51 protein-coding genes (2 of these 51 running past the window's edge) are annotated in these 57,507 nt (G+C 71.1%); 25 read left to right on the top strand and 26 right to left on the bottom strand.

The window, feature by feature from the left end; all coding sequences use genetic code 11:
• The 5 genes in view from QOZ88_RS14485 to QOZ88_RS14470 are tightly spaced (at most 48 nt apart) and all read left to right on the top strand, a layout consistent with a single transcriptional unit that may run on beyond the window.
• On the top strand, positions 1 to 811 hold the 3' portion of the coding sequence (locus QOZ88_RS14485; protein WP_306000449.1) for a glycosyltransferase family 4 protein. 437 nt of this gene lie to the left of the window's left edge; only the last 811 of its 1,248 coding nucleotides appear in the window; the start codon falls outside the window, past its left edge; its stop codon occupies positions 809 to 811.
• Between the two features lie 17 nt (positions 812 to 828).
• Positions 829 to 1,761: an NAD-dependent epimerase/dehydratase family protein gene (locus tag QOZ88_RS23210; protein WP_406568227.1), complete on the top strand. Its 933-nt coding sequence runs from the start codon at positions 829 to 831 to the stop codon at positions 1,759 to 1,761.
• Positions 1,762 to 1,809: 48 nt separating this feature from the next.
• Positions 1,810 to 2,871, top strand: coding sequence for an SDR family NAD(P)-dependent oxidoreductase (locus QOZ88_RS14480; RefSeq protein WP_306000448.1), 1,062 nt, complete (start codon positions 1,810 to 1,812; stop codon positions 2,869 to 2,871).
• The gene (locus QOZ88_RS14475; protein WP_306000447.1) at positions 2,868 to 3,983 is read left to right on the top strand and encodes a polysaccharide biosynthesis C-terminal domain-containing protein; all 1,116 of its coding nucleotides are present in this window, start codon (positions 2,868 to 2,870) and stop codon (positions 3,981 to 3,983) included. The genes QOZ88_RS14480 and QOZ88_RS14475 overlap by 4 nt, the downstream gene beginning before the upstream one ends.
• Before the next feature lie 5 nt (positions 3,984 to 3,988).
• Positions 3,989 to 5,521 carry a hypothetical protein gene (locus QOZ88_RS14470; protein WP_306000446.1) on the top strand — a complete coding sequence of 511 codons (1,533 nt, stop codon included), beginning with the start codon at positions 3,989 to 3,991 and terminating at the stop codon, positions 5,519 to 5,521.
• On the opposite strand, the gene QOZ88_RS14465 is transcribed toward QOZ88_RS14470, so the two are convergent.
• The 5 genes from QOZ88_RS14465 to QOZ88_RS14445 all read right to left on the bottom strand — a co-directional run bounded on the left by QOZ88_RS14465 (position 5,513) and on the right by QOZ88_RS14445 (position 11,476).
• Positions 5,513 to 6,496, bottom strand: coding sequence for a CgeB family protein (locus QOZ88_RS14465; RefSeq protein WP_306000445.1), 984 nt, complete (start codon positions 6,494 to 6,496; stop codon positions 5,513 to 5,515). The two genes, QOZ88_RS14470 and QOZ88_RS14465, sit on opposite strands and share 9 nt — an antisense overlap.
• A gap of 53 nt (positions 6,497 to 6,549) precedes the next feature.
• On the bottom strand, positions 6,550 to 7,806 hold the full coding sequence (locus QOZ88_RS14460; RefSeq protein ID WP_306000444.1) for an oligosaccharide flippase family protein: 1,257 nt from the start codon (positions 7,804 to 7,806) through the stop codon (positions 6,550 to 6,552).
• Positions 7,807 to 8,066: 260 nt separating this feature from the next.
• A complete protein-coding gene (locus tag QOZ88_RS14455) occupies positions 8,067 to 8,756 on the bottom strand; it encodes a glycosyltransferase family 4 protein (RefSeq protein WP_306000443.1) in 690 nt (229 codons plus the stop codon).
• Between the two features lie 577 nt (positions 8,757 to 9,333).
• Complete coding sequence (gene wecB, locus QOZ88_RS14450; RefSeq protein WP_306000459.1) at positions 9,334 to 10,434, bottom strand: non-hydrolyzing UDP-N-acetylglucosamine 2-epimerase; 1,101 nt, start codon at positions 10,432 to 10,434, stop codon at positions 9,334 to 9,336.
• Between the two features lie 94 nt (positions 10,435 to 10,528).
• A complete protein-coding gene (locus QOZ88_RS14445) occupies positions 10,529 to 11,476 on the bottom strand; it encodes a glycosyltransferase (RefSeq protein WP_306000442.1) in 948 nt (315 codons plus the stop codon).
• A 163-nt stretch (positions 11,477 to 11,639) separates the two neighbouring features.
• Between QOZ88_RS14445 and QOZ88_RS14440 the strand changes: the two genes are divergently transcribed.
• Positions 11,640 to 12,938 carry a nucleotide sugar dehydrogenase gene (locus tag QOZ88_RS14440; RefSeq protein WP_306000441.1) on the top strand — a complete coding sequence of 433 codons (1,299 nt, stop codon included), beginning with the start codon at positions 11,640 to 11,642 and terminating at the stop codon, positions 12,936 to 12,938.
• Positions 12,939 to 13,289: 351 nt separating this feature from the next.
• A complete protein-coding gene (gene galE / locus QOZ88_RS14435) occupies positions 13,290 to 14,258 on the top strand; it encodes a UDP-glucose 4-epimerase GalE (protein ID WP_306000440.1) in 969 nt (322 codons plus the stop codon).
• 12 nt (positions 14,259 to 14,270) lie between these two features.
• Here the strand turns inward: galE and QOZ88_RS14430 are convergent, their stop codons facing one another.
• Together QOZ88_RS14430 and QOZ88_RS14425 are read right to left on the bottom strand one after the other, a co-directional pair.
• Positions 14,271 to 15,398, bottom strand: coding sequence for an LCP family protein (locus QOZ88_RS14430; RefSeq protein WP_306000439.1), 1,128 nt, complete (start codon positions 15,396 to 15,398; stop codon positions 14,271 to 14,273).
• Between the two features lie 86 nt (positions 15,399 to 15,484).
• A complete protein-coding gene (locus QOZ88_RS14425) occupies positions 15,485 to 15,817 on the bottom strand; it encodes a hypothetical protein (RefSeq protein ID WP_306000438.1) in 333 nt (110 codons plus the stop codon).
• A gap of 339 nt (positions 15,818 to 16,156) precedes the next feature.
• On the opposite strand from QOZ88_RS14425, the gene QOZ88_RS14420 reads away from it, so the two are divergent.
• On the top strand, positions 16,157 to 16,363 hold the full coding sequence (locus QOZ88_RS14420) for a hypothetical protein (protein WP_306000437.1): 207 nt from the start codon (positions 16,157 to 16,159) through the stop codon (positions 16,361 to 16,363).
• Between the two features lie 81 nt (positions 16,364 to 16,444).
• Here QOZ88_RS14420 and QOZ88_RS14415 read toward each other — a convergent pair whose 3' ends face one another.
• The 3 genes from QOZ88_RS14415 to QOZ88_RS14405 all read right to left on the bottom strand — a co-directional run bounded on the left by QOZ88_RS14415 (position 16,445) and on the right by QOZ88_RS14405 (position 18,402).
• Positions 16,445 to 16,819, bottom strand: coding sequence for a type II toxin-antitoxin system PemK/MazF family toxin (locus tag QOZ88_RS14415; protein ID WP_306000436.1), 375 nt, complete (start codon positions 16,817 to 16,819; stop codon positions 16,445 to 16,447).
• Positions 16,816 to 17,049, bottom strand: coding sequence for a hypothetical protein (locus QOZ88_RS14410; protein ID WP_306000435.1), 234 nt, complete (start codon positions 17,047 to 17,049; stop codon positions 16,816 to 16,818). Before QOZ88_RS14410 ends, QOZ88_RS14415 begins: the two co-directional genes overlap by 4 nt.
• 120 nt (positions 17,050 to 17,169) lie before the next feature.
• Positions 17,170 to 18,402: an acyltransferase family protein gene (locus QOZ88_RS14405; RefSeq protein WP_306000434.1), complete on the bottom strand. Its 1,233-nt coding sequence runs from the start codon at positions 18,400 to 18,402 to the stop codon at positions 17,170 to 17,172.
• Positions 18,403 to 18,704: 302 nt separating this feature from the next.
• Between QOZ88_RS14405 and QOZ88_RS14400 the strand changes: the two genes are divergently transcribed.
• A complete protein-coding gene (locus QOZ88_RS14400; protein WP_306000433.1) occupies positions 18,705 to 19,685 on the top strand; it encodes a polysaccharide lyase in 981 nt (326 codons plus the stop codon).
• 2 nt (positions 19,686 to 19,687) lie between these two features.
• On the opposite strand, the gene QOZ88_RS14395 is transcribed toward QOZ88_RS14400, so the two are convergent.
• Positions 19,688 to 21,004: an MATE family efflux transporter gene (locus tag QOZ88_RS14395; RefSeq protein WP_306000432.1), complete on the bottom strand. Its 1,317-nt coding sequence runs from the start codon at positions 21,002 to 21,004 to the stop codon at positions 19,688 to 19,690.
• A 66-nt stretch (positions 21,005 to 21,070) separates the two neighbouring features.
• Entirely contained in the window at positions 21,071 to 22,390 is a 1,320-nt protein-coding gene (locus QOZ88_RS14390; RefSeq protein ID WP_306000431.1) for a UDP-glucose dehydrogenase family protein, read from the bottom strand.
• Between the two features lie 313 nt (positions 22,391 to 22,703).
• Here QOZ88_RS14390 and QOZ88_RS14385 point away from each other — a divergent pair, with 313 nt between their 5' ends.
• The 5 genes from QOZ88_RS14385 (at position 22,704) to QOZ88_RS14365 (ending at position 29,872) form a co-directional block, all read left to right on the top strand.
• Positions 22,704 to 24,218, top strand: coding sequence for a hypothetical protein (locus tag QOZ88_RS14385; protein WP_306000430.1), 1,515 nt, complete (start codon positions 22,704 to 22,706; stop codon positions 24,216 to 24,218).
• A gap of 115 nt (positions 24,219 to 24,333) precedes the next feature.
• Positions 24,334 to 25,299 carry a glycosyltransferase gene (locus QOZ88_RS14380; RefSeq protein ID WP_306000429.1) on the top strand — a complete coding sequence of 322 codons (966 nt, stop codon included), beginning with the start codon at positions 24,334 to 24,336 and terminating at the stop codon, positions 25,297 to 25,299.
• Positions 25,296 to 26,366, top strand: coding sequence for a glycosyltransferase family 4 protein (locus QOZ88_RS14375; RefSeq protein WP_306000428.1), 1,071 nt, complete (start codon positions 25,296 to 25,298; stop codon positions 26,364 to 26,366). The genes QOZ88_RS14380 and QOZ88_RS14375 overlap by 4 nt, the downstream gene beginning before the upstream one ends.
• A 111-nt stretch (positions 26,367 to 26,477) precedes the next feature.
• Complete coding sequence (locus QOZ88_RS14370; RefSeq protein WP_306000427.1) at positions 26,478 to 28,088, top strand: polysaccharide biosynthesis tyrosine autokinase; 1,611 nt, start codon at positions 26,478 to 26,480, stop codon at positions 28,086 to 28,088.
• 275 nt (positions 28,089 to 28,363) lie between these two features.
• Positions 28,364 to 29,872, top strand: a complete 1,509-nt coding sequence (locus tag QOZ88_RS14365; protein ID WP_306000426.1) for a sugar transferase — start codon at positions 28,364 to 28,366, stop codon at positions 29,870 to 29,872.
• Here QOZ88_RS14365 and QOZ88_RS14360 read toward each other — a convergent pair.
• Entirely contained in the window at positions 29,866 to 30,987 is a 1,122-nt protein-coding gene (locus tag QOZ88_RS14360) for a glycosyltransferase family 4 protein (protein WP_306000425.1), read from the bottom strand. The genes QOZ88_RS14365 and QOZ88_RS14360 overlap by 7 nt on opposite strands.
• A gap of 10 nt (positions 30,988 to 30,997) precedes the next feature.
• The gene (locus QOZ88_RS14355) at positions 30,998 to 31,891 is read right to left on the bottom strand and encodes an ATP-grasp fold amidoligase family protein (RefSeq protein ID WP_306000424.1); all 894 of its coding nucleotides are present in this window, start codon (positions 31,889 to 31,891) and stop codon (positions 30,998 to 31,000) included.
• A 193-nt stretch (positions 31,892 to 32,084) separates the two neighbouring features.
• On the opposite strand from QOZ88_RS14355, the gene QOZ88_RS14350 reads away from it, so the two are divergent.
• Complete coding sequence (locus QOZ88_RS14350; protein WP_306000423.1) at positions 32,085 to 32,885, top strand: arsenate reductase/protein-tyrosine-phosphatase family protein; 801 nt, start codon at positions 32,085 to 32,087, stop codon at positions 32,883 to 32,885.
• 131 nt (positions 32,886 to 33,016) lie between these two features.
• Here QOZ88_RS14350 and QOZ88_RS14345 read toward each other — a convergent pair whose 3' ends face one another.
• Positions 33,017 to 33,190 (bottom strand): hypothetical protein, encoded by a 174-nt coding sequence (locus QOZ88_RS14345; protein ID WP_306000422.1) that lies wholly within the window; start codon positions 33,188 to 33,190, stop codon positions 33,017 to 33,019.
• 277 nt (positions 33,191 to 33,467) lie between these two features.
• On the opposite strand from QOZ88_RS14345, the gene QOZ88_RS14340 reads away from it, so the two are divergent.
• Positions 33,468 to 34,703, top strand: a complete 1,236-nt coding sequence (locus tag QOZ88_RS14340; RefSeq protein ID WP_306000421.1) for a hypothetical protein — start codon at positions 33,468 to 33,470, stop codon at positions 34,701 to 34,703.
• 59 nt (positions 34,704 to 34,762) lie between these two features.
• On the opposite strand, the gene QOZ88_RS14335 is transcribed toward QOZ88_RS14340, so the two are convergent.
• Positions 34,763 to 36,268 carry a sugar transferase gene (locus QOZ88_RS14335; RefSeq protein ID WP_306000420.1) on the bottom strand — a complete coding sequence of 502 codons (1,506 nt, stop codon included), beginning with the start codon at positions 36,266 to 36,268 and terminating at the stop codon, positions 34,763 to 34,765.
• A 145-nt stretch (positions 36,269 to 36,413) separates the two neighbouring features.
• Entirely contained in the window at positions 36,414 to 37,751 is a 1,338-nt protein-coding gene (locus tag QOZ88_RS14330; RefSeq protein WP_306000419.1) for a hypothetical protein, read from the bottom strand.
• 328 nt (positions 37,752 to 38,079) lie between these two features.
• On the opposite strand from QOZ88_RS14330, the gene rfbB reads away from it, so the two are divergent.
• The 3 genes from rfbB (at position 38,080) to QOZ88_RS14315 (ending at position 40,853) form a co-directional block, all read left to right on the top strand.
• Positions 38,080 to 39,075: a dTDP-glucose 4,6-dehydratase gene (rfbB, locus tag QOZ88_RS14325; RefSeq protein ID WP_306000418.1), complete on the top strand. Its 996-nt coding sequence runs from the start codon at positions 38,080 to 38,082 to the stop codon at positions 39,073 to 39,075.
• Positions 39,072 to 39,917: an SDR family oxidoreductase gene (locus QOZ88_RS14320; RefSeq protein ID WP_306000417.1), complete on the top strand. Its 846-nt coding sequence runs from the start codon at positions 39,072 to 39,074 to the stop codon at positions 39,915 to 39,917. The genes rfbB and QOZ88_RS14320 overlap by 4 nt, the downstream gene beginning before the upstream one ends.
• 75 nt (positions 39,918 to 39,992) lie before the next feature.
• Positions 39,993 to 40,853: a hypothetical protein gene (locus QOZ88_RS14315; RefSeq protein ID WP_306000416.1), complete on the top strand. Its 861-nt coding sequence runs from the start codon at positions 39,993 to 39,995 to the stop codon at positions 40,851 to 40,853.
• A gap of 26 nt (positions 40,854 to 40,879) precedes the next feature.
• Here QOZ88_RS14315 and QOZ88_RS14310 read toward each other — a convergent pair whose 3' ends face one another.
• Positions 40,880 to 41,053, bottom strand: a complete 174-nt coding sequence (locus tag QOZ88_RS14310) for a hypothetical protein (protein ID WP_306000415.1) — start codon at positions 41,051 to 41,053, stop codon at positions 40,880 to 40,882.
• A gap of 409 nt (positions 41,054 to 41,462) precedes the next feature.
• On the bottom strand, positions 41,463 to 42,389 hold the full coding sequence (locus tag QOZ88_RS14305; protein ID WP_306000414.1) for a hypothetical protein: 927 nt from the start codon (positions 42,387 to 42,389) through the stop codon (positions 41,463 to 41,465).
• A gap of 320 nt (positions 42,390 to 42,709) precedes the next feature.
• Between QOZ88_RS14305 and QOZ88_RS14300 the strand changes: the two genes are divergently transcribed.
• Complete coding sequence (locus QOZ88_RS14300) at positions 42,710 to 42,847, top strand: hypothetical protein (protein ID WP_306000413.1); 138 nt, start codon at positions 42,710 to 42,712, stop codon at positions 42,845 to 42,847.
• Here the strand turns inward: QOZ88_RS14300 and cysN are convergent.
• From cysN to QOZ88_RS14280, 4 genes are all read right to left on the bottom strand, one after another.
• On the bottom strand, positions 42,840 to 44,738 hold the full coding sequence (gene cysN, locus QOZ88_RS14295) for a sulfate adenylyltransferase subunit CysN (RefSeq protein WP_306000412.1): 1,899 nt from the start codon (positions 44,736 to 44,738) through the stop codon (positions 42,840 to 42,842). The genes QOZ88_RS14300 and cysN overlap by 8 nt on opposite strands.
• Positions 44,738 to 45,643 (bottom strand): sulfate adenylyltransferase subunit CysD, encoded by a 906-nt coding sequence (gene cysD, locus QOZ88_RS14290; RefSeq protein ID WP_306000411.1) that lies wholly within the window; start codon positions 45,641 to 45,643, stop codon positions 44,738 to 44,740. Before cysD ends, cysN begins: the two co-directional genes overlap by 1 nt.
• 16 nt (positions 45,644 to 45,659) lie before the next feature.
• Positions 45,660 to 46,460 (bottom strand): 3'(2'),5'-bisphosphate nucleotidase CysQ, encoded by an 801-nt coding sequence (locus QOZ88_RS14285; protein ID WP_306000410.1) that lies wholly within the window; start codon positions 46,458 to 46,460, stop codon positions 45,660 to 45,662.
• 220 nt (positions 46,461 to 46,680) lie between these two features.
• Positions 46,681 to 47,658, bottom strand: coding sequence for a sulfite exporter TauE/SafE family protein (locus QOZ88_RS14280; RefSeq protein WP_306000409.1), 978 nt, complete (start codon positions 47,656 to 47,658; stop codon positions 46,681 to 46,683).
• Positions 47,659 to 48,178: 520 nt separating this feature from the next.
• Here QOZ88_RS14280 and QOZ88_RS14275 point away from each other — a divergent pair.
• The gene (locus QOZ88_RS14275) at positions 48,179 to 49,585 is read left to right on the top strand and encodes a sugar transferase (protein ID WP_306000408.1); all 1,407 of its coding nucleotides are present in this window, start codon (positions 48,179 to 48,181) and stop codon (positions 49,583 to 49,585) included.
• A gap of 328 nt (positions 49,586 to 49,913) precedes the next feature.
• Here the strand turns inward: QOZ88_RS14275 and QOZ88_RS14270 are convergent, their stop codons facing one another.
• Both QOZ88_RS14270 and QOZ88_RS14265 read right to left on the bottom strand, forming a co-directional pair.
• A complete protein-coding gene (locus QOZ88_RS14270) occupies positions 49,914 to 51,623 on the bottom strand; it encodes a fibronectin type III domain-containing protein (protein ID WP_306000407.1) in 1,710 nt (569 codons plus the stop codon).
• Entirely contained in the window at positions 51,620 to 52,723 is a 1,104-nt protein-coding gene (locus QOZ88_RS14265; protein ID WP_306000406.1) for a hypothetical protein, read from the bottom strand. The genes QOZ88_RS14270 and QOZ88_RS14265 overlap by 4 nt, the downstream gene beginning before the upstream one ends.
• 231 nt (positions 52,724 to 52,954) lie before the next feature.
• On the opposite strand from QOZ88_RS14265, the gene QOZ88_RS14260 reads away from it, so the two are divergent.
• A complete protein-coding gene (locus QOZ88_RS14260) occupies positions 52,955 to 54,091 on the top strand; it encodes a glycosyltransferase family 4 protein (RefSeq protein ID WP_306000405.1) in 1,137 nt (378 codons plus the stop codon).
• Positions 54,088 to 54,858 carry a polysaccharide deacetylase family protein gene (locus QOZ88_RS14255; protein WP_306000404.1) on the top strand — a complete coding sequence of 257 codons (771 nt, stop codon included), beginning with the start codon at positions 54,088 to 54,090 and terminating at the stop codon, positions 54,856 to 54,858. The genes QOZ88_RS14260 and QOZ88_RS14255 overlap by 4 nt, the downstream gene beginning before the upstream one ends.
• 5 nt (positions 54,859 to 54,863) lie before the next feature.
• Here the strand turns inward: QOZ88_RS14255 and QOZ88_RS14250 are convergent, their stop codons facing one another.
• Positions 54,864 to 55,814, bottom strand: a complete 951-nt coding sequence (locus QOZ88_RS14250) for a sulfotransferase (protein WP_306000403.1) — start codon at positions 55,812 to 55,814, stop codon at positions 54,864 to 54,866.
• Between the two features lie 101 nt (positions 55,815 to 55,915).
• Between QOZ88_RS14250 and QOZ88_RS14245 the strand changes: the two genes are divergently transcribed.
• Both QOZ88_RS14245 and QOZ88_RS14240 read left to right on the top strand, forming a co-directional pair.
• On the top strand, positions 55,916 to 57,214 hold the full coding sequence (locus tag QOZ88_RS14245) for an O-antigen ligase family protein (protein WP_306000402.1): 1,299 nt from the start codon (positions 55,916 to 55,918) through the stop codon (positions 57,212 to 57,214).
• On the top strand, positions 57,211 to 57,507 hold the beginning of the coding sequence (locus QOZ88_RS14240) for a sulfotransferase family protein (RefSeq protein WP_306000401.1). It continues 915 nt past the right edge of the window; only the first 297 of its 1,212 coding nucleotides appear in the window; it begins with the start codon at positions 57,211 to 57,213; its stop codon lies off the right edge, out of view. Before QOZ88_RS14245 ends, QOZ88_RS14240 begins: the two co-directional genes overlap by 4 nt.

The following is a 57,507-nucleotide window of genomic DNA, read 5'->3' as shown; positions in this document are numbered from 1 at the left end:
GAGTCAGTTCATTCGGTCGCGGGCCAGTGAGATCGTCGAGCGAGCACTTCACCGCTTCTGCGATGTGACCTACGGGCGCGCGGCTTCGATCGCTGTCACGTCTCCTGGGATGGCCGATCTACTCCTCGCCCGTGGTGTGTCACCGGCGAAAATATCGGTCGTACCTAACTGGGCCGATGAGCGATACTTCTACCCGACGGACGCGCCCGAAGACGTAATCGCCGAAGTAAGGGCTTCCGATCGGTTCACGGTTATGTACGCAGGAAACCTGGGCGAGGTGCAAGGACTCGAGGTGATCATCGAGGCGGCCACCTTGTTGCGGAACCGCGAAGAGATCGGCTTCGTCCTAGTTGGTGGAGGCGTGGCGGAAGCGTCGCTGAGACAGATGACTGCCGAGCGCGGTCTGACCAACGTTCGCTTCGCCGGTCCGCGTCCCGTGGATAGAATGGCGAAAGTGCTCGCGGCCGCGGATCTGCAGCTCGTCACGCTCCGGGATCTGCCGATCTTCCGATCCGTGCTGCCGAGCAAGGTGCAGGCGACTCTCGCGGCCGGGCGGCCCCTGGTCGCGGCCGTGACTGGGGATGCAGCCTCGGTCGTCAGAGAATCCGGAGCCGGGATTGTGACCCCTCCGGGAGACGCCGAGGCAATGGCAGACGCCGTGCTGTCAGCCAGTCAGCTGTCGTCAGCGGAGCTGAGTCGCCGGGGCGCAGCCGGTCGCTCTTATTACATGAAGCACCTGGGACGGGAGGCAGGTGCCGAAGCCCTTTCCTCCTTGCTGCAGCAGGCGGCCGCTGGGGCGGCGAAGCGTTGACGGGGGCCCCCCGGGTAGTGGTGTTTGGTGCTTCCGGCTTCGTCGGCAGCGCGGCCGTCGCAGCACTACGGGAGCGCGGCGCGGACTCGATCGCCGTCCCAACCCCTCGGTTCAACCCTGTCTCTGCGGCCGACGCGAAGTCTGCCGCACGTGACGCGATGACCGCTCACGGCTCCTTGCTAGGGGTCTTGGCGGGGGCGGACGCGGTCATCAACGCGGCCGGGCTGTCGGATGCGACATCGTCCAATGAAGGTGCCCTTATCGCGGCTAATGCGGCTGTACCGGGGTTCATCGCCGGCCTCTGCAGTCAGGCGGCTGTCGCCCGTTTCGTTCACGTGAGCAGCGCGGCAGTCCAGGGAGATCGAGCAGTGCTTGATGACGGGCCGACGGGAGTAGTGATGTCGCCATACTCGCGCTCAAAGTCGCTAGGGGAAGAGCTTGTAAGGCAACTCGGCCAGGGGCGAGCGGTGGTCTACCGGCCACCGGGCGTCCATGCGGCGTCCCGAGCGGTCACCCGTTCCCTCGCTCGCCTAGCTGGCTCGCCGCTCGCTGCCGTGGCTTCGCCGGGCAACGATCCAACTCCCCAGAGCCTCCTTCCGAACGTAGCCGACGCGATCGCATTCTTGGCGCTCCATGGGCGGCAACCTTCACCGACGGTTGCCCATCCGTGGGAGGGACTGACCACGGGTGAACTTCTGGATCTCCTCGGCGGCAGGCGCGCCCGTCGGCTGCCTCGCTGCCTCGCGCGGTCTGTGGTCGCGTTCGGAGGCGCGCTCGGCCGCACCTCTCCACGGATGGTTGCGCACAGTCGGCGGCTAGAGGTGCTGTGGTTCGGGCAGTCGCAAGCCGAGAGTTGGCTGACTCGTCAAGGCTGGCGCCCTCCCGTCGGTATCGAGGGGTGGGCACACCTTGGACGGGAACTAAGACGGCGGAACAGCGGGCCAACATGATCAATCGGACGAGCTCCGGCGGCTGCACATTGCGTCGGAGTAGCCGCTGTGCCGCGCACCTTCTACGAAAGAAAGGCTCTTGACGTGACCAGCTCCCTAGCAGGACGGACCGTCCTTATCACCGGCGGTACTGGCTCCTTCGGTTCCACCATGGCCCGGTCTCTGCTCAATGAAGACGTTGCCCAGATCCGGATCCTGAGTCGAGACGAAGCGAAGCAGGACAACCTCCGCCGCCAACTGCGTGACGAACGCATGCGCTTCTACGTGGGGGACGTGCGCGACGCCGCGAGCGTCGATGACGCCGTTCGGGGCGTAAACAACGTCTTCCATGCTGCGGCGCTCAAGCAGGTGCCGTCGTGCGAGTTCTTCCCGTCGCAGGCAGTCCTGACGAACGTGACCGGGAGTCACAACGTGGTGGAAGCCGCCGGCCGGCATGGGGCGAGCTCCGTGGTCATGCTAAGTACGGACAAGGCCGTCTACCCGATCAATGCCATGGGCATGACGAAGGCACTCATGGAGAAGACTGCTCAGGCATTCGCTCGTAACAATCCCGAATCGCAAACAGTCGTCTCCGTTGTTCGTTACGGCAACGTCCTTCAGTCCCGCGGATCCGTGGTACCCCTCTTCTTAGAGCAGCTCGCGAGCGGCGAGCCGATGACGCTGACGGATCCGAACATGACCCGATTCCTGATGTCCCTCGACCAATCGGTCGACCTGGTCCGGCACGCCCTACTGCACGCGCGACCAGGTGACCTCTTCGTCCGCAAGGCCCCGGCAGCCACCGTGCAAACGCTCGCCGAAGGTGTCGCCGCTCTGGTGGACCGGCCCGCAAAGACCGCTGTGATCGGTACGCGCCATGGCGAGAAGGTCTTCGAGACGCTGCTCTCCCGCGAGGAGGTACTCCGCGCTGAAGATCACGGGCAGTACTTCCGGGTGCCCTTGGACGCTCGCTCCCTGAACTACGGTCTCTACTTCGACGAGGGGTCCGAGGCCGAGGCCGCCCTCGATGACTACACCTCTCACAACACCGACCGGTTGGATGTCGAAGGGGTCGCTAGCCTCCTCAGGACCGTCCCCGAGGTGATGGCAACCGTGAGCGAGATGACGTGAGGGTTGCCGTCACGGGTGCCAACGGCTTCCTCGGCTGGCACCTGCAGTGCGCCCTGCTGGCGGGAGGTAAGCATGTCGCCGTTCCCGTCAGCCGACCTGAACTGGCGGATGCCGCATCGCTTCGTCAGCGCCTGCAGGACTGCGACGCCGTGGTGCACTTAGCAGGCGTGAACCGAGGGAGCGACGAGGACGTCGAGGCGGGCAACAGGTACTTGGCCGTGACCCTGGCAGAGGCCCTCGAAGACACGCCCATACGCATTGTCGTCCATGGCAACTCCATCCACGCCGGCACAGCGACACCGTTCGGTCGGAGCAAGGCTTTCGCCACCGATACGTTGGCTCAGGGAGCGGCCAAAGTCGGAGCGGTCTTCGCGGACTTGATGCTCCCAAACGTCTTCGGGGAAGGTGGCCGACCGTTCTACAACTCGGTCGTCGCCACCTTCGCGCACGAGTTGGCTGCGGGAAGGCAGCCGACCGTAAAGGACGATCGGGAACTGCCCCTCCTGCACGCGCAGGACGCTGCTGACCAACTGCTGGACGTCCTGCTGACTGGACAAGAGGGCGTAATCCGCCCGACAGGTATCCCTACCCTTGTGTCCGACGTCCTGACGCAGCTTGAAGGCATGACCAGTTACCGTGACGCCGGAGACTTCCCAAACCTTTCGACGCGGTTCCGCGTCGCCCTCTTCAACACGTACCAGTCCTTCTGCTTCCCAGGCGCCTTTCCGATCGACAAGGTCATGCACAGCGACGCGCGGGGAACGTTGTTCGAGTCAGCGCGCGCCCAGAGCACCGACTCATTGTCTTTCGTCTCGACCACGGTCCCAGGGGCCGTGCGTGGGCAGCACTTTCACCGACGAAAGGTGGAACGGTTCATCGTCGTGGACGGCGAAGCGGAGATCCGTCTTCGGCGGCTTATTACCGGAGAAGAGATCGCTTTCGCGGTATCTGGGAGCAGGCCGCAAGCCGTGGACATGCCGCCGATGTGGGCTCATTCCTTGAAAAACACAGGCAGTCGACCGGTTACAACGGTGTTCTGGACCAACGAACTTCTCGATCCTCAGTCTCCCGACACATATCCCTTTCCGGTGTACCCATCGGCACAGGATTGATCGCCATGACAGCAGTCGAATCCCCCAATCACTTGGGCCAGTCAGGATCAGCAACGGCCGCAAAGCGCGCCGTCGTCGCACCGCTCATACTCCTTGGCGTATGGGTTTCTGGTGTCGCAGGACTTGGCCTCATAGATGGATTGATCCGCGTTTCTCACGAAGTCAGGCTTGTAGTGGTCTCCGTGGCGCTGTTTCTCGCGGGCCTGATCTTTGCTGCGATCCTGGCCTGCCCCCTACGTCTGCGACGCGGCTTGGCGCTGCTGCGCTTGGGTCCGTGGATCTGCGTTGGCTTCGGGGTGGTATTTGGCCTTGCGTCACTAGTCTGGCTTGCGCCGGCCGAGGGGACGCGTGCAGTCACCGACCCAGCCTTTCTGGTGCCTGCGGCGCTGCTCGCTTTGGCGGGCTTGGCCTCCTTCGCGCTTGGTTACGCGTTCACCCCGCGGATCCTTAAAACGGTGGTAAACAGGGCGAACGCGGGTCTGCAGGGTCCAGTCCTTGGTAGTCCGGGCCCAGCATCCGTGCTGACCCTTTGGGGCATTAGCGTTCTGGCGCAGGTGGGTGCCATGCTTTCAGGCAGCTTCGGGTACCTCTCCGACCCGAGCGCGGCGCTCGGGGCAACCTCGTCCCTTCCCGCTGTCCTGGCACTGCTAGCGGACGTAGGCCTACTTAGCACCCTCCTCGCCGCATGGTGGTATGCGGGAGAGCGCAACGGCGGCGCGCTAGCACTGTTGGTGTACGTCGTTCTGACCCAGGTCGCCCTCGGCCTGTTCGCCGGTTTAAAAGAATCGGTGATCATCCAATTCGTAGCGGTGTTCCTCGGCTATGGGGTTAGGCGCCGAGTCAGATTTCTGCCTATTCTCATAGCCGCAAGTCTCGTCGTCGTCGTTATTGTCCCGTTGATTACGCAATACCGACTATCAGTCTTGGTGGGATCCGGCCGCCTCTCGCCCGCGCAGGTATTGGAGACCATCACGGTCGACGATTTAGCCGCGTCGACAAGCGATACGTCCATGACGGAGTCCATGGAGCAGTTCGGCCAAAGACTGTCACGCGTGGGCGACGTTGCAGTGATCATGCAAAAGACCCCTGAGGTTGTGCCCTACCAGTCGCCCGTCGATCTCGCCGCTGGACCGGTCCTTGGCCTCATACCGCGCTCTCTTTGGGCGGGAAAGCCGGTACTTGACGCGGGCTACCGGATGAGCTCGGTGTACTACGGCCTACCACCGGGCGTATTCACCTCCAACGCTATGACGCCTTATGGAGACCTGTGGCGACACGGCGGCCCCTGGGTTGTGGCGCTCGGCATGGCCATACTAGGGATGCTGGTCCGCGCAATAGACGAGAGGAACGGAGATCCACGTACTGATCCCCGACTGTTATTCCTGCCGATGCTGTTATTTGCGCCGCTCGTGAAGCAGGAAATGGACTACCTGGGACTCTGGGCCTCGTTGGTGGGCGTCGTTGTAGTGGCGACCATCTCGGCGCGAATGGTCGCGACCATGTCCAGGCCTGCGACGCGTCTTCGATACTCAGGCTAGGTCGCTCAGAATCTCCGTCAAGCGATGCTGGTACGTGTGCTCCGCCAACGCCCGTTGGGCAGCGGCATCACCCACTCTACGCGTCAGGTCAGGCTCATCGAAGAGTTGCTTGATGTGTTGAACCAATTCGTCGTAGTTGGCGAACGCAAGGACCTCCGTGCCGACGTCAAAGAGGTCTCTCAAACTCTGGCGATCCTCGCAGAGCACTGCCCCTCCCGCCGCCGTCGCCTCGAACAAGCGGCAGTTCACCGAGGTCATTTCTGCCGGGTGCAGGTTGTTCAGCACGCCGGCAGCCTGTCGAAAGACCCGGGATTTGTCTTCTCGGTGAACGGGCGCTTGCACGGCGAGTGAAGCGGCTGGTCCGGCGGGCGTAATCTGTGGCCATCCCGCGCCATGGAGTGTCAGTGGTATGCCTGCTGAGGCGAGACGGTTCAGAAGGTGAACCCGCGTCACATACATGTTTCCGACCACGGCAATGCCGCCGGCCGACGCTGGTTCACCGATAGGGCGGTGCCAGGCCGGATTGCAGGCCTCGGGAAGGAATGAGCAACGGAGCCCATATGTCGTAACCAGTCGCTCCACCAGCAGCGGGTCCTTGAAATACATTCGGCTGTACTCTGCAGCCATCATCCGCAGGACGCCGAGGTTGCTCACATGGTCGGGGAACCAGAGCGCCACTCGCGCGCCATTCAGGCGCAATGCTCGAACGACCTCCGGGTGTAGCGCCCCCTCCACGCTTATGACAAGGTCAAGTTCGGCCTCGAGAGCCCGTGCCAGCACGCCACGCTGGAGTCGCAAGTCCAACGGTGGGGCGGCGGAAGCCACCGCGTATTGAAGATTTGTGGCGCGTCTGCCGTGAGGTCGCCGCCGCGCCGCCCCTAGGGCGATTGCTTCCACGCCCAGATCCGGCAGGCATGCCACGATGTTGGCCGCGAACTCGTCCGCCTCGGGTGGACCAATCACTCCTACGCGCACAGAAGCATCCTTTCGATTCGTGTAGCTCGGCAAGACCTGCCTAGCGCTGACCCTCAATCTGAGACGGCGCCCGTCGCGGCGGATGAGTTGGGCTTCGACCTGGCCGCGCGGAGTGCAAATTGTAGAAGTACGTGGACTGTGATGTACGTCGCCGAGGAGGTGAGAGCGGCCCCGAAGGCGCCGATCAGAGGTACAAGTATGGCTAAGCCGACGATAGTCACGACAACGCCGGTCCACTCACATCGTGCGACGAGGGTGGGTCTCCCCATCCCGCGTAGAAGGTCTCCGACCACTTGATTGACGACAAAGAAAGCGGCGCCGGGCGCGAGGCCGAGCAGGAGCCGGGGGACCTCATCGAAGCCTTGACCATAGAGCGTAGGGACGATGACGGGCGCGAGGGCAACCACGACCACGACGCCCAAGATCGCAACGACGAAGGAACCCCGAAGGGCATGCCGCAGTGTCGCTTCGGAGTCATCTCCCCCGGCCAGCCGCGGGAAGGCTACGTTGCCGAAAGCAACTGCCAGCGGCGCCACCATCAGACTGAGTGAGACGGCAACCGCGTACTGCCCCAGCGCGGCGGGTGCGACCATGAGGGCTAGGAGGATCTGGTCGAAGCGCCCGTTCAACGCGTTCGGGGCGGTGGACGCGGCGTTGGACAAGCCGTACCGAAGCATGGGTGCTGCCTCGAGGGGGGAAAACCTGCCCCGCCGTTCTCGTCGACGGTGGTACAGCCACCAGGCCAGTAGGCCTTGGGCGGCTAACGAAGCGCCGAAGACGCCCGTCGCGATACGGACATCCACGTCGAGTGTGACCACCGCGGCCGTCAGCGCGCTGGCGAAAAGAAGAGGCTGGACGAGGCGTACCACGTTCCACAGTCGGATGTCCAAAGCTTGGAGGGCGAAGACCGCTGGCGCGGCAGCGAAGCTAATCGGAACAAGCGCTGCGATGACCAGGAGGGCAATGTCCCGGCCTTCCGAACCATCCATAAAGGTGAACGAAGCGACGACGACGAACACGCTCCCGGCTACGGCCAAGGGGAGTAGAAGGCCTAGGGCCGTCCGGACGAACGTGTCCGCTAGATCTTGGCGACGCGCGGAGAAGTAGACGACGGAGGCGGCGAGACCAAGCTCAAAGATGACGAGGACGATGCCGAAGAAGGCAGTGGCCGCAGCGTAGTCGCCGCGGCCAGCGGCCCCCAGCACTCGGGCGAGGAGTACGCCGGTGGCCGCGCTTACCAGAGTCGTGCTCGCGTTGAATGCCGCGGTTCGTCCGACGATGCGCAGGTAGCGAGAACCGCCTCGTCTCACTCTTTATCCCTCGTCATGCTGGTTGCGCCTGGAAACGACCGTGCCGTTGAGATCGCCCCCTGCCCGACCCGCGTGGGCACCTGTTGCTAATCCCTGCGGACCCACGCTACTAGGAGTCCGCAGTCATCGTTCATGGTGGCTACACAAACTAGGCAGAGACGTGTCACCGTTGGACCGCTTACGGCGCGCCATCTTAGCGATCAGCTTCCCGACTTCGAACTGTTCAACCGACAGCTCCGTAACGCTGCGGCGGGCTGCGGTCATGTCTTCACATCCGTTCCAAGCCAGGCATCCGAGGTGATGTGGCCATAAACTGCGATAAAGGTCGAGATGCTTCGCTCGGAGGAGAAGTAGTCCAGGACGTGCCGGCGCGCGCGTTCGCTCATCGCAGCTCCATCTGCGCTGAGTGTCTGGAGGGTTCGCGTGGCGAGTGCCTGAACGACGCCGTCTTCGTCTGGCCCCTGCGCCACCAGCCACCCCGTCTCGCCGGACCGTATGGACATGCGAGTGCCATCAGTATCCGTGGCCACCACTGGAACACCGCACGACATGGCCTCAAGCGCAGACATGCCGAATCCTTCCTCGTGAGAGGCCTGCACGAATACCGAGGCGCCGCGGTAGAGCGCGGGAAGCCTCTCGGGTGGTACGTCAGATTGGATCCGGACCCGATGCGACAGGCCAAGTTGGACGATCAACGAAGAGTCGGAAGTCGACAGCTGGCCTCGTCCGGCTAGCACGAGGTCGGGCACTGACGGGTCCACGTCGACCATGTGTGCGTATGCCTTGATCAACCGGCGGAGTCCCTTGCGAGGCTCGGCGAGTCGGCAGACGCAGAGCAGATAGCCATTATGCTGCCACCCGTCCGGAGACGGAGTGAAGCGCCTGACGTCGACACCCGGTGCCGCCAGTTCGACGAGTCCCTTGGCGTGTGGCCGGACTGCTTCCATCATTGCTTGGTTCCACACAAGGACAGCGTCGACGGACCGCAGAGCTCGGGTCTCGGCTCGCGTCGACAAGACGGTCATGACCTGTCGCCACAATCGTTGGGGCAGGGGCATGGCCGCGAGTCTGGACTCTCGTTCCCAGCGGACCATCGTTGCGGCCTGAAGTGCCACTGGTGACTTCGAGTCGACGACTGCCCGAGCGAGCGCGGGTGCACCAGCGACGACTTGGATGACGTCGAACTGGTCCAACGCGCTGGTCAGTTCGCGTCGAGGCCGGTATCGCATTGGCTCAAGCTCGACGGCATTTGCTCCCCAGTGTCGATCCACCGGCGAATCGCCCAGTGGTTCGTTCAAGGAGCGGCGGAACCACGACTTAGGGGCCGTCAGTCTTCGGCTGGCAGGATCCCGGCGAGACGTGGCGAGGTCATAGATGACCACTCTGTGGCCTCTGGCCGCAAGCTCCCCGTGCAGCCAGCGGGCTATGGTAGGTACGCCCCCACCGGTCGCGAATCCTTGGGTTACCAGTGCGATGCGAAGATGCCCACCGTCGGTCATCGGCGCGCCCTCTTCGAATCCGGAGTCATCATCGAAGGCCTGCCCACGAGGCGTGCTGCTCGGCCGTAGACAGAATGAAGTTTCGTACTCTGATGCTGCAATTCTCCACGCCATAGTCGCGGGGTGCGACTGTCCTGGGCTGGCTAGCGATGGCCGCCTCGATGCCGGCCACGAGGGACTCCGGGTTCAAGTCCACCGTGATGATCGAGCCTGTGTCGAGTGCCTCGGGGCGCTCGATCGACGAACGCAGGGTTACGGCTGGGAAGCGGAGGATGGAGGATTCCTCGCTGATGGTTCCACTGTCTGAGAGCACACAGCGGGCGTGCAGTTGCAGGTGATTGTAGTCGTGGAATCCGAACGGCATGTGGAAGTTTATGTCGCGCAGGCCCATCACACCCTGCAGCTGTTCGACGCGGAGCCGCGTTCGTGGGTGGGTCGACACGAGGACGGGGAGGTTGAAGGTGTCCCGGACCCTGATCAAGCAGTGGACGAGTGCCTGGAGCCTTGCCGGGGAATCAACGTTTTCCTGGCGGTGGGCGCTGACGAGAAAATAGCCGCCGGAGTCGAGGTCCAGGCGCGCAAGAACATCGGACCCTTCGATTCGGGGGCGGTAGTGTTCCAAGACCTCACGCATCGGCGATCCCGTGTGCATGATGCGGCGAGGATGGACGCCCTCGGCCAACAGGTTGCGCCGCGCGTGCTCGCTGTAGACGAGATTGAAGTCGGCCACGTGGTCGACGAGGCGGCGATTGGTCTCCTCGGGCACATTCTCGTCGAAGCAGCGATTGCCGGCTTCCATGTGATAAACGGGGACGCGCATCCGCTTCGCCATGACCGCCGAGATGGCACTATTGGTGTCACCGAGGACTAGGAAGGCGTCCGGTGTCTCCTGCTGGATGACCCGCTCAGTCTTCCTCAACGTGTCTCCCAGCACCGCGCCAAGGCTGGACGTGTCCACGTCGAGTGCATGATCGGGTTGGCGAAGGCTCAAGTCCTCAAAGAAGACGCCGTTCAACTGGTAATCCCAGTTCTGGCCGGTATGAACGAGAACGTGGTCAAAGCTTTCGTCGAGGCGGGTGATGACTCGAGACAGGCGAATAAGTTCAGGTCGAGTTCCGACGACGGTCATGACCTTCACGAGGAAACCTCATCTCGAGATATTGTCGTGGCCTCGGCCGAGGGTCCGACGAGCAACATGACTCCCGTTGACATGTGATTGGTCGTCAGTGCAGGAGCCAATCGAAGTAGGTGGCAGGATCGAACGGCACGGGGTCCGGTGTCAGCGACGCGCTCAACGCATCGGACACCGCGGCACCAAGGGATGATGCTTGGCCACTTCTATACCCGAAGAGGGCGGGGCCCGCGATCTCCCGGTTATGGTCCGTCTCCTGAGCCAGCACCGGCATACCCGCTGCTCGTGCCTCCGCCAGTGGGTATCCAAACGACTCGATGCTTGTCGGGAAGTACACCGCGGTCGCGGCGTCGTACTCGTCTCTCAGGCGTTCGCGGCTCAGTAGACCCACGAGCGAAAAGCGGTCATCAGTGCGGAGGGTCGGCGAGGCTTCGTCGGGTCGGATCGTGCAGACGACTCTGGCGTCTGAGCTCCCGAGCGCCTGCTGCAGAAGTTCCAAGTGATTCACCAGATGCTTGTACGCGGAGTTGACGATCGGACAGAGGATGGTGGGCCCAACGCTCGGTGGCACAGGTGGCTTCGGCGGCACCGATAGTGGATGTAGCCGCACCACGATCCGGTCAGCCAATTCCGGAAGGACTGTTGCGACGCGGTCGGCCATGCTCGAACTGGGGACTACGAGCACGTCGGAGCGGCGTGCTGCGGCGCGCACAACCTGAGTTTGTGTTGCGAATCCTCGGCCGAGACGCTGGGCGAACTCCTGCCACTCTTCACGACTCAGAAAGTGATTGGCATTCCGAAGAAGTGTCCATCGACTCTTGCCCGCGAGGGCGAAGCTCACGTTGTTGGCCGCGATTACCTTCTCGGAGCCAAACGCCACTGCTTCGCGACGGAGCAACCACCGTGGTGTCACAAAGTGGTCAAGTCCGATCACGGACAATCCCGATGACCCGTGATCGGACGCATACTCAAGATACTGGGCGCGGAACCTTCCTGCGCCGCCGGACTGGCCGCCCGCGAGGTCGATGACGACCGTCACTCGCTTCTTCCTCCCCGTAGCCGACCGAGTCCCGTCGCACCGATGGAGCAGTTGGTGGCCGGCGCCCCCACCTTAAGGGGGTAGCGCGTGCACCCCGCCATCGTTCACCCGCATAGGGTGAGGGTCGAGCTCGTCGCTCGGCTTCGAACAGTAACGGGGAGAGGTGATCCTGGCCGTGGTCGTCAACTCTGCGCGAGCTACGCGCGCCGTCGTCGTGGGGCTTGGCTACGTCGGGCTACCGCTCGTCGTAGAGATGGTCCGCAGGGGCCACCAAGTCATCGGACTGGATCGCGACGAAGCGATCATCGCTAACCTGCGCAGTGGGCGCTCGCACATCGACGACATCGACGACGCGACGATCGAGGAGATCCTCGGCGCCGGGTTCCTCCCGACGAGCGACGCTTCCTGTATCGCCGAAGCTGACGCCGTCATCGTCTGTGTGCCGACGCCGTTGTCCAAGGACGGAGGACCCGATTTGGGCGCGGTTGAGAGCGTGGGACGGGTGCTGGGCGAGCGCTTGACCAGCGACACCCTTGTCGTGCTTGAGTCGACCACCTATCCTGGCACGACCGAGGAGTTTTTCCAGCCCCTGGTCGAGGCCCGGGGACTCCGCGTAGGCGCGGGACTCTCCCTCGCCTTCTCTCCGGAACGCGTCGACCCGGGCAACCCGGTCTACGGCATCAAGAACACCCCGAAGGTTGTGGGTGGCGTCACCCCTGAGTGCACCGACCGGGCGGTGGCCTTCTACAGCAGCTTCATCGACACGGTCGTGGCGGCCAAGGGCACTCGGGAGGCCGAGATGGCCAAGCTGCTGGAGAACACGTACCGGCACATCAACATCGCGCTGGTCAACGAGATGGCCCGGTTCTCCCATGAGCTCGGCATCGACCTGTGGAACGTCATCGACTGCGCCAAGACGAAGCCGTTCGGCTTCCAGGCGTTCTACCCGGGGCCGGGAGTCGGAGGTCACTGCATCCCGATCGACCCAAACTACCTGTCGCACACGGTGCAGGCCCGTCTGCACTACCCGTTCCGGTTCGTGGAGCTGGCGCAGGAAGTGAACGCCGGTATGCCGAACTACGTGGCGCGACGAATCCAGGATCGGTTGAATGACGAAGGCAAGGCCGTCCGCGGATCGACGGTGCTGCTGCTCGGCGTGACCTACAAGGCCAACATCGCCGACGAGCGCGAGTCGCCCGCCGTCCCGCTGGCACTCAAGCTCGAGGCGATGGGCGCGGACGTGCGCTTCCACGACCCTCACGTGGACGTCTGGAACGCCGCGGCGCACGGCGATCCGGAGCGGCTGTTGGAGGGGGAGCAAGACCTTCACGCGGCTCTCAAGCAGGCGGACATCGTCGTCCTGCTCCAGGCGCATCATGAATACCTGGATGGGGCACTGGACGGCGTGGGCGTGTTCGACACCCGAGGCGTGCTGTCCGGGTCCGAGGTCGTCCGTCTCTGAGTCATCCGTGTACGAGCGCTAGGTCTGTCAGTGAATCGTCACTGGCAGACCTAGCCTCATGACATCCGGGCGAGCGGCAATCAGCGCGCTTAATTGGCAAGGCCGCATTCGCCTATGGGTCGATGTGCTAGGCGAGGGAGTCGCTTCCAGGTGCGCCCTCATGTGGGCGGTGACGTCGTCGAGAGGGACGCCCCCGGCCCATGCCGCGTGCCGGTGCCAGGCCCCGATCCGGCATTGTGCGGAACGCCGCCGAGCGTGACGCCGTGCATGAAACCGCGCGGCTCATGAGGTGCCCCGCACGGTGCATTCGCGTGGCCCACGGACGATGCCCGTCCCGTACGGTGCGGCCCCATGGGCTGGCTGGTCACGGGCGGTGCGGGCTACATCGGGGCTCACGTGGTGGCGGCCATGCGAGCTGCTGGCCAGGACGTGGTCGTCCTCGACGACCTCAGTACCGGGTGTGAGAAGCGGGTCGCGGGGGTGCCGCTCGTCGTCGGGTCCACGCTCGACCGCGAACTGGTCGGCCGCACGCTGCACGAGCACGCGGTGCGGGGGGTCGTGCACCTCGCCGCCAAGAAGGCGGTGGAGGAGTCCGTCCGCGATCCGTTGACCTACTACCGGGAGAACGTCGAGGGCCTGCGGTGCCTGCTCGAGGCGGCCGTCTCCGAGGGCGTCGACTCTTTCGTCTTCTCGTCGAGCGCCGCCCTGTACGGGGAGTCCGACGTCGAGCAGGTCGACGAGAACACGGTGTGCCGCCCGATCAACCCCTACGGCCGCACCAAGCTGATCGGCGAGCAGATGGTCGCCGACGTGGCTTCTGCCACGGGCCTCCGTTACGCCAGCCTCCGCTACTTCAACGTCGCGGGCTGCGCGACTCCCGAACTCGCCGATCGAGGCGTGTCCAACCTCGTGCCCATGGTGTTCCAGCGGCTGGTCCAGCAGCAGTCGCCCGTCATCTTCGGAGACGACTACCCGACGCACGACGGCACGTGCGTCCGTGACTTCATCCACGTGCAGGACATCGCGTCGGCGCACGCCGTCGCCGCCGCCGCCCTGGCGGAGGGTTGCATCACCGACCTCGTCGCCAACATCGGCCGGGGCGAGGGTGTCTCGGTGCGGGAGATGATCGCCGTCATCCGCGAGGTCACCGGCACCGCCGGCGAGGAGTGGTCGGAGCCGACGGTGCTCGATCGCCGGCCCGGGGACCCTCCTCGGGTCGTGGCGTCAGCGGAGGTCATCGAGCGCGCCCTGGGCTGGCGCGCCTCCTTCGCTGTCCGGGAGATGGTCGAGTCCGCCTGGGCGGGGTGGCCGCGTCCCTGATCTACTCGCCGCTCAGCGCGGGACGTCGGGGAGTGCCTCGTCGGCGAACTCGTCGGCGTTCTGGGCGAGCGAGTCGCTGCGGAGGTACTCCCACATGCGGTCGGCGGTGACGTGGTCGAGGTAGACGACGCTGGCCGGCCCCTCCATGCCGATGCCCAGCACCGGTGCGGTGAAGTACTCGATGTCGCCGGGCGTCACATCGCGCATCGAGTAGGCCAGGCTCGCGAGGTCGGCGTTGCTGAGGGTCTCGTCGACGCTCACGGCGCTGGTGACGGCCAGCATGGCCGCGTCGAGCTTGGGCGGGCTGGTGAAGGTCTCGGAGCTGAACAGCTTGTCGAACATGGCCCGCAGGTACTGCTGCTGCCGCTTCACCCGGTCGAAGTCGCCGCCGGTCAGGCCGTAGCGCTGGCCGAGGTACCAGCGGGCCTGGTCGCCATCGAGGTGGTTGACGCCGGCGGTGAAGGTGTACGGGCCGTTCCTCGTCGTCTCGGCCACCACCACGTCCACGCCGCCGAGGTCGTCGGTCACCTGGACCAGGCCCTCGAAGTCGATCGCGACGTAGTGGTCGATGCGCACCTGGGTGAGCTGCTCGACGGTCTGCACCAGAAGTGAGGGCCCGCCGAAGGCGTAGCTGGCATTGATCTTGTCCATCCCGTGGCCGGGGATCTCCACCCAGGAGTCGCGGGGGATGGAGATCAGCTGGGCGTGCTGCCGGTCGGCCGAGAGCCGGGCGAGCATGATCGCGTCGGAGCGGCCGCCGGGGTCGGCGCCCTGCTCGCCCTCGCTGCGGGTGTCGGAGCCGACCAGCAGGAAGGTGACCGGATCCTCGCCGGCGCTCTGCTGCGGGGTGGCCGGCGCGGGGCGGGCGTCGGCCTCCAGGTCGGCGAAGACGCCGGAGACGCGGTCGATGTTGCCGCCCCACCGGTCGGCGAGGAACCACAGGCCGCCCCCGACCAGCACGGCGAGCACCAGCGCGAGGACGCCCAGGCCGATCAGTACCCGCCGCAGCCCGCGGCGGCGGGGCCGCTCCTCCTCCACCTCGTCCGCCGAGGCGGACAGGAGTGGGATGGGTGCGGTGTCGCGGACGCGGCCGGCGTCGCCCGTGCCGTGCCCTGGCGCGCCGTTCTCGTCGCTGCGCATTCCTCAGCCCCCGTCCCCGTCGAACCCGGCCGAGGGTACGGCGATGCCGCAGGCCCACGCCTCGGCCCTGCCTCGCGAGGGTGAGGTCAGGCAAGTCCGGCTTCGCGGTCGGACGGCGCGCGCTCGGCCGGCGGGACGGGGCGCTGGACGGCCGGGCGGCCGGGCTGCCGGCCCCGCCGCGGCGGTGGCTCCGCCGTGGTGCGGCCGGGCACTCGCCACGGCCCCTCGTCCGCCGGAAAGGCGGGGTGGGGAAGCGCCACGTCCGCTGGATGGAGGTCCGGCCAGGTGTCCGGGTACACGGAGCGGTCGCGGGCGGCTTGCGCCTCGTGGTCGGCCAAACGGACGACGGCCCCGATCGCGATGGCCGCGACGAGGGCGACGACCACCCACACCGTGATGAAGATCAGCACCCAGCTCATGGGCTCTTCCTTGGTGTCGCCGGCTCGACGCCGGATCCGACCGGGGATTGCCGTTCTCCGCAATTCGCGTAACTGGGTTCGAAGGTACCTGCGCATCCCCTGATGCGGGCCTCTGCGCTGCATCGCAGGTGACGCGCTGGTGAGTTCGTCGATCAGTTGTTGCTCCGCGCGACGAAGTCAGTCGATCGAGCTACGGGCATGCCAGTGCTGCGGCACGTGTGAACCGCCGAGGCTTCCGTTACGGTCCGCTTGCAGCCCCTGTGGTCAAGGTGGGACAGGCGGGATGACGCCGGTGTGTCGGTCTACGTCCGCGACGTTGCGCGATGACAGCCTCACACCGTGAAGTGGCAGCGCGTGCATCTTGGCCCGAGCAACCATCCGTGCGGGCTCTGCCGGGGCACGGACGTCGTCGTCGTGCAGGCCCAGGAGGTCCGCAGTGGCCTGGCCTTGATCAACCCTCGCTGGGTTCCGGCCGTCCGCAACTACGACCGCTGCCAGACGTGCGGCGCCAAGAACGTCGCCCCCGAGCAGCTACAGCCGGCCTAGCTGCGATGCCATTCACGTCAGTGCTTCCGGAGCGCCGCTTCGCGTGGTGAGGCGGAGGCGCCGTCAGCGGTGTACGCCGGGTCACTCGCGGCCGGGCTCACGACTCATGTCGAGGAAGTCGCGGAGCCACTGGTCGACCCGTCGCATGGTGTCGGCGCCCGCAGTGCCCGTGCGTCGCGTGATCCGAGTGGTCGAGATCGTCCGCGGCTGTTCGGTCATGGCGAAGCTCGGCTTGGAGAGGCCGGTGCGGTCGCCCTCGACGAGCACGTGGTGGGGCCAACCTCGGTCCACTGACGTGATCGGGACGACGATCGCCAGCTCGCGGACGCTGGCCAGGTAGTCCGTGCTGCACACGACCAGGGCAGGTCGGGTGCCACGCTGTTCCCGCCCTGCGGTCGGGGCGAAGTCGACCCAGACGATGGCGCCACGCTCGAGCAAGGGAGCCGTGTCCGTCACGGGTGGAGGCCGTCGTCAGCCAACGAGTCCCATGCCTCGGTCTCCTCGCGGTAGGACGCGTCCGTGCTCGCGTAGGCCTCGCGGACGGCCTCGAACCGCGCACGCCGTTCGGCTTCGTCAAGCAGTTCGGCGATCACTTCGGCGGCGGTCATCCGTTGCCGGCCTGCCCGTGCGGCGATGCGCTCGCGCAGACTCCGCGGCACCTTGATGGTGGTAACCGTGTCGGGCATACCGGCGAGGATACCTAGGAAACCTGCGGTGGCGAAGGTCGTTGCCTCGGTGGAGTGGCCGGAGCCTGGTGCGTCAGGCTGGCGTGGCTGCTAGGGCGGGCGACCGTGCGAGGAGACCTGCTACCGCCGCGGGGTGTGGCCGGCGCCGCCCGTGCTGACCGGCAGCGAGCCGCCGCGCAGCCGCCGCTCCAGCGGTTTCTCGACCACCGTGAACAGCACGTAGGCGCTGGCGATCGAGCCCGCCAGGGCCAGCACCGTCGCGCCGAGGGCGATCGCCACGGTGGTGGGCTCGAGCACGTAGTCCACGGCCCGGATGACCAGTTGGTGCGTCAGGTAGAAGGCGAACGACCACTCACCGAGCTTCACCAGCACCGGGTGACGGAACACCGACGGGCGCCCGTCCAGGTCGGCCTGCGCCGCCGTCGCGATGGTGAGCGCGAAGGGGATGAACGGGATGGCCACCCAGATCAGGTACGCCGGGGCGTAGGCGGCGATGACGTAGGCGACGGCGACCAGCGCCAGCGATCCGCCCAGCCCGATCCGCCGGACCCGGCGCCCCTCCTTGATCCAGAGCGCGATCAGGATGCCGAGGCAGAACTCCCACAGCCGCTGCACCGGGAAGATGAAGATCGCCCAGTCGGCGACCGTCTCGCCGTGGGTCAGCGGCGCCAGCACGACCGGCGGCACGATCACCAGCAGGCAGAGCACCCCGGCCGCCCACCACCGCGCCCGCTGCGAGAGCCGCAGCGCCTGCACGATGAGCAGCGGGAACATCGCGTAGAAGAACATCTCGCACGAGATCGACCACGTGACGCCGTTGCCGGCCCAGTAGTACTCGTTGTCCGGGATCCACGCGTGCAGGCCGATGAACGACGGCGCCATGTGCCACAGGAGCTCCCCGGTCTCCTCCGGCCGGGCCAGCGCGTTGAGCGGGATGAACGCCAGGACGGCGACCCAGTAGGCCGGCGCGATGCGGGCGAACCGCCGTCGGTAGAAGGGGCCCGCCTTGTCACCCGGCCGGTGGGTCCAGGTGAGCACGAACCCGCTGAGGATGAAGAAGAAGCTCACCCCGGCCGCGCCCGGCTCCAGGTACGCGTAGAGCGCGTCGCCCACCGGCGTCAGCTCGAACGTCGCGATGGTGTGCGAGCCGAACACCAGCAGCGCGGCGATGAACCGCAGACCGGTCAGCGAGTCCAGCCGAGCGGTCGCCCGGGCGGGGGTGGGGCCGGACGACGAGGCGCGCGGGCGGGCGGGGATCGCCGCCGGGCGGCCGGCCGGCCGCTCGCCCGAGCGCTGGCCGGCCGAGCGGGCCGGGGTGCCGCGGGACGTCGTGCCGGGATGTGGTGCCGACACCGCTAGCCCTTCCGAGGCGCACGGGGCACCTCGGGCTGCTCGTCGACGACACGCCCGGGGAAGATCATTGCTCTCCACAGTAGAGGCTGCTGGCCGTCACCGCTGCGCGCAGGGGGAACACGGGAGGTGAACAGCTCGTTTCCTCCTGCGTGGCGGTGACTCCGCGGTCACGAGCTCGCGATGGGTAACCTCGGGCGCCCCGCCCGTGGTCACCCGGCGCGGGCCCGCGCCGTGCGAGCCGGCCGTCGTCCGGGGCGCTGCGCCGCCCACCGTGCCGAGACCAGGACCAAGAGGGAACCGTTGTGACTCGAGGACGCCGCCGATTCCCGCTCGCCCTGGTGGTGACGGCGTCGCTCGTCCTGACCGCCTGCGGCTCGGACGAGCCCGACGCCGGCGAGGGCGAGGCCCCGCACGCCACGGCCGAGCCGACGTCGACGCCGATCGAGTCCACCGCCATCCCGCGGTCCGACCTCGAGCCCGTCCCGACGACGGGGGACCGGTTCGACATCACCCGCCCGACGGAGGCCTCCCCCTCGGGCTCGGCGTCGCCGGACGATGAGGCGGCGGAGCCCGAGCAGGTGTGGAGCTACGCCGACGGCGACCTCTCCGCCTGGAGCGAGGTCCAGGCCGCCCGCCCCGAGCAGGTCCGGGTCGTCGACGAGCCGGCCCGCCCGGGCTCCGAGTACTCCGCCGCCTTCTCCGCCCGCCCGGGTGACTTCACCTTCGGCGTCGACACCACCATCCGCGGTGAGGTGCGCTCCACCATTCAGGAGGCCGGCGTCCCCCGCGAGGGTGACGTCCAGTGGTACTCGTGGTCGACGTACTTCCCCGAGGACTTCGTGTGGGACGGCGGCGACGAGTTCCTCATCTACACCCAGTGGCACCAGACGGCGAACGAGGGCTCGCCCAACGTCGATCTGTGGGTCACCGCCGGCCCGGACCCCGAACTCCGGCTCTCCGTGCGCGGCGGGCTGCAGGGCCGCGAGTCCGCCCAGTACGCCGCCACCTACGACCTCGGCCCGCTGGAGCGGGGGGAGTGGCTGGACCACGTCGTCCGCATCGAGTGGTCCACCGACCCCGACGAGGGCAACGTGCAGGTGTGGATCGACGGGGAGCGCGTGGTCAACGCCGTGGGGGCGACCCTGTTCGAGGGCCAGAGCATCTACTTCAAGCAGGGCATCTACGCCGCCAGCAACACCCGGCGCGAGCACACCGTCTACTTCTCCGACGCCCGCTGGGGCGAGTCGCGGGAGAGCGTCGCCCTCGAGCCGGCGGGCGACTGACGCTACTGCGCCGCTGACGCCGGCGAGCCGAGCGGGTTCTTGCCGGTCGGGGCGTCCGACGGGGCGTCGACCGGCTCGTCGTCGTCCGGCCCCGGCTCCGCGGGCGGCGTCTGCGGCACCACCCGGACGGCGACCAGCCAGCTCACCAGCGACATGGTGGCCGCGGCGATCACCAGCCCCGCCATCAGCCCGGTGCGGCCCCACACGGCGGTGAGGGTGACGGGCAGGAACACCGCGAGCGGCGCCACGCCGATGCGCACGCGCAGCGCCGCCTTGGTGTTGCGGGAGCCGCGCATCGCCAGCAGCGCGCCGTGGGTGATGCCGAACAGCACCATCTGCGCGCTCACTGCGGCCACCAGCCAGCCCGAGCCCCACGACTCGCCGAACAGCGCCCGGCCCACGCCCTCCGGCAGCAGCACCAGCGCCGTGCCGTAGACGACCGCGACCCCGGCCAGCGCCAGCGAGGCGAACCGGCCGATGCGCAGCGCCCGGCCGGCGTCGGACTCCACCGCGCTCGCCACCATCGGCAGGCAGATGACGCTCGCGGCGGCGACGGTGATGTTGAGCGGTCCGTTGGCCACCTGCGCGGCCTTCAGCTGGCCGAGCAGCGCCGTGCCGGCCACCAGCGGCAGCACGAAGATCGTCAGCTGGCCGGAGCCGGAGGAGAGCGCGAAGTCGCCCAGCAGCGGGCCGGAGACCGGCCACATCGCCTTGAGCCGCGCCTTCAACCGCACCGGCTCCCGCCGGATGCCGAACGCGACCAGCCCGATGACGTCGGCCAGCAGGGCGCCGAGGATCCACAGCGCCAGCACCGCCGCCGTCCCCGAGATCGCCTCGGTGAGCGCCAGGACGGTCGCGACCACCATGACCACCAGCCACACGCCGTCCAGCAGCACCGCCCGGCCCGGCCGCTGCTCGAGGAAGCCGACGTAGCGCAGGGCGTCCTGCAGCAGCAGGACGGGCAGGCCGAGGAAGAACACGGCCCAGGCGAGGTCCAGCGGCGTGGCCAGCAGCAGCAGGCCGACCGGGATGCCGAGCGCGCCGACCGCCGTCGCCGACACCGCGGCGACCAGGTGCACCGGCGCGCCCTTGAGCACGTTCCGCTGGGTGATCAGCAGCGGGTCGAGGACGGCGGCGCGCGTGCCGCCCAGCAGCAGCCAGTAGATGCTGTAGATCAGCGCGAACTCACCGAAGACGCTGGCGCTGACGCCGGTGGCGATCGCCACCGACAGCAGCATGTTGCTGGCGCTGGAGATCGCCTGGTCGGCGACGGTGAGGCCCCGGCTGACCAGCTTGCCCCCGCGCACGGCCCGACCCACGCGACGGATCACCATCGGCGGGCGCGGCGGGTCAGGGGCACGGCAGGGGAGTTCGGTGGACCGGGGTCAGCCGGCGCGGCGGCCGAGCGCCCGGTAGGTCCAGCCGGCGGCGGTCCAGGCCTCGCGGTCGAGGGCGTTGCGCCCGTCCAGGACGCGCTTCTGCTTGACGATCCGGCCGAACGCCTCCGGGTCCAGCTCGCGGTACTGCTTCCACTCGGTGAGCACCAGGACGGCGTCGGCGCGCTCGGCGGCCTCCTCGGGGGTGGCCGCGTAGTCCAGCTGCGGCCACTGCCGGCGGCTGTTCTCGACGGCCGCCGGGTCGGTCACCCGGACGACGGCGCCCTGCAGCTGCAGCTGCGCGGCGACGTTGAGCGCCGGCGAGTCGCGGATGTCGTCGCTGTCGGGCTTGAAGGCCGCGCCCAGGACGGCGACCCGCTTGCCCAGCAGCGAGCCGTCGCAGACCTCGCGGGCCAGCTCCACCATGCGGATGCGGCGGCGCATGTTGATGTTGTCGACCTCGCGCAGGAAGGTCAGCGCCTGGTCGGCACCGAGCTCACCGGCGCGGGCCATGAAGGCGCGGATGTCCTTGGGCAGGCAGCCGCCGCCGAAGCCGAGGCCGGCGTTGAGGAACTTGCGGCCGATCCGGTCGTCGAAGCCGATGGCGTCGGCGAGCAGCTTCACGTCGGCGCCGGTGGCCTCGCACAGCTCGGCCATCGCGTTGATGAAGGAGATCTTCGTGGCCAGGAACGAGTTCGCCGCCGTCTTGACCATCTCGGCGGTGGCGTAGTCGCTCTCCACCTTCGGGGTGCCGCGCTCGACGATCGACGCGTACACCTCGTCGAGCAGCGCCCGGGCGGTGTCGCCGTCGGCGCCGGCGGGCAGCCCGTACACCAGCCGGTCGGGGTGCAGCGTGTCCTGCACCGCGAAGCCCTCACGCAGGAACTCCGGGTTCCACGCCAGCAGCGCGCCGGGCGCCTTGTCGGCGATCAGCTCGGCCAGCTGCGCGGCCGTGCCCACCGGCACGGTGGACTTGCCGACGACGAGCTCGCCGGGGGCCAGGACGTCGATCAGCGACTCGACCGCGCCCTGCACGTAGCGCATGTCGGCGGCGTACTCGCCGCGCTTCTGCGGGGTGCCCACGCAGACGAAGTGGACGGCGGAGCCCGCGGCGTCGGCGAAGTCGGTGGAGAAGCGCAGCCGCCCGGTGGCCAGGGTGCGCTCCAGCAGCTCCTCGAAGCCCGGCTCGAAGAACGGCGCCTCGGCCTTCGACAGCGAGGCGATCTTGGCCTGGTCGACGTCGATGCCGACGACGTCGTGACCGAGCTCGGCCATCGACGCGGCGTGGACGGCGCCCAGGTACCCGCAGCCGATGACCGAGATCTTCACGCAGTGCTCCTGTGGTTCGGGTCGAGGTGGTCCGGCGCGTCGGCCGGGGCTGTTCCCCGGTCCGTCCGCCGCGGGCCTCCGCCATGTTCGACCACGCACCGGCCCGAACGCCAGCCGGGCGGCCACGGGAGCGGCGAGAATCGTCCGTGCAGGTGCCTGACGACCCGAACGGGTGTGACGCCGGTCGCTACCGCCGGGGAGGCTTGCTGCGGCGTGGCATTGTCGAGGGTCGGCCCGAGTGGAACGCTCCGCACCGGACCGGTGGGAACCGTATCGCCCGAACGGGGCGGCCGGCTGGCGGAAGGGGGTCGAGGTGGGCGACGCGCTGACCAGGACCGTGCCGCGCACGCTGGCCGTCTGCGTGCTCGCCGTCGCGGGGCTGACCGCCGCCGCGGCCTACCAGCCCGTCCTCGTCCTCGTGCTGGTGGTCGCCGCGCCCGTCCTCGTGTGGGGCGTCGACCACCCCAAGCGCTTCGTGGCGGCCGCGATCCTGGTGAGCATCTTCGGCAAGACGGCCGCGCAGGTGAGCGGCAGCGCGGCGGTGGACCTGCTCGACGAGCTGGCGATCGCAGCGTCGCTGCTGGTCTGCGTCGGGCCCCGGCTCTTCCGCGGCCAGCCGCTGCGGAGCTTCCCGGGGCTGGTCTGGTGGGCCCTCTACGGCGCGCTCGGGGTGGTGAGCGGGTTCGTCGTGGGCGTGCCGCTCGCCGTCCTGGCGTCGGGCACCGCGCTCGCCGGGAAGGGCATCCTGCTCGCGCTGGCCGTGGCGCAGCTGCACTGGACCAGCGACGACGTGCGCCGCCTGGCCAAGGGCGGGGTCGGCCTCCTCCTCTTCATCATCGCCTGCTGCGTGGTCAACCTGGCCATCCCGCAGACCTGGCAGAGCACGGTCGGCAACATCGACCAGCTCAGCTTCCGCGCGGCCATCCCGTCACTGATCGGCCCGTTCGTCGAGCCCGGCACGCTCGGGATCATGGCGGCCCTGGGCTTCCTCGCCGTCGTCGCGTGGAACACCACCATGGGCTCGACCCGCTTCACCTGGCTGCTCTCCGCCGGCATGGCCCTGGTCGCCATCCTCTCCTTCCGGCGCAAGACCTGGCTGGGGATGATGGGCAGCTTCCTGTGGCTGAGCTCGCGGGCCGGGCGGTCCGGCGTCTTCCCGGCGGCGATCACCGCCGTCGTCGGCATCGTCATCGTGTTCTGGTCGACGCTGCTCAACGCGCTGCAGGGCATCGTCGCCACCTACCTGGACCAGTCCGAGGGCACCGCGGCCCGCACGCTGATGACCCGCGACTCCTTCTTCGTCGCCCAGGACTACTTCCCGCTCGGCGCCGGGTTCGGCCGTTTCGGCTCCGACACGGCCTCGGAGTTCTACAGCCCGCTGTACCTCGAACGCGGCTACCAGAACGTCTGGGGCCTCTCCGAGCGCACCGGCAACGCGATGTTCCTGACCGACACCATGTGGCCGGCGGTGCTCGCCGAGAGCGGCTTCCTCGGGATGCTGGCGTTCCTGGTGGCGCTGGTCGCCGTCTTCCGGCGGCTGCGCCGGCTCTCGCGCGACGACCAGCCGGTCGCCCGCTTCCTGGGGCTGACGGGAATGGCCTGGATCGTCCAGTACCTGCTGGAGTCCACCGGCAATCCGGTGTTCGTCTCCCCGCCGTCCTACATCCCCCTCTTCCTCCTGATCGGGCTGCTGGGATCCTTCGGTGGCCGGGCTACCGAGACCGACACCGACGACGCCGACGACGAGCAGCCGGCCGGCGCCGGGCACGCGGGCGCGGACGGGCGCGGCGACGTGGCCCGGGTCACGCACCCGGCTCCCGTCGGCTGACATCGGCCACCCCAACCGGCGACATCACGAGCGCGAGGTCGGTTGTGCGGCCGGCCCCCATTACGCTTCGGTGGTGTCACCACGACGGGATCGAGCCGAACCGGCAGGTGAGCGGGTGGAGCTGTCCGCCGCGCTCAGCGGCAAGCGCGCGCTCCTGGTCGCCTCGACCGGTGGCCATCTCGCCCAGATCGTCCGGTGGTCCGAGCGGTTCGGCTTCCAGCCGGACTCCGTCTTCGCCACGTTCGACTCGGAGCAGAGCCGGTCGCTGCTGCGCGACCGCCGCGTGGTCACCCTCGACTACGTGCCCCCGCGCGGCCTCGCCCCGGCGGTCCGCGCCGGCATCCGGCTGTTCCGGGCCACGCGCCGCGAGCGCTTCGACGTCGTCCTGAGCACCGGGGCCGCGGTCGGGACGGCCGCCTGGGCCATCGCCCAGCTGCGGCGGCTCCCGTTCGTCTACATCGAGAGCGTTTCCCGCTTCGACGGGCCGTCGGCCACAGGCCGCATCCTCGAGCGGCTGCCGCGGGTGCAGCGCTACAGCCAGCACGCCGCCTGGGCCGACCGACCCGGGTGGCAGCTGGGCCCCTCCTTGCTCGACGACTACACCGCCGTCCCGGCGACCGACCGCCCGGCCCGGAACGGCGAGGGGCGCCGCATCTTCGTCAGCCTCGGCACCATCAAGCCGTTCCGCTTCGACGCGCTGGTCGACGCCGTGCGGGACCGGATGCGCCCCGGCGACACCGTCACCTGGCAGCTCGGTGTCACGACGCGCGACGACCTGCCCGGCGACGTCAACCAGGAGCTGCGCGCGGAGGAGTTCGACCGCCTGGTGGCCGAGAGCGACGTCTTCGTCACCCACGCCGGCGTGGGCACCCTGCTCCGCGCGCTCGAGCTCGGCGTCCGGCCGGTCGTCCTCCCGCGGCTGGCCGCGCGCGGCGAGCACGTGGACGACCACCAGCTGCAGGTGGCCCGCGAGCTCGCCCGGCGCGGGCTGGTCCTGCTGTGTTCCCCCGGGGAGCTGACCACCGACGAGCTCGACCCCTCGGGTGTGGTGATCCGCCGATCCGGGGACACGTCGGCGTGAGCCGGCCGTCGCGGCCCGCGCTGCGCGTCACGCAGATCGGCAACGCGTCGCAGGGGCGCGGCGGTGTCTCCTCCGTGGTGCGCACGACGAACACCTGGTCCGGCCCCGACCTCGAGGTGCGGGAGTGGCCCACCTACTGGCACGGCGACCGGCGGCGCACGCTCTCCGCGTTCGCCCGCACGGTGCTGAACGTGCTGTTCAGCAAGGTGGAGCCCACCGACGTGTGGCACTTCCACCTGACCCAGCAGGGGTCGTTCCTGCGCGAGGGCCTGCTGCTCGCCCTCGCCCGCCGGCGCGGGGTCTGCTGCACGGTCCTCGTGCACGGCTCGCAGTTCGTCGCGTTCGCCGAGGGCAACCGCCGGCTCGCCCGCCTGGTGCTGCGCCGGCCCGCGGTGGTCTTCGTGCTCACCGAGCCGGCCGCCGAGGTGCTGCGCTCGCTCGGTGTCGACGCGGTCCGGGTGGCCAACGCCGTGCCGATCGAGGAGGAACCGGTCGGGTCGGACCGCTCCGGGTTCGTCTTCGCCGGCGAGATCGGGCCGCGCAAGGGCGCCGACGTCCTCCTGGACGCGTGGTCGGCCGCCCGGCTCGACGGCCAGCAGCTCGTCCTGTTCGGCGACCTCGCCCCGCAGTTCCGGCTGCCCGACCCGCTCCCGCACGGGGTGGTGTTCGAGGGGCCGGTCGCCCCCGAGGAGGTGCGCGCCCGGCTGCGGACCGCGGTCGCGCTCGTGCTGCCCAGCCGGGCCGAGGCGATGCCGATGATCATCCTGGAGTCGATGAGCCTGGCCACCCCGGTCATCGCCAGCGACGTCGGCCAGATCGCCGAGGTGGTCGACGACACCGGCATGGTGGTTCCGCCGGCCGACGCCGACGCCCTCGGGACGGCGATCCGCCGGATGGCAGGCTCGCCGGAGCTGGCGCAGGGCCTCGGGCGCCGCGCGTGGGACCGTGTCCGGGAGCGGCACTCGAACGCCGTCGTCCGGCGCGTGTTCGTCGAGCACTGGCAGAACTGCGTGGAAGAGGCCCGAACGGGTGACGCCACCCGCCCGGATCGGGCGCAGGATATCTAGCCTAAGGCGCTCAGCAACTGCACGAATCGAACGGGGGAGCAGTCGCGGCCCTGCGGCGACCGCGACTGCGGCTCACACCTGTGGGCCTCGATCATCGGAGACGAGGAAGTAGTGGAACTCAGAGACACCATGGCGGCGTTCCGGGCCGGGTGGTTCCTGCCCGTGATCGGGATGCTCCTGGGTGGGGGCGTCGGGGCCGCGATGGCCCTGATGATGACGCCGACGTACACGTCGGCGGCGCAGGTGTGGGTGACGTCGACGGACGCCACCTCCACCACCGCTGCGTTCCAGGGCAGCCAGTTCGCCCAGAACCGGGTGGCCTCCTACGTCCAGATCCTCGACAGCGAGCGCCTGGCCGAGGGTGTCATCGACCGGCTGGACCTGGACCTCTCGGCGGCGGGCCTGCAGGAGCGGGTCGAGGCCTCGGTGGTGCCGGACACGACCGTCCTCGGGGTCGTGGTGACCGACACCTCGCCCCAGCGGGCGCGCGACATCGCCGCGGCGGTCGCCGCCGAGTTCACCGACCTGGTGCTCGAGGTCGAGGCGACCACCACGGTGCCGACCGACCCCGAGGTCGAGCCGGTGACGACCGTGCCGGTGAAGGTGACCGTCCTCGACACCCCCGAGGTCGCCGAGGAGCCCTCCGCCCCGAACCTCTACGCCAACATCGCCGTCGGCGTGCTCATCGGCCTGCTCGTCGGCCTGGCGCTCGCCTACGCCCGGGTGCGCATGGACCGCTCGGTGCGCGACGGGAAGGTCGCCTCCGACGCGGCCGGCGCACCCGTGATCGGCACCGTCGCCCGCGACCCGAAGCTCGCCTCCGGGCACGTGCTGCAGCGGAACAGCCGGTCGGGCAACGCCGAGGCCTTCCGCCAGCTGCGCACCAACCTGCAGTTCCTCAACGTGGACGAGCCGCCGCGGGTCATCATGGTGTCCAGCGCGGTCGCCGCCGAGGGGAAGAGCACCGTCGCGATCAACCTCGCCCTCACCCTGGCCGAGGGCGGGCACCGGGTCGCGCTGGTCGAGTCCGACCTGCGGCACCCCCGGGTGGTCCGGTACCTCGGGCTCGTCGACGGCGCCGGGCTGACCAGCGTCCTCACCGGCGCCGCCGACATCGACGACGTCCTCCAGCCCTACGCCAACGGCCGGCTCTCGGTCCTCGGCGCCGGCTCCATCCCGCCCAACCCCAGCGAGCTGCTGGCGTCCAGCCAGCTGCGCGCCCTGGTCGACCGGCTGCGGGCGACCCACGACTACGTCATCGTCGACACGCCCCCGCTGCTGCCGGTCGCCGACGCCAGCGCCGTCGCCGTGGTGATGGACGGCGTGCTGCTCTCGGTGCGCCAGGGCAAGACCCGGCGGGAGGAGCTGGAGCGCGCCGCGGCCGTCCTCGACCGGGTGGGCGCGCGAACCCTGGGCGTCATCCTCACCATGGCGCCGGCGTCATCGTCGCCGCACTCCTACGGCTACGACGGGGACGCCCCTCCGGAGCCCGACCCCAAGCCCCGGCCCGTCGCCGCCCAGGACAAGCCCCAGGCGCCGGGTGACCGAACCGGGGGCGACGTGCGGACGGAGCCGGGGGGTGCGACGCGGGTCGGGGTGCCGACCACCGATCCGGCCGGCGCGACCCGGGCCGAGGTGCCGACGGGTCCGGCGACCACCGAGATCCCCGCCGTCGGGCCGCCCCAGCCGCCCCAGCGCTCGGACTCGGCCAGCCGGAGCTGATCGAGGGCGCCTCGGCTCCGTCGCGAGCAGGCGCCGACACGGATGTGACCTGTACCGCTCACGCTCTGTGGGTGCACATGTCCGTTACGTAGGGTTATGTCGTGAGCGAGCCAAATCGTCGCGCAACCGCTAACGTCGAGCTCGGCGGTTCGACCGGCCGAGGCAACGGGGCCTCGCTGCCCTCTTCTGCTCACCCAGCGTGATCGGAGTGGGGCGGCGAGATGTTCGAGTCGCCGAGATGACGACCAGACGCACCCAGGAGGCTCGGTAACCCCATGCAGGTTTCTCACGACCAGACCGCTCGTGAGGTGCTGCCGGCCACGGTGCGGACCCGCTTCCCCGGCCTGCGCCGCCTGCGGGGCGAGGGCACCGAGGCGCGCCGGGCGTGGCGCACCGCCTATGTGCGCAGCATCGTGCTCGGGGACGCGGTCGCCGCCGTGCTCGCGGCCACGATCGGCTACTTCGGCCGGTTCGGGACCGACGTCGACGGCGCCGCCCAGTACTCGCTCTGGGCCGCGCTGGCGATGCCTGCGATGTGGGTGGCCGCCATGCACATCGGGCGGAGCTACGAGGAGCGCTTCCTCTGGGTGGGTGCCGAGGAGTTCCGGCGGGTCCTGCATGCCGCGGCCGTCCTGCTGGCTGCGGTGGCCGTGGTCTCCTGGGGACTGGACCTGCGCGTCGCGCGCGGCTTCGTCGTCATCGCCCTCCCTCTCGCGACGGTGCTGACGCTGCTGCAGCGCTACCTGCGCCGGCAGGCGCTGCACCGCGCTCGCAACGGCGGGGCCTTCCAGCAGACGACGGTCGTCGTCGGGCACCGCAACGCCGTCGCCTCGCTGCACGCCGAGCTCGACCGCGCCGGCTACCACGGCTACCGGGTCATCGGGTGCTGCCTGCCGGACGGCAAGGCGGCCGACGGCCCCGCCGACTTCGACGGCCTGCCCGTCCTCGGCGGCCTCGACGAGGTGCTCGACGTGGTGCAGCGGTTCGAGGTCGACACCGTCGCCGTCATGCCCTGCCCCGAGCTGGACGGCCCCTCGCTGCGCCGGCTGGGCTGGGACCTGGAGAAGACCGAGGCCGAGCTGCTGCTCGCCCCCGCGGTGACCGAGGTCGTCGGCCCGCGGGTGGCCATCCGCCCGGTCTGCGGGCTCCCGCTGCTGCACGTCGAGCGCCCGGAGCTGCGCGGGGTGCGCCGGCTGGCCAAGACGGCGGTCGACGCCTCGCTGGCCGCCACGGCGCTGCTGGTGACGCTCCCGCTGTTCCTCGTCATCGCGCTGGCGCTGAAGACGACCAGCCGCGGGCCGGTCTTCTTCGAGCAGACCCGCGTCGGCCGCGACGGGCAGACGTTCTCCATGCTCAAGTTCCGCAGCATGGTGCACGGCGCCGACCGGATGGCCGAGGTGCTGGAGGCCGACAACGACGGCAACGGCGTGCTCTACAAGCGCAAGGTCGACCCCCGCGTGACCCGCGTCGGGCGCCTGCTGCGCCGGTACTCCCTCGACGAGCTGCCCCAGCTGATCAACGTGCTGCGCGGCGACATGAGCCTGGTCGGCCCGCGCCCGCCGCTGCCCAGCGAGACCGAGCGCTACGGCTTCGACATGCGCCGCCGCTTCCTGGTCAAGCCGGGCATCACCGGGCTGTGGCAGATCAGCGGTCGCTCGGACCTCTCCTGGGACGACTCGGTGCGCATCGACGTCCGGTACGTGGAGAACTGGTCGCTGAGCTTCGACATGATGATCCTCTGGAAGACCCTCGGCGCGGTCGTCCGCGGGCGCGGCGCCTACTGAGCGTCCGCCGTGCTCCGCCAGCACTCGCGGATGTCGGCGTACATGGTGCGGGCGTCGAAGCCCGCCTCCCACGTGCCGTAGGCCGCCCGGGCCATCTCGTCCCGCAGCTCCGTGCTGCCCAGCAGGCGCACCAGGTGCTCGGCGAGGGCGTCGACGTCGCCGGGAGGCACGAGGAAGCCGTTCGCGCCGTGGGTGACCAGCTCCTCCATGGCACCCACCGGCGTCGTCACGGCAGGGATGCCCCGGGACATCGCCTCGATGACCACCATCGGCAGCCCCTCGGCGTGGCTGGGCAGCGCGAGCAGGTAGGCCGTGCGCAGCAGCTCCTGGGCCGCTGCCCGGGGCAGTGAGCCGGCGTAGGAGATCCGGCCGGGTCGGCTGCGGACGGCCTGCTCCACCAGCGCGACGACGCGGGGGTCGACCGGCGGGCCGGCGAGGACCAGCTCCACGTCGGGGAGGCCGTCGAGCCGCTCGAAGGCGCGCAGCAGCTCCGGCACGCCCTTGGACTCGTCGATCCGCCCCATCAGCACCACCCGCCTGGGGCGGTCGGCCGGCCAGGGCGTCACGGGCGGGGCGCCGTCGGCCACGCCGTTGTGCACGACGTGCACCCGCTCGGCGGGCACCCCCAGCTCCTCGGTGACCAGCTGGGCCCAGGGTCCGCCCAGGACCACCACGTACGCGGCGCGGCGGAAGAACCGCTCGATGCGGCGCTTCGCGGCCGGGGAGACGGCCTCGAGGAAGCCGCGGTACCCGGCGCCGTGCAGGTGGATGCCGTAGGGCAGGCCGCGCAGCGAGCACGCCGCCGCGACCGCCATCTTGCGCCAGGTGCTCCCGCGGCTGGCCACGTGCAGGTGGGCGACGTCGGCGCGCGCGGTGCCGGCGGTGAGCATGGAGCGGGCGAAGTTGGCGGCCCGCCGCGGGGTCGGCCCGATGCCCCCGGAGTCCACGACCCGCAGCTGCACGGGTGCGTCGCTGAGGCCGTTCTGCGCCTCGAGTTCGGCGACGACCGACGCCATGCCGCCGGACTGGCCGCCGGTGGGGCCGATGCTCAGGACGCGGAGTGCGCCGTCGTCGTGGTGATGGTGCCGGCCGGAGCCGGGCGTCGATCCTCGCATCGTGCCCGGATCACCGAGCCGCGACGTCGTCGAGCTCGGGCAGCGTCCACTGCTCCCCGAGCCAGGCATCGAAGCTGTGCGGCTCGAACGGCAGCACACCTCCGCCCGGGTAGGGCGTGTGCTCGCTGAACCAGATCACGCCGTCGACGTTGTAGAGGTCGACCCGCATGAAGTCGAAGGGGCGGGCGAGCACCTCGGCCGCGTGGTTCAGGGCGGCCAGGTTCTCCGGCGGCGGGCCCGGCTCGCCGCTGCCCAGGGCGGTCGCCACGTGCAGCGGCTCCCAGTCGGCCGTGTAGAAGGTGCGCGAGTGCTGCTTGGTGAACCGGCCCGTGTCCACGGACACCGCGGCGATCTTGCCGTCGAACATCAGGTACTTGTAGTCGTCGGGCGGCGTCACGCCGTCGCCGATGGCCTCCTCGAGGACGTAGAGCGGCCGCGCCTGGCTGTAGGCCCACTCGCCGAGCAGCACGCTCTGGTCGTCACGGAGCCAGGTCTTCGTCGCCGCGATCGTGCGGGCGTCCACCGACTCGTCCGCCCGGCCGAAGCGGACCAGCCCGCTGCGGTGGTTGGGCTTGAGCACCCACGGGCGGTCGAACATCCGGCCGGCCACCTCGGTGAGGTCGGTGCCCGACCAGAAGGTCTCCGGCACCGAGATGCCGGCCTCCTCCGCCACCTGCGCAGCGTGGTCCTTCATCGCCAGCTTGTCGCACGTCCAGGCCAGCACCGGCCGCCGGTCGTGCATGATGCGCCAGTTGATCTTCTCCCCGAACGTCTGCGGGTCGCGCAGGCGCGGGAGCCGGCCGTGCCCGGCCAGGTAGAGGTACCGCCGCCGCAGGGGCAGGGGGAGGAGCCCGGCGACCCTGCGGTGGGCCGGCTGGAAAACGTGTCGGAGGCTCTCGTTCAAGCCGCTCCGGGGCATCCGGACCCCTTCTGGTGTGAGACGTGGGCACGCCGGCGGTGTCTGCTGCCGGGCGCTCCGTCGGTGCGTCCGGTGTCGCGGCGAGCCTAGTACCCGGGCTCCGGCGTGGCTTTTCTCCGGAACCGAACCACCCCATCGGAGGTTTCGGGCGGTGGCCGGCGCCGATCAGACTGGGGGCGTGTCCGACGAGCAGATCCCCGCCACACCCCTGACCGTCCTGCTGGTGTGCACCGGGAACATCTGCCGGTCGGCCATGGGCGAGGGGCTGGGGCGGTCCTACCTGCGCGGGCTCCTCGGCGACGCGGCCTCCGACGTCCGGCTGGTCAGCGCGGGCACCCGCGCGGTCACCGGCTCCCCGATGCACCCCCGGAGCGCACTGGTGATCTCCGGGTTCGGCGGCGACCCCGAGGGGTTCGTGGCCCGGCAGCTGGAGCCGGGGATGGTCGCCGAGGCCGACCTCGTCCTGACGCTGACCCGGGACCACCGCCGCACGGTGCTGGAGCTCGCGCCACGGGCGCTGGCGCGCACGTTCACCTTGCGGGAGGCCGCCGCGCTGCTGGGCGCGCTGGAGGACCGGCCGCCCGAGGGCGAGGGCTTCACCGGCCGGGCCCGCGGGCTGGTCGCCGCCCTGGCCGCGGCCCGTCCCGGGCGCCGGGGCGACGAGGGCGACGACATCGCCGATCCGATCGGCCGCTCCCTGGAAGGCCACGAGGAGGTCGGCCAGGCCGTCGCCGACGCCCTGCTGCCGGTCCTGGCCGCGCTGATCTCGCTGCACCCCGAGGTCGACGGCGCCGTGGAGCCCGGGCCGGTCCGGATCGCCGCGCACGTGGACCGGAGCGGTGGGCACCCGGCGCCGGACGGGGCGGTCGACGGGGACGGGTCGCTGCCGGCTGCGCTCGACCACCGGTCCGCGGGCCCGGGACGTGCCCGGCGTGCGTTCGGCGCGTTCGGCCGCCGTCGGCGCCCGGCGAGCTCCTAGGACCGCCTCACGCAACCTTCGACTGGTTCACGGTGGGCCGGCTAGCGCTTCGCGTCAGGACAGTGTGCGCGGACGCGCAAGTCCCGTGCCGAGAACTGACCATCTGCGCACTCCGTCGCCATCAGCGGCGGTTACTGGCGGGCGACGGGCGGGGCGGTGGTCCACTCCGCGGGCACGAAATCGGGCACCGCAGCGGTGTCCGCCGCGTGCCGCCGATCGGCCGTGCGCACCGCCCGGCCGATGCCGAGCGCCAGGAGCACGGCCAGCATCGTCCACGCGGTCAGGAGGACCAGCACCCACGTCATGGGACCTTCCTAGGCGGGCGGAGGCGCCGGGGTCCGGTCCGACGCGGGCAGAACCTGCCGAAAAAGTCCACCCCCACATGTTTGGGCGTCCGCGCTGGTCGGGCCGCGAGTCGCGTAGCAGAACCCGTGACGACTCGCCGGGAAGCCCGGAAAATTCACTCGAACGGGCTTGGCGTTATGTAACCGTGACGCTACCTTCTGTCGCGTGTCACGAAACGCTCACCGACAGTGGCGAAGCCTCCGACCCGGTCGTCGCCGGCGCATGTCGCGCCGACGCATGACGCAGCTGCTCCTCGCGCTCATCGGGATCCTTCCCCTCAGCTATCCGATCGTGCAGGGCGGGGGATCCGGCGTCGTCGCCGAGCAGGCCGCACCTGCCGTCGAGTCCCGCGACTCGCGTCCCGCCACGCAGCCGTCCCCGGCCGCCACTGCCCCTGACGCGGCCCCGGCCGGCGAGGTCCCGGCCGACCAGGCCGCCGCCGGCGCCCAGGCCGAGGCACAGGCGCAGGCCCGGGCGGAGGAGCTGGCCCCGGTGGCCGGCTCGCGCTCCGGTACGGGCCCGGCCCCCACCGCCACGACCACCACCCCGACCCCCGCTCCGAAGCCCACCACGGCCGCGACCACCCCCAGCACGACCACCGCCCCGCCCGCCCGCGCGACGACCCCCTCCACCGGCGCCCTCAGCTGGGCCCCGCCGGCCGGCTGGCAGAATTACCCGGTCACCCGCATCACCTCGACGAACTCCGTCACCACGGTCAGCGGCAAGGGCGGGGACGTCCTGGTCCAGCTGCCCGCCGACCGCCCGGCCGCGCCGATCATCATCGCCAACTGCCGCAACGCCGTCGTCATGGGCGGGCAGATCAACGTCCTGCCCACCGCCCGCATCGGCAACGACGACCAGCGCGCCATCTACGTGCACAAGTGCACGGGCACCGTCCACATCGAGGGCGTCCTCATCAACGGCAACGTCGCCGGCTCGCAGGCCGACGGCATCGCCGTGAACGCCCCCGAGGCGACCGTGCAGATCCAGAACGTCCGGATGGACGCCCTGCGCGGCACGTACTCGGTGAACCACGCCGACGTCTTCCAGCCCTGGGGCGGGGTGCGCGAGTACCGGATCGACCGGCTCACCGGTACGACCAACTACCAGGGCATCCAGGTGCGCCAGGACCTCGGGGCCATCGGCAAGGGCACCATCCGGAACGCCAACGTCGGCAGCTCCGAGGTGAACCCGATCGAGCGGGGCGGGCAGTTCATCCGCATCGACTGCAACACCTACCCGCTGGCGCTCGAGAACGTCTACCTCGACCCGCGCTCCGGCCGGGACATGGGCTACAGCGTGTGGCCGCAGACCGATGACCGCAGCTGCCCCGCGAAGATCAGCAACGGCGTCGTCTCGTGGCCCTCGATCGGGAACCTGAGCGGCACCCTCACGCAGGGCAAGCCCGCGTCGGGTGACTTCGTCCCGGCCGGCTCCGTCGGCATCGGGTACGTCTCTCCCGGTTACCGCTGACCTGACCCTCGAGGGGGCGGGTGCCGCGCAGACGCGCGGCGCCCGCCCCTTCGTCGTCCCTAGTAGGCGCCGCGGCCGGTGAAGACCGCCCCCACCGTCCGCCAGAGGATCATCAGGTCCAGCGTCAGCGACCAGTTCTCGACGTAGTGGATGTCCAGCCGCACCGAGTCGCTCCAGGACAGGTCGGACCTGCCGCTCACCTGCCAGAGACCGGTGAGGCCGGGTTTGACCACCAGCCGGCGGTGCATCTCCACCCCGTACCGCTCGACCTCCGAGGGCAACGGCGGGCGCGGCCCGACCAGCGACATCTCGCCCCGCACGATGTTGAGCAGCTGGGGCAGCTCGTCGATGGAGTACCGGCGCAGCACCCGGCCGGCCCGCGTCACGCGCGGGTCCTGGCGCATCTTGAACAGCACGCCGTTGCCCTCGTCCACCGCCGCCAGCCGGGCGACCTGGCGCTCCGCGTCGACGTGCATGCTGCGGAACTTCAGCATCGGGAACCGGCGGCCGTCGCGGCCCACGCGCTCCTGGCGGAACAGCACCGGCCCCGGGCTGTCGAACCGGACGGCCACCGCGGCGGCGACGAGGATCGGCGCCAGCAGCAGCAGGAGCAGCACGGCGGCAGTCCGGTCGAACGACTCCTTGACCAGCCGGTGGAGGCCACGGAGCTCGGGGCGCTCCATCTGCAGCAGGGAGAGCCCGCAGACCGGGCGCACGCGGATGCGCGGGCCGGCGACCTCGGAGACCGATGGCGCGAGCAGCAGGTCGGCCTGGGTCTTCTCCAGCTCCCAGCCCAGCCGGCGCAGCACCGCGCCGTCCAGCTCCGGTGACGGCAGCACGGCCACGGTGTCCACCTCGTAGCGCTCGACGACGTCGACCACCTCGTCCAGGGCACCGAGGACCGGCAGGCCGCCGGGGCCGCTGCGGAGGCCGGAGCCGTGCGGCAGGCAGTACCCGATCACGCGGTAGCCCTGGTCGGCCTCGCGGTGCAGCTGCTCCCGGAGCGCCGCCACGCCGGTGCGGTGGCCGACGAGCAGCGTCGTCTGCTGGAAGCGCCCGTGGGCCCGCTGCCGGCGCAGCCAGGACCGGTGCGCCTGCCGCTGGGCGAGGGTGAGCAGGGTGGCCAGCGGCAGGGCGACGACGACGAACCCGCGGGCGACCTCGAGCTTCAGGCCCCACGAGACCGTGCCCACGATGGCCAGCAGCAGCGCGGCGGCGAAGAAGACCCGGCGGAACTCCTCCGGCCCCTCCCAGAGGTACCGGCTCTCGTAGCTGCGCGCGACCACCATGGCGAACAGCCAGACGGCCGGCAGGGCGACGGCGATGGCCAGGGAGGCGGTCGTGAGCCCCACGTCCGGCGGGGCGAAGCGGGCGAGCAGACCGCTGCCGGCGGCCGCGCTCGCGCAGAGCGCGTCCCACACGACGAGCCGGCGGACGTAGGGGCCGCGCCAGGCCCGGCGCGCTTCGGTGCCGGCCCCGCGGAGCCGGTCGGGCCGCGGCAGCCGCTGGAGCGGCGCGGCGCGGTGCTGGGTGACGTGTTCGGACGGAACGGCTTCACTGCTCATCGCGTGAGTTCCCTGCGGTGCGAACGGCGGTCCGGCACCCGGTGCGGAGAAGTCACCGGGGGCGGTCGCGCACGTGCGGAGTCATGGAGTGTTCGACGAGCCGATCGGGGGGGACCGGCGGGGGAGGACGGAGGGGGTGCGCCCGTCAGTCGGGGCTGGCACCCGGGTCCTCGACGCGGCCCAGGAGGACGGCGTCGTGCCCGCGAGCGATCCGGATCGAGCCGGCGAGGGAGGCGGGGAAACCTGCGTCGAGCACCGCGAGCGCGGCGTCCGCGTGGTCGGTGTGGCCCGTGGCGCACGACCCGCCGCCGTACACCGAGGCCGACGTGTGGCCCACGGGGGCAGGCGCGTGCACCGGCGCGACCGGCGTCGCCGGCGGGCTGGGCGGGGGAGGTCGGTGCACCGGTGGTGCCGCCGGCTCACGGGGGTCGTCGGCCGGCGGGGCCTGGCCGAGCCCGGTCGCGCCCACGGGCACCGGTGCGGCCTTCGCCGGGGAGGCGGGGGCCACGGTCGCGGTGCCGGGTTCGGGGGCGCACTCGGCCGCGGTGGGCCCGGCCGGGGCCGGGAGGGCGGGCGGGGTCGCCTCGGGGGGCCCCGCCGGGTCGGGCACCGGCTCGGCAGCGGGCGCCGGGTCGGCAGCAGGCGCCGGATCGGCCGGCTCGTCGGCGGCCGCGGGAGCGGCCGGCACCGGGTCCTCCGTGCCGTCGGCGGGCACGCCGGCGGGATCTGCGGCCGGTGCCGGCTCCGACGCCGGGGTGTCGGTGGCCGGAGCGTCCGCGTCGGTCCCGGCGTCGGTGGCCGGGGCGTCCGCGTCGGTCCCCTCGTCGGTGGCCGGGGCCGGCTCGGCCGGGGTCTCGGTCGCCGGAGGTGCCGCCGGGTCGGCGGGGGTCTGCTCGGCGGGTGGTGGGTCGGCCGGGGTCTCGCCGGCGGGGGTCTCCCCGGCGGGCGGCGGGTCGGCCGGGACCACGGGTGGGTCGAGCGAGACCACGGGCGGGTCGAGCGGGACCACGGGCGGGTCGAGCGGGACCACGGGCGGGTCGAGCGGGACCACGGGCGGGTCGAGCGGGACCACGGGCGGGTCGAGCGGGACCACGGGCGGGTCGAGCGGGACCACGGGCGGGTCGAGCGGGACCACGGGCGGGTCGAGCGGGACCACGGGCGGGTCGAGCGGGACCACGGGCGGGTCGAGCGGGACCACGGGCGGGTCGACCGGGACCTCCGGCGGCGGACCGGCGGGCGGATCGGGGAGCGGCGTCACCGCACCGGCCGGCGCGACGACGTGGGTGTCGCCCTCCGTGGGCGCCCGAGCTTCGGCCCGGGCCGCGTCGTCGGTGGTGGCGGCGAGCACCGTCCAGACGCCCAGCAGCAGGAAGGCGGTCACCAGCAGGCGCCGGGACCAGCGCGCACGTCCGGAGGGGGCCGCGGCCGGCGAGCGGAGGTCGCGCGGCACCCGCGCGGCACCCCACGGCCGGCCGATGGACATGCGGTTCCCCCTGTCGCTCCTCTCCCGAACACCTTCGGCCGAAGTCTGGGCGAGGGGAACCGGGCCCGGGTGGCGTTCGGGTGAACAGCGGCCGCGCGCGGCCCGGCCTCACTGTTGGTGACCGGAGGAACTCGGAACGGCGTCGCACCGTGGGCGTCCGGCCTCCAGGACGCCACCCCCTCGAAGGGGGCGGGGCCGACGGCGAGGTGCCGGGTCCCTCCGCTCGGTGCGACTACCGTCGTTCCCTGCACGACGACCCGCCCCAGCGCGGGGACCGGGCGCGGGAACGTCGTCCGGTCGCGGATCCACGGCGGAGGTTCAGCAGACGATGCGCATGCTCGTCACCGGGGGTGCCGGGTTCATCGGCGCCAACTTCGTGCACCAGACGTTGCGCGAGCACCCCGAGTACGAGGTCACCGTGCTCGACGCGCTGACCTACGCGGGCAACCCCGCCTCGCTGGACGCGGTCCGCGACGACATCGAGTTCGTGCACGGCTCGGTGGCCGACGCCGACGTCGTCGACCGGCTGGTGGGCCGCTGCGACGTCGTCGTCCACTTCGCCGCCGAGAGCCACAACGACAACTCGCTGCGCGACCCCGCACCGTTCCTGCAGACCAACGTCGTCGGCACGTTCACCCTGCTCGAGGCGGTGCGCCGGCACGGCGCCCGCTACCACCACATCTCCACCGACGAGGTCTACGGCGACCTGGAGCTCGACGACCCGGCGAAGTTCACGCCCGAGACGCCGTACAACCCGTCCAGCCCGTACTCCTCGACCAAGGCGGGCTCGGACCTGCTGGTGCGGGCGTGGGTGCGCTCCTTCGGCATCCACGCCACCCTCTCCAACTGCTCCAACAACTACGGGCCCTATCAGCACGTCGAGAAGTTCATCCCGCGGCAGGTCACCAACGTGCTCTCCGGGCTGCGGCCCAAGCTCTACGGCGCCGGGGAGAACGTGCGCGACTGGATCCACGTGGACGACCACAACTCCGCCGTCCACGCGATCCTCGACCGCGGCCGTTCCGGCGAGACCTACCTGATCGGCGCCGACGGCGAGAAGAACAACCGCGAGGTGCTCGCCCTGGTCCTGGAGCTGACCGGGCAGCCGGCCGACGCCTTCGACTCGGTCACCGACCGCGCCGGCCACGACCTGCGCTACGCGATCGACGCCACCAAGCTGCGCACCGAGCTGGGCTGGACGCCGCGCTACACCGAGTTCCGCGACGGGCTCGCCGCGACCATCGACTGGTACCGGGAGCACGAGGCCTGGTGGCGTCCCCTCAAGGACGGCGTCGAGGCGGCGTACGCGGCCCAGGGGCAGTGAACGCCGTCATCGTCGGCGCGGGCGGGCAGCTCGGCCGGGCGCTGCGGCGCGAGTTCCCCGGCGCGGTCGCCCTCGACCGGGTGGCGCTCGACGTCACCGACGCCGCCGCGGTGGAGGCGTTCGACTGGACCGGCGTCGACGTCGTCCTGAACGCCGCCGCCTGGACGGCGGTCGACGCCGCGGAGGACCCGGCGAACCTGGCGGCCGTCCGGGCGGTCAACGTCGACGCCGTCGCCCACCTCGCCCGGGCCGCCGACCGGGCCGGTGCCGCGCTCGTGCACCTGTCCAGCGAGTACGTCTTCGACGGCACGCACCCCGGGCCGATCCCCGAAGAGCTCCCGCCCGCGCCGCTGTCGGTCTACGGCCGCAGCAAGGCCGACGGCGACGCCCGCGCCACCGCCGTCGAGCGCCACTGGCTGGTGCGCACCACCTGGGTGGTGGGGGAGGGCGGCAACTTCCTGCGCACCATGGCCGGCCTCGCCGACCGCGGTGTCTCGCCCTCGGTGGTCGACGACCAGATCGGACGGCCCACCAGCGCCCGCGACCTGGCCGCCGGCATCCGCCACCTGGTCGTGACCGGCGCGCCCTACGGCACCTACAACCTCACCGGCGACGGCGAGCCCGTGTCGTGGGCCGACGTCGCCGCGCTGGTCTTCACCGCGCGCGGCCGCTCCGCCGACGACGTGTCGCGGGTGAGCACCGCCGAGTACTTCGCCGGCCGGATCGGCGTCGCGCCGCGGCCGCTGAACTCGGTGCTCGACCTGGCCAGGATCCGCGCCACCGGCTTCCGGCCGGTGCACTGGCGCGACGGACTGCGGCACCACCTCGCCGGCCTCAGCTGACCCCGCAGCCCCGCCGGTACCGACACGTGGCGCGCATCGGTCAAGCTCTGCCGCCGCCCTGCCGATGATCAGCGCGTGTGGTGGGCCTGGATCGTCGGTGGACTGGTCGTCTGGACGGCGGTCGCCGCGTCCCTGGGTGTCCTGATCGGGAAGGTGATCCGCCGGGCGGACGACCTCGCGACGCCGTCCTGGGCCCCCGCCGAGCAGCTCGCTCCCGCGGCCACCGCCGTGCGCACCCGCCGCCGCGCCGTCCCGCTGCCCCCGGTCGGGGTCGGGCTGGCCGCTGCCGCGGTCGTGCTCATGGCCACCGGCTTCCTGCTGCGCCTGAACGGGGCCACCGGCTCCGCCGCCCAGCTGCTCTCCATGGACGCCCCGTTCTCCCTGCCCCGCCTGTTCGTGGCCGGCCTCTTCGCCGTCGCCGCGATCGCCGCCGTTGCCGGGGCCGCCCGCAACCCCGGCCGCCGCACCTGGTGGCTGGCCGTGGGGGTCGTCGCCGCCGGCATCGCGTCGGTCAAGGCCGGGGGCACCGTGCACGCCGACGCGATGGCCGCTCTGTACTCCGCCGTCGGCCGGCCCGCCGCCATCGCCGTCAGCGCGGTCGCGGCCCTTGCCGTCGTCGGGGTGCTGTTCTTCCTCAGCCGCACGGAGCGCCGTGACCGGCGCCGGGTCCTGGGCAGCCTCGCCGGCTACGGCGTCGCCTCCGTCGGTCTCTCGGCTCTCTCCGCCCTCGCGCCGGCGTCGCTGGGGATCGCCGCCACCTTCATCGAGGAGTCCGGCGAGGCGCTGGCCGGTGTGGCGTTCCTGGTCGCCGTCCTCATCGGTGTCGCTCCGCGACTCGTGCTCCCCGCCGGCTGGGTGCTTCGCCGTGCCGACGACGCGCACTCCCTGGAGCTGGCTCCGCAGGTCGTCCGACCGCTCGGCGACCAGCCGCGCTGACGGCGGCGGGCCGGTGCGGGGATCCCTCAGAAGCCGGACCGGACCTCGCCGCACCGGCACCGGTACAGCGTCGCCGAGCTGAAGGCGTCCGGGCCGAGCCAGCGGAAGCGGTGCAGGTGCACCGCCGGGCCACGGCGGTCTGCAGGCGCGGATCCGGCACCGTGCACCCGGTGGCCGCCGAAGCGCGGGGATGACGTCACGACCACTCCTTCCCGGCGGAGCGGCCGGCCCGCCTGCCCTGCGCCGCCTGCCGTGTGTACCACCTGAGCGGGCGATGTGAACCCGACCCCGTCGCGACCGTGGGCGAGGGGTGGCGTCGTGCCCGAGGCGCGGGTCGGACCCCAGGGGCCCGACCAGGCCGTTCTCAGTCCCTGCTTCGCAGCGGTCACCGGCACGTCGGGCTTTCGTCATCCCAGCGTCACCGACCGGCCACCTAACGGTGAACCGCGCAGGGTGGCGGAGGCCTGCCTCCCGATGCCGTGTCGGCGCCCCTTGCGGCCGGCGTGCCGGCGTGGCAGAACGCTCACCACGCGCACCCGGCCCCCGAGGTGGCCGTGGTCCATCGAAGGAGGCACCCCTGAGCGTCCCTCCCGAACCGGATGACGAAGGTCACGCCGGCGACAGTTCTTTCCACCCGGACCGAGAGTTCGAGGGGGTCGAGGAGCGCGATCCGTTCGACGCGCTCTTCGGTATCGGCCTGGCGTGCGCGGCCGGGCTCGTCGGCTGCGCGGTGGCAGTCCTCGCCTGGGGTGGTGTGCTCTCCGAACAACCGCGCGACGGTGTGCCCGTCGCGGTCAACTTCCCCTTCGGCGGGCTGACCGGGGGACCCGCAGAGCAGGAGGCCGCGCCGCTCGCGTCCGCGCCGGGCGGTGCTGCTGAGGAGAGCGTTCCGGTCGCACCGGTCGGCGACGGGGCGCGATCAGCAGGCGACGGCGACGGCGACGGCGGCGTCGGCGGACGCGCCGGTTCCAGCGTCTTCATCGGCGATCGTCGGACTGCGACGCTCCCGGCGGCGGTCCGGCGCATCCTCGAGGGCGTGGACCGGCAGGGAGACGCGGCGCCGGACAGCGGGCCGACGACGAGTGCGCCGACGACGACCACTCCGCCGACGACGACCACTCCGCCGACGACGACCACTCCGCCGACGACGACCACTCCGCCGACGACGACCACTCCGCCGACGACGACCACTCCGCCGACGACGACCACTCCGCCGACGACGACCACTCCGCCGACGACGACCACTCCGCCGACGCCCACGACCGAACCGACGCCGTCGACGACGACCCCGCCGTCGACGACGACCCCGACGCCGACGACGACCCCGACGCCGACGACGACCCCGCCGACGCCCACGACCGAACCGACGCCGACGACGACGACCCCGCCGACGACGACGACCCCGCCGACGCCCACGACCGAACCGACGCCGACGACGACGACCCCGCCGACGCCCACGACCGAACCGACGCCGACGACGACGACCCCGCCGACGACGACGACTCCGCCGACGACCGAGCCGACGCCGACCACCACCGGACCGACCATCGTCTAGCGGGGACGCCGACGTGCGCGGTTCCGCGCCGCACGTCCGGCACCTGCGCCCCGACGTGCGCTGCGGAAGGCGCCGGCCAGGCTCCTGCCGCCGAGCGGTCGAGGGGCGGTGGCGGAAGCGGTCCGGACGCGCCGGGCACCCCCGGCCTGGAGGACGGCTCCAACCGTGCTGCCACCACCCTCCTCGTGAGGCGGCGTCCGGAGACGGCGGGCGGTCACACCACCGGATGTCCACCTCCACGCCGACGAGCTGTCAACGGGCCGTCGGCCCGCGGACAGCTCGTGCCCGCATGATGGTCCGCATGATGCTGACCGTGCTCGCGATCTGGGCGGTCGTCGCCGTCCTGGCCGCCGTCTTCGTCGCCGCGCTCGGGAGGAGCGCGTTGCACGAGGAGCAGGCGCAGGACCGGGACCGGGCCGGCGCGGCGCTGATCAGGTGATGACGCCCAGCTCCCGGAGCCTGACGACGACCTGCTGAGCCGCCTCCTCGGGGCTCGTCGCGGTCGTGTCGATGTGGATCTCCGGATCCTCGGGCACCTCGTAGGGGGAGTCGATGCCGGTGAAGTTCGCGAGCTCCCCCCGCCGAGCCTTGCCGTACAGCCCCTTGACGTCGCGTCGTTCGGCGACGTCAAGCGGGGTGTCCACGAACACCTCGCAGAACTCCCCCCCGCCGACCATGTCGCGAGCCATCCGTCGCTCGGACCGGAACGGGGAGATGAACGAGACGAGGACGACGAGGCCCGCGTTCACCATCAGGCGCGACACCTCGCCCACGCGGCGGATGTTCTCGACCCGGTCGGCCTCGGTGAAGCCCAGGTCCTTGTTGAGGCCGTGCCGGACGTTGTCGCCGTCCAGCAGCGTCGTGTGCACTCCGAGCGCGTGCAGCCGCTTCTCCACGAGGTTGGCGATGCTCGACTTCCCAGCGCCCGACAGCCCGGTGAACCAGACGACGCAGGGCCGGTGACCCTTCAGCTCGACGTGCGCCGCCTTGTCGACGTCCATCGCCTGCCAGTGGACGTTCTGCGAGCGCCGCAGTGCGAAGTGCAGCATCCCCGCCCCGACGGTGGCGTTGGTCAGCCGGTCGATGAGCACGAAGCCACCCATGTCCCGGTTCTCCGCGTACGGGTCGAAGGCGATCGGGCGGTCCAGGTTGAGGTTGCAGACCCCGATCTCGTTGAGCGCCAGGGTCGTGGCCGCCGTGTGCTCGAGCGTGTTGACGTCGATGCGGTACTTGGGCCGGCTCAGCGACGCGGGGACCGTGCGCGTCCCGAGCTTCAGCAGGTAGGGCCGACCCGGCAGCATCTCGTGCTCGGCCATCCAGACGACGTGCGCCTCGAACTGGTCGGCGGAGCCCGCCGGTGAGTCCGCAGCGCACAGCACGTCGCCGCGGCTGATGTCGATCTCGTCGGCGAGGGTGAGCGTCACCGACTGCTCGGCGACGGCCTCGTCGAGGTCGTCGTCCATGGTGACGACGCGCGTGACGGTGCTCTGCTGCCCCGAGGGCACCACGCGGACCCGGTCACCGGGCCGGACCCGGCCGCCGACGACGACCCCCGAGAAGCCGCGGAAGTCGTGGCCCGGGCGGTTGACCCACTGGACCGGCATGCGGAACGGCCCATCCTTCGCGTGCTGCCCCACGGGAACCGTCTCGAGGTGCCCGAGCAGCGTCGGGCCGTGGTACCAGGGCGTGTTCGGGCTGGGCTCGGTGATGTTGTCGCCGCGGAGCGCCGACATGGGGATGCAGACGATGTCGGTCAGCCCGATCCGGGCGGCGAAGTCGCGGTACTCGGCCTCGATCTCCTCGAAGACCTCGCGCGAGTAGCCGACCAGGTCGAGCTTGTTGACGGCGACGACGATCCTGCGGATGCCGAGCAGGGAGACCAGGAAGCTGTGCCGCCGGGTCTGCGTGAGCACGCCCCGGCGCGCGTCGATCAGGATCACCGCGGCCTCGGCGGTCGACGCACCGGTGACCATGTTCCGTGTGTACTGCTCGTGGCCCGGGGTGTCGGCGACGATGAACTTGCGCTTCTCGGTGGAGAAGAACCGGTAGGCGACGTCGATGGTGATGCCCTGCTCCCGCTCGGCGGCCAGCCCGTCGACCAGCAGCGCGAAGTCGAGCTCACCGCCTTGCGTCCCCGTCTTCGAGTCGGCCTCCAGCGCCTCGAGGTGGTCCTCGAAGACCAGGTGCGACTCGTACAGCAGCCGGCCGATCAGCGTGGACTTGCCGTCGTCGACGCTGCCGCAGGTGATGAACCGGAGCAGCGACTTGTGCTGGTGGATGTCCAGGTAGGACTCGATGTCCTCGGCGATGAGCCCCGACGGCACGGTCATCAGAAGTAGCCCTCCTGCTTCTTCTTCTCCATCGAGCCGGCGGAGTCGTGATCGATGACCCGGCCCTGGCGCTCGGAGGTGGTGGTCAGCAACATCTCCTGGATCACCGCGGTCAGCGTGTCGGCGGTGCTCTCCACCGCGCCGCTGAGCGGGTAGCAGCCGAGCGTCCGGAAGCGCACGCTGCGCAGCTGCGGCTCCTCGCCGTCGAAGAGCGGGAAGCGCTCGTCGTCCACCATGATCAGCGCCCCGTCGCGCTCCACCACGGGCCGCGGCGCACCGAAGTACAAGGGGACGATCGGGATGCCCTCGAGGTAGATGTACTGCCACACGTCGAGCTCGGTCCAGTTCGACAGCGGGAACACCCGCATGGTCTCGCCCGGGTTGCGCCGCACGTTGTAGGTGCGCCACAGCTCGGGACGCTGCTGCTTGGGGTCCCAGCGGTGCTGCGCCGAGCGGAGGGAGAAGACGCGCTCCTTGGCGCGGGACTTCTCCTCGTCGCGGCGCGCGCCGCCGAACGCCAGGTCGAACCGCCACGTGTCCAGCGCCTGCTTCAGGCCCTGGGTCTTCCACATGTCGGTGTGCGTCGCCGACCCGTGGCTGAAGGGGTTGATGCCCAGCTCCAGGCACTCCGGGTTCTGGTGCACCAGCAGCTCGATGCCGAGCTCGGCGGCCGTCTTGTCCCGGAACTCGTACATCTGCTTGAACTTCCACGTCGTGTCGACGTGGAGCAGCGGGAAGGGCGGGAGCGCGGGGTAGAAGGCCTTCCTGGCCAGGTGCAGCATCACCGAGCTGTCCTTGCCGATCGAGTAGAGCATCACCGGGCGTTCGCTCTCGGCGACCGCCTCACGGAGGATGTGGATGCTCTCGGCCTCGAGCCGCTGCAGGTGCGTGAGCGTGTCGGTCATCGTCGACCCCCGGTCTTCACTGGACATCCCGCTGCACCCTCTCGATCTCGGTGAGCACCCGCTCGGCCATCTCGGGCCGGCACACCACCAGGTCGGGGAGGTACGGGTCGGGCTGGTTGTAGCGGAGCGGCGACCCGTCGAGGCGGGACGCGTGCAGTCCGGCCGCCACCGCGACGGCGACCGGTGCGGCGGAGTCCCACTCGTACTGACCGCCGCCGTGCACGTACAGATCGGCCTCGCCGCGGACCACGGCGGCGACCTTGAAACCGGCCGATCCCATCGCGACGAGGTCGGCGCCGAGGGCCTGGGCGACGCCCGTCGCGATGGCCGGGGGCCGGCTGCGGCTCACCGCCATGCGCCACGGTGCCGCGGCGTCCCGGGAGGGGGCCACCGCGGCGGGGTCGGTGGCGAGCACGGTCCCCAGCCCGGGGAGCGCCACGGCGCCGGCGACCAGCGAACCGGCCTCCCACAGCGCCACGTGCACCGCCCAGTCGGACCGGCCCTCCGAGTACTCGCGGGTGCCGTCGAGGGGGTCGATGATCCACACCCGGCTCGCGTCGAGCCGGGTGGCGTCGTCGACCGCTTCCTCGGACAGCACGGCGTCGCCCGGCCGGGCCACGGCCAGCCCGGCGGCGAGGACCTGCTGCGCGGCCGCGTCCCCGCGCTTCTTCACCTCGTCGGCCGGCAGGTCGCCCACGCCGGACCGCAGCTCGAGCAAGGCACGCCCGGCCGTCCCGGCCAGCTCGACCGCCAGATCGACGTCCGACAGCCCCTCCCGGTCGAGGTCCCTGATCGGCGGCTGCGGCTGCGGGGGCATGGTCGTCCTCACTGGTCAAGCCTTCCGGCACGGCCGGGGGGCGGTTCGAGGTGCGTCATCTTGCATGTCGACCGGGTGTCGGAACAGGGGCTCGTTCCTCGTGCGCGGCGGTGGTCGGCCGAAAGGCTGCCGGGGCGGCGCTGCGGGGTCTGTCGTGGACGACCCGTACCGGCTCGGCTACCTCCTGTCGCGAAGTGCATCGGACAGCCGCGCTCATCCGTCAGTTCACCGGCGCGGACGTCGCGGTGGGTCCGGCTTCGCGGGCGGCCTGGCGGCGGCGGCGTTCCTGGCGGGCCAGGGGCGCCTCGCCGTGCCGGACCCGCACCCACGTCCAGGCCGCGAGGCCGCCGACCAGCGCCGCGGCGACGGTGACGAGGACGACCACCGTCGAGGCCCCGAGCAGCTTCACCCCGGACGCCAGGAGGATCACGGTGAGCGCCCGCCGGACCAGGCTGCCGGGCGAACGCGAGGAGACCCGGGCGCCCAGCCAGACCCCGGGGATGGCACCGACCAGCACGCTGGCGGTCAGGGCGAGGCCGAAGTCGCCGAACATGAGGTGCCCGACCGAGGCCGCCGCCACCAGCGGCACCGCCTGGACCAGGTCGGTGCCGACCAGCTGCCCGGCCCGGATGGAGGGGTAGAGCAGCAGCAGGGACACGATCATCAGCGACCCGGCGCCCACCGACGTCATCCCGACGACCAGCCCTCCGCCTGCCCCGACGAGCACGGTGGCCAGGCGCTTCACCGGGATGGTGCTCAGCGGCCGCTCCGGCGCGTCGGCCCGGCCGCGGGCCCGACGCCGTTCCCTCTCCCGCAGCCGGAGGTAGGCCTTCGCGGCCATCGCCAGGGAGGCGAGGACCAGGACGCCGCCCAGCGCGGTCAGGAGGATGTCCTGGAGGTTCCCGCCCTCACCGATAGACCGCAGCAGCAGGACTCCGGTGAACGCCCCGGGGATCGAGCCCACGCACAACCACGCGACCATGCCCAGGTGGACGGTGCCGCGTCGCAGGTGCACCACGCCGCCGATCGGCTTCATGAACAGGCTGGCCACGACGTCGCTCGACACGGCGGCCAGGGGCGGGACGCCGAAGAAGAAGACCAGGATCGGTGTCATCAGGGCGCCACCGCCCATCCCGGTCAGTCCGACGACGATGCCGACCAGCAGGCCGGCGACCGCGATCGCAGGATCCCAGTCCATGTCCACCCCGTGCCTCGGTCGGTGACGCATCGCGGTCTCGTCTGCCCCGGCCGGCCTCGACGACGGGCCGGGCCGGGGGCCCTTCGTTGGCCGCCGACCATAGGGGCTCGTGCGGCCGGCCAGTAGGTTTCGCGTCCCGGGAAAAGAACGCCGCCCGACGGGTCCGCGAACACTCGTCGACGAGCGGACGGCCACCCGGCGAGTTCCTGACCGACCGTATGTGCTGAGTCAGCTCTCCGTGGGGGCGGCCGAGAAAGGTCGGCCATCCCCGCCGTAGCGCGTGCCGACCACTTCTCCTGGACGCCTGCGATCCCTATGGTCCGGCTCCATCATCGGGACGGTTGCGGGCGAGGATGGCCATGGCTGCAGACGCACAGCAGACGTACCTGCGAGTTCTGCCGACAGAGCACAGCAGCCCGCCCGGCACCCTCGCGACGGCCCGTCGGCGTCGGAGCGCCGTCCGCAGCAGCGGATGCGAGGAGTGATGAGCGGGCGGGCGCATCCTCTCGAGAAGCGTCGGGTGCGGCTGTCGAGGAACACCGTCCGGCAGCCGTCGGCGTCGACCTCGCTCGGCCACCTCCGCGGCGGCCGCAAGCGCGGACGCAAGCGCAGGTTCTTCATCCGCACGGTGCTCGTGTGTGCGGACCTCGCCGCCTTCGCGCTGGCGATGACGCTGACGTCCCGGCCCAGCTGGAAGATATTCGTCGTCCTGCTCCTGATCCTCGTGCTCTTCCACGCCGGCGGTCTGTACCGACCGCGGCTGAGCCTGTCGGTGCTCGACGACGTCCCCGACATCCTCGGGCGGTCGCTCGCCGCGGGCGCCCTCGCGATGGTGCTCGGCGGGCTGAACGACGGGACGGCCGGACTCGCCCGGCTGGTCACCTGCGCCCTCTTCGGCGTGCTCTGCATCGTCGGCCGGGCGGTCGCCTACGGCCTCATCCGGGAGGCCCGGCGCCGTGGCCGGCTGCGACAGCGGGCGCTGATCCTCGGCGCGGGCTCGGTCTCCGGCGAGCTGGCCGCGAACCTCGCGGCCCATCCGGAGTACGGCCTCATCCCGAAGGGCATGCTGGACGACGACCCGCTGCTGGACCAGCAGGAACGGCCCGTTCCCCTGCTGGGCGGTTACGAGGCGCTCACCGATGTCGTCCTGGAGCACCGGGTCGACCTGGTCATCGTCACCTTCGGCTCGGTCAGGGAGTCGGAGATCGTGCACCTGCTGCGGGCCTGCGACCGGCTGGCCTGCGAGATCCTCTTCGTCCCGCGGCTGTTCGAGGTGCACGCGGTCACCAAGGACACCGAGGTGCTGTGGGGGATGCCGGTCGTGCGCATGCGGCGGGCGCCGTTCCGCACCAGGGCCTGGTCGGTCAAGCGGGCCAGCGACATCTTCATCTCATCCAGCCTGCTGCTGGCGCTGGCCCCGGTGCTGCTCCTCTGCACGCTCATGAGCCTCTGGGAGACCAGGTCGGTCGTCTTCCGCCAGACCAGGGTGGGTCTGGACGGGCGCCCGTTCACGCTCCTCAAGTTCTGCTCGATGCGACCGGCGGAGGAGTCCGAGGCCAACACCCACTGGAACATCGGTGAGGACGAGCGGCTGGGCCCGTTCGGGAAAGTTCTGCGCCGGACCTCGCTGGACGAGCTGCCACAGCTCTGGAACGTCCTCCGTGGCGACATGAGCCTGGTGGGTCCCCGGCCCGAGCGCCCCTTCTTCGTCGACGAGTTCACCCGTCAGTACCCGTGGTACTTCGCGCGGCACCGCGTCCCCGTGGGGCTCACCGGGTGGGCGCAGGTGCACGGGCTGCGCGGGGACACCTCGATCGAGGACCGCGCCCGCTTCGACAACTTCTACATCGAGAACTGGTCGATGTGGGGGGACCTGAAGATCCTGCTCCGGACGGCCAGCCAGGTGTTGCGCGCCGCCGGCAGGTGAGCCCCCGCCCGTCCTGGAAGGGCGGTGACCGCGTGTGGTGCCCGCTGCACCGCTGAGCTCGGTGTCCGGCCTCGGAACCGGGCGCGCACCGACCCCGCGGGGCCGGGGACACCACCGGCCTCGTGGCCCGGCGCCGCACCTCGCCCCGTGGACCGGCGCCGCACCTCGCCCCGCGGACCGGCACGGACCCGCCCCGTCCACCCGGCCGGTGCGACGGCCGACGGGACCGATCCACTTCGCCGGCGGCTGCGACCGGACATCGGTCCGATCGCGCCCGGCCTGGACGGCGGCGGACCCGCACAGGGGCCGACGTGCCCGTGCACCCGGCTCAGGCGACGGGGGTGCGCTCCCGGGTGAGCTCGCGGGACCGCTGCGGGGAGCTCGGCAGCTGCGTACCGCGTACCACTCTCCAGCGGTACAGGAGGTAGCCCGCGGCCAGGACGCCGGCCAGGGCCAGCAGCCCGACCGCAACGAGGACCAGCGTGCGTGACGAGCCGCCCGCGGGGATCTCCACGGTCAGCGCGGCCGGGGCGGAGCGGTTGCCGGAGGCGTCGACGGCGGCGACCGAGTACTCGACCACCCTGGGGGCCGCGGTCTCCGACGCCGCCGGCAACTGGTCCCGCATGCCGGTCGTGGGCACCGAGGCGATCTCCACGCCGTCGCGCGAGACGACGTACCCGGCCACCGGGACACCGGTGCCGCCCGGCACCCAGCGGTCCCCGTCGCTGGCGGCGGCCCAGGAGAGGGCGACCGCCCCGGAGGAGAGCACCTGAGCCTGCACCGTCGGCGGCGACGTGGGCGGCACCTGGTCGGCGGGATCGGCCGCGGGCGGCCCCAGCGGCATCTCCGCGTGCCGGTAGGTGCGGCTGTGCCAGTCGCTCGCCAGGACCACCAGGCCGGATCGCGCGTCCAGGACGTCCTTGGTTCCCGTCGGGTTGCTCAACTGGTGACCCGTGCCGTTCACCAGGGTCGTGCCCATCCCGGGCGGGAAGGCGATCGCGTCCAAGGGCGACGTCTTCCTGACGATCGAGCCGTTGTAGCTCGCGAGGACGTGCAGCGCATTCGTCGCGACGTCGACCTGCACGATCGGATCGTTGAACCCTTCGTCGAGCGAGCTGACGGGGACGGTGGACCACTGCCCTCCGGGAGCCCGCACGAGGACGGCGATCTCGCCTGCGGCGGGGTTGCCGATCGGCTCACCATCGGCCGTCTTCACCACGGCGACCAGCGTGTCTCCTGAAGCCCCGGGGATGCGCCCGAGGCTGACGTGGTTGTCGGCGACGTTGGGCCCGCTCACCGCCACTTCGTGGGTCCAGACCGTGGGGTCGTCCCCGGCGCGGTGCGACGCGAAGCGGAAGGAGCCGCTCGCCTGGTCCGACCAGAGCATCCCGACGCGATCGTCGAAGGCGATCAGGGCGCCGGCCTCCACGGCCCCGCCGGGCCCTCCGGACGACAACGTCGTCACGCGGCCCCAGGTGAGCCCACCGTCCAGGCTGCGGATGACCACGACGTTGGTGGCGGTGGCGTAGCCGACCCAGAGCGCGCCCGCCGCGTCCTTCGCGATGGTGGGTGGCGAGCCGGAGTTGCGCGGGGTCACCAGCACGGGGGCAGCGACCCGGTAGTCCCGCGCGGCTGCGTCGAAGGACAGGTTCACGTAGAACAGGGACGCGTCGCTGCTCCGGGTCACGACGTGGACGGCGTCACCGTCCCGGAGGGCGTCCCCGACGTCCCCGGTGTCGGTGTTGACGACCGCCGATGTCGGCCGCCAGATGTGGTGGGGCATGAGCTCGAAGACCCGGACCGAGCGGCCCGCCGGCTCGACGATCAGCGCCCACCAGGCGTCCGCGTGGAACCACAGCTTGCTCTGGTTCTCGCTGCCGGTTGGCGGATCCGCGTACTCCGGGCTGTACCCGGGGCCCTGGAAGGTCTGCGGCTGCGTGGTCGTGTCGGCCCCGGCCGGGACGGTCCCGCCGGTGGCCAGCGCGACGACGAGGGCGAGGAGCCACAGGCCGCGAGACCGCCGGCCCCTCCGCTTCACGCCGGCTCCGGGGCGGGCACGTCACCGGCCGGCTGCAGTGCCCGGGTCGCCTGCGCGGGCGACCGCGAGACCCCGCGCCGTGCGCGCAGCCCGAGCCGGCGCTTGACGAGGATGACGCCGAGCAGGCCACCGTCGAGGTAGTCCAGCGCCAGCGTGCGCAGCCGCCGGGGGGAGATGCCGAGCGGCGCCACGGCGATCACGTACACGGGAGCCGCGGCCGGGTCGACGAGCTCCGACGGGGACCCCCCGTCGACGAGGAGCAGCTCACCGGTCTCCTCGTGGCGGAGCTCGGAGGGCATGGCGTCCCCGGCCTGGCGCGTCTGCGCGCGCGCTGCGTCGACGATCTCCTGGGGCGCCTGCAACCGCACGGGCCGGACGGTGGACATCGCGATCGCGACCATGACGAAGATGCGGTGCCGCAACCCCTCGGCCGACGGGGAGCTGATCAGGGTGAGCCGCCCGGCCGGAGCGGTGGCGAGCCAGCGGGTCACCGCGGCGATGCCGCGCACCCCGCGGGCGCCCAGGTAGGTCCCCGGTGTCGCACGGGGCAGCTCCACGATCCCCAGCAGGGGCACGCCCACGGCGTCCTTGACGTCCGGAGACGTCACGCAGGGCTGGCGGAGGGCGGCGATCATCGCGATCAGTCCCAGCCCGAGGACCAGGCCGGCGAGTGCGCCCGCTCCCGCCTGCAGGGGGTAGGAGACCGGGTCCAGCGGCGTGGTCGGCACGAGGGCGGGCGAGAGGACGGCGAACTCGCCGACGCCGGAGCCGGCGCGGTTCAGCTCCGCCGCGTACGCCTGGGCCGCCAGGTCGGCCATCCGCGCCGCGGTCACCGGGTCGTCGTCGCGGGCCTGCACCACCATCGTCACGGAGTCCGGCCCGGCGACCACGGACAGCGTGCCGGGGACGAGGCCGTTCGCCTCACCGCCCACCGCCGGGCCCAGCGCCGGGTCCGCGGCCACGGCATCCGCGACGGCCCCGCCGGAGAACACCGACTCGGCGAGCGACGGGAGGACCCGCTGGTGGACCGTGAGCTGGCGGGCGACCACCAGCGCCTCGGCCTGGTACGTCCGCTCGGCCCGCACCACGAGCAGCGGCACGGCCGCTCCCACGAGAAGGCAGACCAGGGGCACCCAGCTGAAGTGCCTGAGGCACCAGCTCAGCTTGCGACCGAATCTCGGTTGTTCGGAGCTCACAGACATAGTCCCCGTCCTCCACCTGGCCGGCTCGGCGGAGCGCCACCATAGCCGCTGATCGGCCGTTGGGGATGGGGTATCGTCCGCCCTCCCTCGGAGGCCTCCCGGCCGCCCCCACGACCCCGGAGAGACCGGATGTCGAGCTCACGGCAGAACGCCAGCAGGAAGACGGTGCTGATGGTGGGGAAGGGAGCGCCCGACCGCGGCGGCATCCCGACCTTCCTGGACACGCTGCTCGGCAGCCGCCTGGCCCTGGACCACGACCTCCGGTTCCTCAACGTGGCGCACGCGGGCACCCCCGAGGGCGGGCACGTGACCTGGGGCAACCTCCGTCGCACCGTCCAGGACGCGGTGTCGGTGTGGCGGCGCGCCCGCGGGTGCGACATCGTCCACATCCACTCGGCGCTGGCGCCGGCCGTGACCGTCCTCCGCGCGGCGCTGCTCGCCGCCGCCGGTCGCGCCCGGGGCTGCTCCGTCGTGGTGCACGCGCACGGCGGGAACATCCAGTTCTGGCTGACCACGCCGCTGCGCCGCTTCCTCCTGCGGCTGGCCATGGTCCCGGCCTCCCGGGTGGTCGCGGTGTGGACGGCGGGTGAGCGGGCTCTCCGCCAGGTCCTGCCCGAGGGGCGCGTGCTGCTCATCGACAACGGAGTGCCGGTGGAGGGTCGTCCCCAGCGCGAGGGCGACCACGAGCCGCCGCGGGTCCTCTACGTGGGTCTGCTGACGCCGCGCAAGGGGGTGCTGGACCTGCTCGAGGCGTCGCGGCTGCTGCGGGACAGGGGGGTCGACCACGAGACCTGGCTCCTCGGAGGGACCCCGGACGAGGGGCCGGCCGCGGAGGCGGAGGTCCGCGCCGGCCTGGACGGGTCCGCGCGGCTGCTCGGTACCCGAACCCCCGAGGAGATGCCCGCCGAGTTCGCCGCCGCGGACGTGTTCTGCCTGCCGTCCTGGTGGGAGGCGATGCCCTTGTCGGTGCTCGAGGCGATGGCCGCCGGGCTGCCGGTCGTCGCCACCGACGTGGGAGACGTGGCGCGCTCGGTCGCCGACGGGGTCACCGGACGTGTCGTGCCGGTGCAGAGCCCGAAAGAGCTCGCGGATGCGCTCGAGCCGCTGCTCACCGACCCGGAGCTGCGGCGCCGCATGGGGGAGGCGGGGAGAGAGCGGGTCGTGGAGATGTTCTCCAGCGAGGTCACCGCCGCTAACGTGTCCGCTCTCTACGACCAACTCGTCCCGGCCGCACGGCGGCGGGGCCGCGCGGGAGGAGCCCGATGACCATCCTCTGTTACCACTCGGTGGAGCCGGACTGGGAGTCCCCCCTCGCGGTCAGGCCCGAGGCGTTCGCCCAGCAGATGGCGTGGCTCAGCCGCAGCCGCCACGTCCTCCCCCTCGCCGACGCCCTTCCCCGGCTGGACGCCCGCATGCGGTTGCCGAGCGGAACGGTCGCGCTGACGTTCGACGACGGTTTCGCCGCGCTGCACGAGCACGTGCTTCCGGTGCTCACCCGCCTGCGCCTGCCGGCCACCGTCTTCCTCGTCGCGCAGACCCTCACGCCGGCCGGCCGGCCGGTCGACTGGGTCAAGGGCGCGGGCACCGCGCGCCTGACCACGCTGACCTGCGACCAGGTCCTCGAGATGCAGGACGCCGGTGTGGACTTCCAGTCGCACAGCTGGGCCCACCACGACCTCACGGACCTGTCCTACGAGGAGTGCGTCCGAGACCTGCGAGCGAGCCGGGAGTTCCTCTCCGACCTCCTCGGCCGGGAGGTCACCCAGCTGGCCTATCCCCGCGGGCTGCACGACGCCGGCGTGCGCAAGGCGGCCGCCGCGGCCGGCTACACGCACGCGTTCGCGTTGCCCGAGACGGCCGAGGTGTCAGGGCCCTACGCCGTCCCCCGGGTCGGCATCTGGCGCGGGAACGGGTTGCTCGCCGTCCGCGTCAAGGAAGCACGTCCGTACCTGCCCCTGCGCACGTCGGACCCGGTCGCCCGGAGCGCCCGTCGGGTGAAGGCCGTGGTCGGGAAGGTGCGCGCGAGGGCCTGAGCAGGTCAGGCCGGACGGGACGTCCCGCCCGGGAGCGTGCGCCGCAGCGGCCACGTCAGCCCCTGCACCAGGAGCTGGCGGTGGCGCGGCATGCGCCGGCTCCACTCGTCGTCCAGGCGGATGGTGACCGGCCCGACGCGGAACCGGTTCGGGTTGCCGGCCACGGTGTGGTTCACGTCCAGCACCACGGAGTCGTCGTCGACGAACGGTGCGGCGGCGTCCTCGCCGAGGAAGGTGAGGATGCGCGAGACCGTCACCCGGGGCTGGGCGGCGAACTCCTCGTAGCGCACGAACATCCACCGGTCGGCCGGGACGTGCCGGCGCAGGGCCGCGGCACCCAGGCCGTTCTCCATCCAGCGGCTGACGCTCGACAGCAACCCCCGGGTCCCCATCGGCCGGGATCCCCCGTCCACCCGGATCGTCTTGTCCCGCCTGCCCCACGAGAAGACGACCGCGCGAGGGTCGCGCACCATGTGCAGGACGTAGAGGTCGACGTCCGGGAGCCCTGCGAGCACGGCGGCGTCCTGCGCCCGCTTGGAGCTGTCGACGATGACGCGCGCCCCGGTCACCTCGGCGACCGCCCGCACGAGCTGGTCCGTGACCGTCCGGATCGGCTCGAGCGGCCGCCAGTCGGCGCCGGTCGCCGCGCTCCGGACCACCCGCAGCCGGCGCCGGCGGGAGGTCAGCAGCGCCTGGGCCGAGGCGACCTCCCCGGCGAGCGCTGCGACGGTCCCGGTCCGGCCGGCCGCGACCTCGGCGACGACCGCGGACCAGAGGGGGCACTCGCCCACCGGGAGACCGCACCCGCACGTGCGCCGCTCCAGCAGTCCGCGCTGCCACAACCACCGCAGCTCGCCGACGTCGACCACCCCGTCGACCGCTCCCAGGATGCCGGCGAGCACCGTCGTGCCGCTGCGTCCCGGCCCCACGATCGACAGAACCTTGATCCGTGCCACCTCGCGAACAGTAGCGGTCACAAGGGGCCCGGAATGTGCGACGATCCCCGGCCTGTGAGCGGAGAGGCGGTCCGGGCGTGGATCTGACCACGGTGTTCGTCGTGGCTCTGTCGCCGCTCCTGGGCGCCTACGTCATCGCCTGCTTCCGCGACCCGGTGCGCTACGCGTTGCCCCCCTACGCGGTCCTAATCCCGTTCGGCTCGAGCTTCAAGGTCTTCCCCGGGGCGTTCGGCGGGATCTCCTCGCTGCTCGGCCTGCTGCTGGGAGCCGCGCTCCTGATTCAGCTGGTGACGACGCGGTGGGGGAGCGCCCGGATCCCGCTGGCGATCCCCGTGTGGCTGGCCTTCCTCGCCCTGTCCGGGTTCTCGCTCTTCTGGAGCATCGCGCCGGGCGCGACCTTCCTCGACCTCCGCATCCTGGCCAGCAACGTGGTCCTGCTGGTGGCGCTCGTGCTGACCCGCTTCGACCACCGGACGCTGCGGCTCTTCGCGACCTCGCTCATGGCCGGCGGGGTCGCCGTCGTGGGCTACGGCCTCGTGCAGATGACCCTGCTCGGCGGTCTCCCGGGGAAGAGGACGGGGCCCGGTGACGGCCCCCCGCGGTTCGGCGACGACCTGCTCGGGGCCAACAACGAAGCCGCCGCCCTGCTCCTCCCTCTCGCGGTGGCCGCGTCGCGCACCCTGACGGAGTCCGGCCGGAGCCGCCTCCTCCACGGCGCCGCGACGCTGCTCCTCCTCCTCGGGATCCTCATGACCGGTTCCCGCGGCGGGTTGCTGAGCGCCTTCGTCGTCTTCGCGGTCGTCCTGTGGCTCGGCATCGCACCCCGGGCCCGCAAGGCGGTGATCGCCACCTCGGTGGTGGTGCTGATCGCGCTGGCGCTGATGTTCCAGCCGTTCGGCTTCGGGCGGCGGCAGGTCGAGAACTCGACGAACTCCTCCGGGCGCACCGACATCTGGATGGTCGGCGCCCAGGCCTGCCCGCTGTACTGCCTGGGCGGGGCCGGCTGGGGTGCCTTCCCCACGGTCTACCAGCAGGAGCTGTCCTCGACCCCTGAGGCGCGGGTGCAGCCGCGCGGCGCCACCTTCGAGCCGCACAGCATCTTCCTGCTCGCGGTGATCGAGGTCGGCCTGCCCGGCTTGGTGATCATGGTGCTCGGCCTGGCGGTCGCCCTGCTGAGCGCGTGGCGACTGCCCGCCGCGATGCGGGCCCCACCGATGGCGGCCCTGCTGGGCACGTGCGTCTCCTCCTTCTTCCTGTCCAACATCAACTACAAGTTCTTCTGGGCCGTCATCGCCTACGTCGCCGTCTCGGAGACCGTCGCTGCGGCCACCCAGGAGCGGGCGGAGCCGGCGCGCCCGGCAGTGGGAGGTCTCGTGCCGGCCCAGCAGGAGGTGCAGTGACGCTCGAGCGCCCGATCTTCGTCGTGGGCACCATGCGTTCCGGCAGCACGCTGTTCCGGCTGGTCCTCGACGCGCACCCGAACATCTCCATCTGCGAGGAGACCGGCTTCATGGGCGGCCTGACGGCCGCGAAGGAGATCCCGAACTGGGCGCGCGGCCGGAACTGGTTCGAGCGGCTGGGCTTCACCGAGGAGGAGTTCGACGCGCGGCTGCGCGGATTCTACGCCGGCATGTTCGAGCGGCACGCGCAGTCCCAGGGCAAGAGCCGGTGGGGTGAGAAGACGCCTTTCCAC

Source organism: Blastococcus carthaginiensis (assembly GCF_030731085.1).
GTDB lineage: Bacteria > Actinomycetota > Actinomycetes > Mycobacteriales > Geodermatophilaceae > Blastococcus > Blastococcus carthaginiensis.
The sequence above is the reverse complement of the archived record's forward strand: the minus strand, read 5'-3'. Positions and strand labels throughout refer to the sequence as shown.

Excerpts from the sequence above, each read along its gene's own strand:
- QOZ88_RS14470 (WP_306000446.1), top strand. The coding sequence starts at position 3,989 with ATGACAGCAGTCGAATCCCCCAATCACTTGGGCCAGTCAGGATCAGCA.
- QOZ88_RS14455 (WP_306000443.1), bottom strand. The coding sequence starts at position 8,756 with ATGATGGAAGCAGTCCGGCCACACGCCAAGGGACTCGTCGAACTGGCG.
- wecB (WP_306000459.1), bottom strand. The coding sequence starts at position 10,434 with ATGACCGTCGTCGGAACTCGACCTGAACTTATTCGCCTGTCTCGAGTC.
- galE (WP_306000440.1), top strand. The coding sequence starts at position 13,290 with ATGGGCTGGCTGGTCACGGGCGGTGCGGGCTACATCGGGGCTCACGTG.
- QOZ88_RS14430 (WP_306000439.1), bottom strand. The coding sequence starts at position 15,398 with ATGCGCAGCGACGAGAACGGCGCGCCAGGGCACGGCACGGGCGACGCC.
- QOZ88_RS14425 (WP_306000438.1), bottom strand. The coding sequence starts at position 15,817 with ATGAGCTGGGTGCTGATCTTCATCACGGTGTGGGTGGTCGTCGCCCTC.
- QOZ88_RS14410 (WP_306000435.1), bottom strand. The coding sequence starts at position 17,049 with ATGCCCGACACGGTTACCACCATCAAGGTGCCGCGGAGTCTGCGCGAG.
- QOZ88_RS14365 (WP_306000426.1), top strand. The coding sequence starts at position 28,364 with ATGCAGGTTTCTCACGACCAGACCGCTCGTGAGGTGCTGCCGGCCACG.
- QOZ88_RS14360 (WP_306000425.1), bottom strand. The coding sequence starts at position 30,987 with ATGCGAGGATCGACGCCCGGCTCCGGCCGGCACCATCACCACGACGAC.
- QOZ88_RS14345 (WP_306000422.1), bottom strand. The coding sequence starts at position 33,190 with ATGACGTGGGTGCTGGTCCTCCTGACCGCGTGGACGATGCTGGCCGTG.
- QOZ88_RS14340 (WP_306000421.1), top strand. The coding sequence starts at position 33,468 with ATGACGCAGCTGCTCCTCGCGCTCATCGGGATCCTTCCCCTCAGCTAT.
- QOZ88_RS14335 (WP_306000420.1), bottom strand. The coding sequence starts at position 36,268 with ATGAGCAGTGAAGCCGTTCCGTCCGAACACGTCACCCAGCACCGCGCC.
- QOZ88_RS14330 (WP_306000419.1), bottom strand. The coding sequence starts at position 37,751 with ATGTCCATCGGCCGGCCGTGGGGTGCCGCGCGGGTGCCGCGCGACCTC.
- rfbB (WP_306000418.1), top strand. The coding sequence starts at position 38,080 with ATGCGCATGCTCGTCACCGGGGGTGCCGGGTTCATCGGCGCCAACTTC.
- QOZ88_RS14300 (WP_306000413.1), top strand. The coding sequence starts at position 42,710 with ATGATGCTGACCGTGCTCGCGATCTGGGCGGTCGTCGCCGTCCTGGCC.
- cysN (WP_306000412.1), bottom strand. The coding sequence starts at position 44,738 with ATGACCGTGCCGTCGGGGCTCATCGCCGAGGACATCGAGTCCTACCTG.
- cysD (WP_306000411.1), bottom strand. The coding sequence starts at position 45,643 with ATGACCGACACGCTCACGCACCTGCAGCGGCTCGAGGCCGAGAGCATC.
- QOZ88_RS14285 (WP_306000410.1), bottom strand. The coding sequence starts at position 46,460 with ATGCCCCCGCAGCCGCAGCCGCCGATCAGGGACCTCGACCGGGAGGGG.
- QOZ88_RS14280 (WP_306000409.1), bottom strand. The coding sequence starts at position 47,658 with ATGGACTGGGATCCTGCGATCGCGGTCGCCGGCCTGCTGGTCGGCATC.
- QOZ88_RS14260 (WP_306000405.1), top strand. The coding sequence starts at position 52,955 with ATGTCGAGCTCACGGCAGAACGCCAGCAGGAAGACGGTGCTGATGGTG.
- QOZ88_RS14255 (WP_306000404.1), top strand. The coding sequence starts at position 54,088 with ATGACCATCCTCTGTTACCACTCGGTGGAGCCGGACTGGGAGTCCCCC.